The following is a 56,511-nucleotide window of genomic DNA, read 5'->3' as shown; positions in this document are numbered from 1 at the left end:
GCTCATGCGGCCGTCGATCACCACGCTCACGTACTGGGCAATGAGGCTGCGGCTGGACAGGGTCGCGCCCTTGGGGCGGGATTCGGTGCCGGAGGTGTACATGAGCTGGATTGGGTCGTCATCGCCGACGAATACCTCGGGTTCGGAGGCGTCGGCGTGGGTTTCCCACTCGGACACCGGCTCCCAGCCCGCACCGGCAGGCAGCCCGCCCAGCGCGATCCAGCCGAAGACGCGGATCTCACTGTCCCCCAGCCGCTTCACCGCCGCCTCGGCCTCGGCGGCCAGCGCATCCTCGGCGATCACTCCGATGGCCCCCGAATGCTCGAGAATATAGGCCACCTCGTCGGCGGTGAGCATGAAGTTGATCGGCACCGAGATCGCGCCCAACCGCGCCAGCGCGAAGTACAGCAGCACGAACTCGCGGCAATTGTGCGAGTAGATCGCCACCCGATCACCCTGCGCCACACCGCGATCGGCCAGGCTGTGCGCCACCCGGTTCACGGCGGCATCGAGTTCGGCGAAGCTCTCCCGCCGCTCCCGCCACACCAGGGCGGTCTTGTCCGGCAGCCGGGCGGCGCTGCGCCGCAATACATCCCCGAGGGCTTGGCGGCGCGCACCCGCGACGACGGCGCCCGTCTTCCCGGCGTTGTCCGTCTCGCGATTTCCAGCAGCGGTGTCCATGCGATCACGTTCTACCGCAAGAGTGTGGCCCGTGTCATACAGTCCCGCTCACCAGGACCAGATCCTTCCGCCAGGCCGTGCATTTCCCCAGGTAGCGCGTTAACTCCTCGACCGCGAACCGCTGCGGCGACCAATCCTGCGCAACCACCGGCCCCGTCCACATATACGTCCACGCGTACACGTGCCGATCCCCCGCGTGCACCGAGACGGGCCGTAGCTCGTATTCCTCATCCTCGAAGGCATCGAGCACCTGCCACTCCCGCGCGGTGAGTCCGCTCAGCAGGAATCCATTGGCGACACCGTTCGCGGCAACCAATCCGGGGTACACCCGCTCGGGCAGTGCCGCCACCCGCCGCCCGGACAGTTCGGCCGACTCGAATTCCGGTGCACGCCCGATCAATTCGATCAGCACCTCCGGAAACCGCAGCGTCCCGTACACGAACAGCGGATCGGTCTCGCGCGGCAGCCGCCACCGCGCCCACCGCCTCGCCACCCCTGCTCGGAGCGAATCCTTCTCGGGCACACCGGAATCAGTGGCCGTCACCTTCCGGTCACCCGCGCGAACACACTCGCATCGTGCGAATTGATGATCGTGACCTGATGCCCGTGCATCCGCTTGAGCTCCCGTAGCCGCCGCTGATTCTCCTTGTGCACATCCCGCACGATCGCCGAGGTCTCGTACGCCTTCCAGAACAGCGACGTGTGCGGATGTTCGGGATCGATCGCGCTCTCGAGCACGAATGCGTCACCGGCGTGTAGTAGCCAGCCATTGCCGTGATCCACCGCGACCCCGATATGCCCGCGGGTGTGCCCGGGCAGTGGCACCACCAGAATCTCCGGCGGCAGCCCCGGCAGATCACGCACCGCGCGGAACCCGAACCAGTCCTCGCCGTCCTCCACCTCGTTCACCATCCACTTGGGCCCGTGCTCCCACTGCTGCGCTCGGTAGCGCAATCGCTCCGACAGGGTGGGAGTGGCGGTGGCGGCCCGGAATTCGGGGCCGTGCACATGCACGGTCGCCTCCGGGAAGTCGGCCAATCCGCCGGAGTGATCAAGGTCCAGGTGCGTGAGAATAATGTGCCGGACATCGCGGGGGTCGTAGCCCAGCGCCTGAATCTGCCACACCGCGGTCTGCTGCTCCAGCAGTTTCGCGCCCAGCACGAATCGGCTCAGGCCCAGCATCTTCCCCGGGTTGCGCACGCTGCCGAGCCCGAATCCGGTGTCGACGAGGACAAGTCCGTCCCGGGTTTCGATGAGCAGGCAGTGGTCGACCAGGCCGTAGGCCATCGTGCCGCAGTTCAGATGATGAATCCGCATGGCCCGAGCGTCCCAGACGCCCCTCGGGCACGCAACCGCGCAGGTGCGGCACCTGAGTCCCGGATCACTCCGGCCGTTGTGCGCGAATGATTCCGGCGAGATGCTCGTAATCCTCGGTGCGCGCGGTCGATGCCCGGAAGGCCAGCCCCAGTTGACGCCCCGGTGCGGGTTGGGCGAAGCGCGCGATTTCCAGTGTGCCGCGCGAGGTTTCGGCGGCCACGGCCATCTCCGGAATCAGGGTGACGCCGAGATCGCCTGCGACGCACTGCACCACGGTTGCCAGCGAGGCCGCGCGGGTATCCCCCACCGCGCCCGGATGCGCATCGTTGGACCGGCACATCTCCAGGGTCTGATCGCGCAGGCAGTGACCTTCGTCCAGGAGCAGGAGCGGCACGGTGTCGAGATCCTTCGGACGCAGGTCATCCCGCCCGGCGAATTCGTGCCCGCGCGGCACTACCACCACGAATTGCTCTGTATATAGGGGTATCTCGACCAGCCCCGAGGTATCAGTCGGCAATGCGAGCAAAGCGACATCGAGCACGCCCGAGCGCAGCCCATCCAATAGTCGCGCCGTTTGATCCTCGATCACATGCGGTACCAAAGCCGGTAATTGCCGCCGCAATTCGGGTAGCAGGGTCGGCAATACATACGGCGCGACCGTCGGAATGATTCCCAAACGCAAGGTTCCGCCGAGCCCGGACCCGGCAGCGGACGCGACAAATCGGTCAGCCGCCTCCAAAGTCGCCATGGCCTGCGGTAGTAGTCGCTTACCGGCGGCCGTGACCAGCACCCGGCGCGTGCTGCGCTCGATCAGCTGGAGCCCCAGTCCGTTTTCCAGTGATGCCAGGGCCTGCGATAACGTGGGTTGGCTCACGCTCAACCGCGCTGCGGCAGTCCCGAAGTGGCGATATTCGGCGATGGCCACGAACGCACGCAGCTGCGACAGGGTTGGCTGATAAGTTTGATCAGTCACGCCTATCAGTATAGTGCGACCGATCACCTTTACCTTTTACCGAAGCGTGGGCAAGATCGTTCGCAGCAGTCACGACACAATCGTTTCGACTACGAAGAGGAGCAAGCATGGCCCTGCTGACCATCGGCGACCAGTTCCCCGCCTACAACCTGAAGGCTGTTATCGGCGGTGATCTGTCCAAGGTGAACGCTCAGCAGCCCGACGATTACTTCACTCAGATCTCGAGCGACGACTACGCCGGCAAGTGGCGCATCGTGTTCTTCTGGCCGAAGGACTTCACCTTCGTCTGCCCGACCGAGATCGCCGCCTTCGGCAAGCTGAACGAGGAGTTCGCCGATCGCGATGCTCAGGTCCTCGGCGCTTCCGTGGACAATGAGTTCGTGCACTTCCAGTGGCGCGCCCAGCACGAGGAACTCAAAACCCTCCCCTTCCCCATGCTGAGCGACCTCAAGCGTGAACTGGCCGCTGCCACCGGTGTTCTCAATGCCGATGGCGTCGCCGACCGCGCCACCTTCATCGTGGATCCGAACAATGAGATCCAGTTCGTGTCCGTGACCGCCGGTTCCGTGGGCCGCAATGTCGACGAGGTGCTGCGCGTGCTCGATGCCCTCCAGTCCGACGAATTGTGTGCCTGCAACTGGAAGAAGGGCGACCCGACGATCAACGCCGGCGAGCTGCTGACCGCCTCCGTCTGATCCGATAAGGGCCGCGTTAAAGGAGATACAGCGCCTGTGACCATCGAGAACCTGAAGAACTCGCTACCCGAGTACGCCAAGGACCTCAAGCTCAACCTCTCCTCGATCGCACGCACCACCGTGCTGAACGAGCAGCAGTTGTGGGGCACCCTGCTGGCATCCGCTGCTGCCAGCAAGTCCGCCACCACGCTGCGTGAGATCGCCGAGGAAGCCGCCGACTCGCTGTCGGCGGAGGCGTACAACGCCGCGCTCGGGGCCGCCTCGATCATGGGCATGAACAATGTGTTCTACCGGGGCAAGGCGTTCCTGGGTGGTCGCTACGACGACCTGCGGGCCGGTCTGCGCATGCAGATCATCGGCACGCCGGGCGTGGACAAGGCCGATTTCGAGCTGTGGTCGTTCGCGGTCTCCTCGATCAATGGCTGCGCGCACTGCCTGGAGGCGCACGAGCACACCCTGCGTGAGGCCGGTGTCTCGCGCGAGGTGATCTTCGAGTCCTTGCGGGTCGCCGCGATCGTGGCCGGTGTGGGCCAGGCCGTGGAGACCACGGAGACGCTCGCCGCGGCGACGGTTTAGTACTCGGAATCCCCCCTTCGCGGGTGATTCGAAGGGCTGCGCACCGATTCGGTGCGCAGCCCTTTCGCATTGGTCGACGACCTCGACCGGCCAGTTTGCCTATCGATAACTGTCGCCGGGTCACCAATCGGCAACGTTGACCGATTCGTCCGGAATCCGGCCCTAGACTCCCCCGCATGCCCACGCGCACCCGGACCCCCGCCCGGCGCCGCTGGCGCAAAATCTTCTCCACCGCCGTCGTGCTCATCGCGGTGGGCGCGGCCGGGATGGCCATCTATCTGAATCGGCAGGAACCCGCGGACTCGCCGAAGTCCGCGGTGGCCGACCCCACCGGAACCGTGCTGCCCGATCTCGGCCAGGCGCGCACCGACCTGGACCGGCTCACCGTCGCCTGGAATCGCAATTGGGAGTCCTACGAGCGCAATGCCTTCGGTCCCGGCTGGTCCGGGCGCGGCGGGGAACCCGAACTGTCCGACGGATGCACCGCACGCGAGGACGTCATGAAGCGCGACCTCACGGAAATCCGTCTGGCTGACAGCAATTCATGCATGGTGCTGGGCGGGACGCTCATCGATCCATACACCGGGGAACGGCTGCCCTACAACCGATTCAAGGCCTCCGATATCGAAATCGATCATGTGGTGGCGCTCGGTGACGCGTGGCGTTCCGGAGCCTCGGAATGGAATCAGGAACAGCGCGAGAAGTTTGCCAATGACACCGGCAACCTGCTCGCCGTGCAGAAGCAGGCCAATCAGGACAAGGGGTCCAAGACGCCCGACCAGTGGAAGCCGCGCCACGAGTACTGGTGCGATTACGCACGCCGCTGGGTAGCGGTGAAGGTCCGCTGGGGGCTCACCGTACAACCCACGGAGAAGAGCGCCCTGGCCGAAATGCTCGATACTTGCACGGCTCCCGTCAGCCGGTAACCATCGGTAAGCTCGGATCCCATGGGCACACCCGAAAGCGATGGCGCACAGATCGAGGTCGTTCGCGTTTTCACCGATACGGCCGGGCGATACGGCAATCCACTCGGCATCGCACGCGCCGAGGACGTCACCGACGTCGACCATCAGGCGCTGGCCGCCAAGCTCGGCTACAGCGAGACCGTCGTGGTCGACGCGCCCGCCGAGCATCGCACCAAGATGCGGATCTACACCCCCTCCGTGGAGCTGCCGTTCGCGGGCCACCCCACCGTCGGCGCGGCCTGGTGGCTGATGATGCAGGGCCACCCGGTCACCGTCCTCGATGTCCCCGCGGGCCCGGTCGACGTATCCCGCACCGACGGCGTCACCTGGGTCCGCGCCCGCTCGGAATGGACCCCCAAGTTCACCTTCCACGAATTCGCCGACATCGAGGAGATCACCACCCTCGACCCCGCCGACTTCCCCGAGGGCGCGCACTACGTCTGGGGCTGGATCGACGAAACCCGCAGCACCGTCCGCACCCGAATGTTCGCCCCCGCCATGGGAATAGCCGAAGACGAGGCCACCGGCGCCGCCGCCATAGCCCTCACCGCCCGCCTACGCCGCAGCCTCTACATCACCCAGGGCGAGGGTTCCCAACTCTTCACAGAATGGGACTCCGACGGCTGGGTCCGCCTCGGCGGCCGCGTAGTAGCAGACCATCCGGTCGTGATCTGACCCCTCTGGGCTGCGGAAATTCGGTTGCCGATTCTGTCGGTGGCCGATGAGATTGTGGATGCCGTGCCGTCTTGTCCGGCAGTTCCGTCATTCCGATCGAAAGGAAATTCACCGTGGCCGCCACCACCGGACCATTGCCCGCGGGCGTACTCGCCGAGGGCCGGGCCGGGCGGCGGGAGTGGATCGGGCTGAGCGTGCTGACACTGGCCTGCCTGGTGTACGCGATGGATCTGACGGTGCTGCATCTGGCGGTGCCGCAGATCAGCGAGCAGTTGCATCCGACCGGTTCGCAGCTGCTGTGGATCATCGATATCTACGGGTTCATGGTGACCGGGCTGCTGATCACCATGGGCACGCTGGGTGATCGGATCGGGCGGCGGCGTCTGCTGCTGGTGGGGGCCGCCGCATTCGGGGCGGTGTCGGTGATTGCGGCCTTCTCGCCGACCACCGAGACGCTGATTCTGTGCCGGGCGTTGCTGGGCATTGCCGGGGCGACCATCGCGCCCTCCACACTTTCCTTGATCTTCAATATGTTTCGGGACGCGCGTCAGCGGTCCATCGCCGTCGGCACCTGGGTGACCGCGTTCTCCGCCGGTGGTGTCGCCGGGCCGCTGCTGGGCGGGGTGCTGCTGGAGCATTTCTGGTGGGGATCGGTGTTCCTGCTGGCGGTGCCGGTCATGGTGTTGCTGCTGATTCTCGGGCCTCGGGTGCTGCCGGAATTCCGGGTGGCCAACCCCGGGCGGCTGGATCTGCCCAGTGCGGGACTGAGCATGGTCACCATGATCGCGGTGGTGTTCGCCATGAAGAAGATCGCACAGGACGGGTTCGGGACCGTGCCCCTCGCGGCGCTGGCGCTGGGGCTGCTGGCCGGTGCGGCGTTCGTGCGGCGTCAGCTGACCCGGCCGGATCCCATGCTGGATTTGCGGCTGTTCGGGTTGAGCACATTCCGGACCGCGTTGAGCGTCAATATGATCGGGATCTTCGTGGCGTTCGGGTACTTCCTGTTCGTGGCGCAGTATTTCCAGCTGGTGCTTGGGATGACACCCATGCAGGCCGGATTGGCGATGGCCCCGTCGAGCGTGGGATTCATCATCGGTTCGCAGGCGGCTCCACGGATTGTGCGGGTGGTGCGCCCGGCGTATCTGGTCGGAGCCGGGATGGCCATTGCCGCCGTGGGATTGGGCATTCTCACACAGGTCGCGGTGGGCGGTGATCCGCTGGTTGCGGTGGGTGCGTCGCTGCTGGTTTCACTGGGGCTGGCACCGGTGTTCGGGATCACGACCGAGCTCATAGTCGGCTCGGCACCGCCGGAACAGGCCGGAGCCGCTTCGGGTTTGTCCGAGACCGGCGCGGAACTCGGTGGTGCGCTAGGCATTTCGATCCTGGGCAGCATCAGTATCGCGATCTACCGGAGCGATCTAGCGGATTCGCTACCCCATGGGTTCCCCGGTGCGGAGACCGCTCGGGACACTCTGGGCGGCGCCGTCGAGGTGGCGGCCACGCTGCCCGAGCAGCTCGGGTCGGCCGTATTGACCGCCGCGCGAGAAGCTTTCGTGCACGGCGTCCACATCACCGCGGCCATCGCGGCGGTCGCCGCCGCCGCGCTCTCGGTGCTGACCATTGTGAAGCTGCGGCATCTGCCCGCCGGAGAGCTCTCCGGGCACGGCGAGTAGGTCCGGTCGCGGACAGCACGAGCAGGTCCGGTCGCGGACAGCACGAGCAGGTCCCGTCACGGACAGCACGAGCAGGTCCCGTCACGGACAGCACGAGCAGGTCCCGTCACGGACAGCACGAGTAGATCCCGTCACGGACAGCACGAGTAGATCCCGTCACGGACAGCACGAGTAGATCCCGTCACGGACAGCACGAGTAGATCCGGTCGCTGTCGCGGTCAGCATGAGTAGGTCCGGTCGCGGACAGCAATCGGGCCGCGGATCGATTGATCCGCGGCCCGATGTGCTTCAGCTGTAGATCAGCCCAGCGCCTTGGCGAAGCGCGCCGCCATCTCGGCGACCTGTCCCTCGGTGATCACGAAGGTCGGGGAGATCTGGAGTGCGCCCGCACCGGCGGCGCGGGTCGAGACGCCGTGGGCGCGCAGGGTTTTCACCATGCCGACCGCCTCGGCCGGATCGGCCAGCTGGACGGCCGCGACCGCGCCGAGGCCGCTGCGCACCTCGGACACGCGGGCGTGATCCGCGAGCGGGGCGAAGTGCTCGTGCAGCAGCGACTCGAGGTTCTTGCTGGCGTCGAGCAGGTTCTCGCGCTCGATGATGTCGAGGTTGGCCATGGCCGCGGCGGCCGCACCGGCGTGACCGCCGTAGGTGTAGCCGTGCCGCCACCAGACGCCGCCCGCGAAGAAGGGCTCGGCAATGTGCGGGGCGATGAAGACCGCACCCATGGGCACATAGCCGGAGGTCAGACCCTTGGCGGTGGTCATGATGTCGGGCTGGAGGTCGAATCGCGAAGAGGCGAACCAGGATCCGCCGATGCGGCCGAAGCCGGTGACGACCTCGTCGGCGACGAACAGGATGTCATTGTCGCGGCAGATCTTGCGCACCTCGGTGAGGTAGCCCTCCGGCGGCAGGTACACGCCGCCCGCGCCGATGATCGGTTCGGCGAAGAACGCGGCGATCCGGTCCGCGCCGACCTCCTCGATCAGGGCGGTCAGCGACTTTGCCTGATCCCATTCGATGGTGCGGACGTCGGGCATGAACTCGCCGTAGCCCTCGCGGTTCGGGGCGAGGCCCGAGAGCGCCGTGCCCGCGACGTGCATACCGTGGTAGGCCTTCTGACGGCCGACGACAATGGTCTTGTCCGGGCGGCCCATCTCATGCCAGTAGCGACGCGCCAGCTTGGCGGCGGTGTCGATACCGTCGGAGCCGCCGGAGGTGAAGAAGATCTTGCTGCCGGGCACCGGCGCGATCGCGGACAGCCGCTCAGCCAGATCCCGCAGCACCGGCGAGGCCAGATCGCCGAAGTTCGAGTAGTGCGCGACATCGGTCAGCTGCGCGGCGACCGCATCGGCGATCTCGCGGCGGCCGTGACCGACATTGGTGAACCACAGCCCGGCGGTCGCATCCAGATACTGATTGCCGCCGTCATCCCAGATATAGGCGCCTTCACCGCGCGCCACCACGAATGCTCCATCGCGCTCCACCGCACCCATATCGGCGAAGCCATGCCACAGCGAACCCATCCAGCACCTCCATCACACCGATACCGGCCCCGCCCACCCGGACAAAGCCGAAAAACCTCCCCACTATCACACCATCATGGTATTGAGCAGTGCGAACGGCCCCCGGGCTGCTCACCCGGCCGCGGCCGCAACCAGCATGAACGCGGTCCCCAGATCCATCACCAAATGCGGCACCACCGCGATCGAACCCACTCCGACGGGATGCGGGAACACATGCCGCAAGGCACGCCGAGCGCCTGGAACCGCCATCACGACGGCATCGACCACGAACAGACCCGCCAGTACGAGCATGGGCCACACCGCCGGGCCTGCGTGTTCCGAAACTCCGCCCGCACTCATACTTCCGTGCGCCATCGGCCCGGTCATCGAATGCCCACTCATCGCATACACCATGGCCAGCGCCGCCACCACGTGATACCCGAAGGCCATCACGCTCTCCCCCGGCATCAGCGCGCCGACCACGCGGCCGCGAGATCCACTGCGCCACTCCAGAACCCGGGCCAGCAGAAGTCCGGCATACACCACACTCATCGCGGTCAGCACCCCGCTCACCGCGCGCGGATCGGCCGCCGCCGGAAACACCAGCATGGCCAGCATCACCAGGCACATCATCAAATGCGCCGCATCCGATTCCTGATCCACACACCGAAACCACTTGCCCCCCGCCGCCAATCGCCCCACCACGATCCCCCCCGCGATGAGAAACGCGGCCACAGCCCCCCACCGCAGCGCCCCATACTCCTGCACGAATTCCGCCACACCCCACCACCTATCAGCGGCAACCGGGACCTCCCCTCCATGCTCGCACTCCCCACAAGATCAAGGAGCGCTCATGGCGTGGATCCGTCCGATTTCCCACCACCACAGCTCCCTCACCCGAGGGACCACTACCCGGGTTCCCTCAACCACGTGACTTTGTAGGTTTGGCGGATGCGCATTGTTGTTGACGATTTGAGTGGGACTGCGGTGATTGGGCTGTTGGAGGCTCATCTGGCCGAGATGGTAGAGAACTCGCCCGAGGAGAGTGTGCATGCGCTCGACCTGGAGGGATTGCGGAAGCCCGAGGTCACCTTCTGGTCGGTGTGGGAGGGGGATGAGCTGGCGGGGTGCGGGGCGTTGAAGGAGCTCGATCCGACCCATGGGGAGATCAAGTCCATGCGGACCGTCGCCGCGATGCAGGGGCGAGGAGTTGCTGCGCTGCTGGTGGGGCGCATTATCGAGCAGGCTCGGGAGCGCGGGTATGAGCGGCTCAGCCTCGAAACCGGTGCGACCGATTTCTTCGCGCCCGCCGTCCGGCTCTATGCGCGCAATGGATTCACCCGGTGCAGGCCCTTCGCCGATTACATCGAGGATCCGTACAGCATCTTCATGACTCGCGAGCTCTGACCTCGGCTAGCTTGCGGGCGAAGGCTTTTTGACTTCGGCCGAGCAGCCTGGGCACCAGCCCGGTCGCCGCGGCCACGACCACCGCCAGCGCCGCGAAAACCACGGCCATCACGGCCAATCCGAGGAAGAGCTTGGGATAGCCGCCCTGATGGTGTGGATCCATGAACGGGTAGGGATACCAGTGCGCATGCGGCCCGCGCAGCAAGGTGTACACGCCGTAGGCGAGCGGGTACAGCAACCAGCCGCCGATCAGCCGTGCGGTGAGTGTCAGCCCCGATCCGACCAGCAACCAGTCGGCGACCATCACGATGGGGATCAGTCGGTGGTGCACCACATTGATCCACTTGTCGGTGAGCATCACGTCGATATTCGACAGCAACACCGCGTAGATGATGCCGGTGATCAACAGATAGAGCGTGGCCGCGCCGCGCACCACCTGCCAGCGCCGGTCGACCGGATCGCGCAGGCCACCTACCAGCAGCACGACCATGCCGACAATATTGGATTGGATGGTGAAGTAGCTCAGGTAATTCGTCAGCGAGAAGCTCGAGACGCCGATATTGCGCACCGGGATCCAGACCAATGCGACAACGGACAGCACCGCGAACGCGATCCGCAGTCCCCTGATCCACCACGGTGTGCCCGCTCCCGCATCCATGGCCCGATGGTCGCACGCCGAACGGCGGAAACGCGGACGATACGCCGATACAGCACACATCCGGCAACCCGTTTCGGGCGTTCCGGACGACCGCGCCGAACGCCCGGTGCAATGACTTCGCTAGGCTTGACGGTGCAATGACCAGGACCGCCGCCACCTTTCGCGAGCTCCGCACCCGCCTGGCCGACCTCTCGATCCGCGACGAACACCGGTTGCGTCGGCGGCTCGACAAGGCCCGCGGCGGAGACCTCACCGACCTCGAAGCCGAGATCGACGCCGCCGCACGGCGGGTAGACAATCGTCGCGCCGCCATACCCACCATTCGGTATCCGGAGCAGCTACCGGTCTCCGCGCGCCGTGATGACATCGCCGAGGCCATCGCCGCCAATCAGGTCGTGATCGTGGCCGGTGAGACCGGCTCCGGCAAGACCACCCAGCTACCCAAGATCTGTCTCGAGCTGGGGCGCGGGATTCGCGGCACCATCGGCCACACCCAGCCGCGGCGATTGGCCGCCCGCACGGTGGCCGAGCGGATCGCCGAGGAACTCGGGACCGAACTCGGCGATGTGGTCGGCTATACGGTCCGGTTCACCGATCAGGCGTCGGATCGCACGCTGGTCAAGCTCATGACCGACGGCATTCTGCTCGCCGAGATCCAGCGCGATCGGCTCTTGCGGCGCTACGACACGATCATTATCGACGAGGCGCATGAGCGCAGCCTCAATATCGATTTCCTCATGGGGTATCTCAAGCAGCTGCTGCCAAAGCGGCCGGACCTCAAGCTCATCATTACCTCCGCGACCATTGATCCGGAGTTGTTCGCTCGGCACTTCTGTGATGAGAAGGGCGCGCCCGCACCGATTGTGGAGGTGTCGGGGCGGTCGTATCCGGTGGAGTTGCGGTATCGGCCGCTGTCCCTGGAGATTCCGCTCACGTCGGATGATGCCGATGACGAGGACACTCAGATCGTCGATCGGGATCCCACCGATGCCATCGGTGACGCGGTGCGCGAACTGCAGTCCGAGGGTGACGGGGACATTCTGGTGTTCTTGTCCGGTGAGCGCGAGATCCGCGATACCGCAGACGCATTGCGTGATCTGAAGCTGCCTCGCACCGAGATTCTGCCGCTGTATGCGCGGCTGTCGGTGGCCGAGCAGCACAAGGTGTTCTCCCCGCACACCGGTCGCCGCGTGGTGCTTGCCACCAATGTGGCCGAGACCTCGCTGACCGTTCCCGGTATTCGCTATGTGATCGACCCCGGCACGGCTCGCATCTCGCGCTACTCCATGCGCACCAAGGTGCAGCGACTGCCGATCGAACCGATCTCGCAGGCGTCGGCGCGACAGCGGTCCGGCCGCTGTGGTCGTGTCGCGGACGGTATCGCCATCCGCTTGTACTCCGAGGACGATTTCGAATCACGGCCGCAGTTCACCGAACCGGAGATCCTGCGCACCAATCTGGCCGCCGTCATCCTGCAGATGACCGCGCTCGGCCTCGGCGATATCGAGAGCTTCCCGTTCGTGGAGGCCCCCGATAATCGCGCCATCCGCGACGGCATCGCCCTGCTGGAAGAGCTCGGCGCACTGGCCCGCCGCACCGAGGATGCCGACGCCATCCCCGACGCCGGTCTGGTTCTCACCCCCATCGGCCGCGAAATGGCCCAGCTGCCGGTCGATCCGCGCATGGCCCGCATGCTCGTCGAGGCCAACCGCACCGGCTGCCTCCCCGAAGTCCTGATCATCGTCGCCGCCCTCTCCATCCAGGACGTCCGCGAGCGCCCGGTCGAATTCCAGCAGGCCGCCGACACCAAACACGCCCGCTTCACCGTCGAAGGCTCCGACTTCCTGGCCTTCCTCCGCCTCTGGGACTACCTCGGCGACCAGCGAAAGTCGCTGTCCTCGAACCAGTTCCGGCGTATGTGTCGAGACGAATTCCTCCACTACCTCCGCATCCGCGAATGGCAGGACCTGCACGGCCAACTCCGCACCATCACCCGAGGCCTCGGCTGGACCACCGACGGCGACCAGCCCGACCGCCGCTCACGCCGCGAAACCGCCGAAGACACACGCGAATCCGGCGCGACCCAAAGCATCGGCGACGCGCTGGCATCGGGCGGCGCACAATCCGAGCGCGGTGGGCGAAATCGCCGCCAACGCTCCGGCCGAAATGACGATCACGCCGCGCGCGCGACTCACGGCGATGCCGCCCACCGCACACGAGACTCCGACGACTCCGGAAGTGGTGGTGGCGAGCGGAATCGGCGCGGACAGAGCTCCGGGCGCGCTGAGAGCTCCGCACGCACGGGCTCGGCGCGAGCGGCTGGCGATACCGACCAGCCGGCGCTGCTTGCGGCCAAGTTGGCGGCGGCGGATGAGGCGTTGCCTTGGGATGTGATGTCTATTCATCAGGCGTTGCTGGCGGGGATGTTGTCGCATATTGGTGTGCGGGAGGCGGAGTCTCGGGAGTTCTTGGGGGCTCGCAATGCCAAGTTCATGATTTTCCCGGGGTCTTCGCTGGCCAAGAAGCCGCCGCGGTGGGTTATGGCCGCCGAACTGGTTGAGACTTCGCGGCTTTGGGGTCGGATGGCTGCTCGGGTGGAGCCTGAGTGGGCTGAGAAGCTGGCCGGGGATTTGGTCAAGCGGACTTATTCGGAGCCGCATTGGTCTTCCAAGCGGGGGGCGGCGCTCGCTTATGAGCGGGTCACGCTGTATGGGATTCCGCTGGTTACGCAGCGGCGGGTGGACTTCGGGCGGATCGATCCGGAGTTGTCGCGCGAGTTGTTCTTGCGGCATGCGCTGGTGCAGGGGGAATGGCAGACTCGGCACGAGTTCTTTGCCCGCAATCGTGAGTTGCTGGAGGACGTCGCCGATCTCGAGCATCGGGCTCGGCGGCGCGACATTCTGGTTGACGATGAGGTGCTGTTCGAGTTCTACGATCAGCGGATACCGGCGGATGTGGTGTCGGTGCGGCACTTCGATTCCTGGTGGCGCAAGGCGCAGCGGCAGGATCCGAATCTGCTGGACTTCACGGCCTCCACCATCGTGAACGAGGATGCGGCACTGCTGGATCCGACCGCGTACCCGGATAGTTGGCGGCAAGGGGAGTTGACGTTCCCGCTGACCTATCAGTTCGAGCCGGGCAATGCCGATGACGGTGTCACCGTGCATATTCCGGTGGCGCAGCTGGCGCATGTGCGGGCGGTCGGGTTCGACTGGCTGGTGCCCGGTATGCGCGAGGAGCTGGCGACCGCGCTGATCAAGACGCTGCCCAAGCAGTTGCGGCGCATGGTCGTGCCCGCACCCGATTTCGCGAGTGCCGCACTCGCGCAGCTCACTCCGCGCGCCGAACCGCTGCGCACCGGGCTGGCGCGGGAGTTGTCGCGACTGGGTTCGGTGACCATCAATGCCGCCGATCTGGATCCGGCGGCGCTACCCGATCACCTGCGCATGACCTTCGCGGCGACGGACGGCTCCGGCACGCTCATCGATCGCGACAAGAGCCTGGCGAGCCTGAAAACCCGCCTGTCCGCACAGGTTTCGAAGTCGGTCGCGCGGGCGACCGCCGCCGCCGAACGCGCACCCGCCGCGGTATGGACCTCGGAATCGCTGGGCACTCTCGAACCGACCGTGAAGCGACAGGTCGGCGGCCAGACCATTACCGGCTATCCGGCCTTGGTCCCCGAGGCCGAGGGCGTCGCGGTGCGCGTGCTGAGTTCACCCGGCGAGCAGGCCGCGGCCATGCGCTCCGGCACCCGCACTCTGCTGTTGAACACGCTCCCCACCTCCGCGCGCGCCGTCACCGCGGGCCTGCCGCCCCCGGATCGGCTTGCCCTGAGCCAGAATCCGTACGGTTCCCTGGACGGCCTGCTCGACGACTGCCGCGCGTGCGCCGCCGACGAACTCATTGCCGCGTCCGGCGGACCGGTCCGCAGCCCCGACCAATTCAAGACCCTGGTCGACAAGGTGCGCCCGCAGTTCTCCGAAACCGTCTCCCGCATAGTGCGATTGGTGGTTCCGGTGCTGGCCGAGGCGCACCGGGTCCGCGCCGCCCTCGCCGACACCCGCGATCGCGAGGCCGCCGAGGACGTCACCCACCAGCTCGACGAACTCGTCTTCCGCGGCTTCGTCTCCGAATGGGGCAGCGCCCGCCTGCGCGAACTCCCGCGCTATCTCGAAGGCGCTCGCCTGCGCCTGGAAGCCTTGCCCGCCTCCGCCAATCGCGACCACCAGGGCATGGTCGAACTCGACCGAGTCCACCTCGCCTACGACAAACTCCTCGCCGCCCTCCCCGAGGGCCGCAAACACGGCCGCGAGATCACCGAAATCTGGTGGATGATCGAGGAATTCCGCGTAAGCCTCTTCGCCCAGCAACTCGGCACCCCCTACCCGGTGTCGGTCAAGCGCATCGAAAAGGCCATAGACACAGCCCGAAAGCCCCCACAACCCAAGCGCTGACCCACCGGCCGAAGGACCGCACCCCCGCCCGATGAGCCCGAGCGGAGGTGCGGTGCAACGGCACCGGCCGGGAGTAGGCGCGCTTACTCGGCGGCGGTGCCTACGGTGTGTTCGTCGCGGTGTTTGCGTAGTTCGGCGATTTCGCGTTCGAAATCCTCGGCGGAGCTGAAGGATCGGTAGACCGAGGCGAAGCGGAGGTAGGCGACCTCGTCCAGGTCGCGGAGGGGGCCGAGGATGGCAAGGCCTACTTCGTGGCTGGGGACCTCGGGGGAACCCTTGGCGCGCACGGCATCTTCGACCTGCTGGGCTAGGAGGTTGAGGGCGTCGGAGTCGACCTCGCGGCCCTGGCAGGCGCGGGAGACGCCGCGAATGACCTTTTCGCGGCTGAACGGCTCGGTCACGCCACTGCGTTTGACGACCGACAGAATGGCGGTTTCGACCGTGGTGAATCGTCGCCCACACTCGGGACAGGCACGCCGCCTTCTGATGGCGGTGCCTTCCTCGGCTTCACGTGAGTCGACCACTCGCGAATCGGGGTGGCGACAATACGGGCAATGCATCCGGAATCCTTCGTCGATGCCTGGGCTCCACAGCAACCTCGAGGATACCCGGGTGGACGATGTCGGCGGCGTCCGCCCGGGTCGCGGGCCCGGAATCAGGCGGTCAACTGCCATTCGGCGGTGAGATCGGCGAGCAGATCCGGCAGTCGCGCCAATAGCCGGCCGTGCGACAGCTTGTCCGAGAATGGTTCGGCCAGAACAGGTCTCGCGACGGCCGGATTCGCCGACATGGCCAGGTAACTGGGCAGCAAATCACCGGTGATGTAGGTCCACCGGGTATCCCGATCCGCCCAGTTGAAGTTCGGGAGTGGCGTACGCAATGACATGGTGCCCGCGGTAATGGTGGTGGGCGCGAACACGCCCGGCGCCCGCACGCCCGGTACGGCGGCCTTGCCCGCGACCGTGCTGACGTAGGTCATCACACGTCCCATCACGCCACGACCCTGCGAGGTGACATCCCACTGGTCGGCGATGATCTGGTTCTGCTCCCGATCGGTCATGCGCACGGCGGCATCGGCCAGGCCCTCGGACGTGCCACCGGCGATCTCCCGCCAGGCGATGACGGCGTTCTCGTCGAGCACCCCGGCCCGATACATCTCCTCGACCCCGGCCAGCCCGTCGGCGGCGTACGCCTCGTGCATCGGCACCTGATCGATGAAGATGTGCTTCTGCATCACCAGCAGCCGGGACTGATACCAGGCCAGGTCCTCGGCGGTGAGCCGCTCACCCTCCGTACCCAGCAGCCGGATATCGGTGGGCAGCAGGTTCAGCAGTTCGGCCGGGGTGGTGCGGAGCAGGTCGGCCACCGCGCTCCCCAGTTGATGGATGCCCGGCACGGAGATGAGGGACGCGACATCGCCCATATCGAAGAAGCCCGACGCGAACGAGCCACCCGCCAGCCCGGCCAGACCCACCCAGTAGTAGTCCGGATGCGCATTATTGAGCCGGAAGTAGTTCACGTACACCTGGGTGAAGGTGCGGCTGTTGGCGGCCACACCACGACCGGGATCCCACGCCGTCAGATCGATATCGGCATTGCGGGTGGAGACCGTCAGCCAGTACTGGTGCAGCAGCGTGGCATACCGCTGCGGCGCCACGCCCGCGGCGCGAGCCTGATCGAGCGCCGTCCTCAGTTCCGCCGGATCCAGCGGAAGCGCGGGATTCAGGCCGCCGCCACCGGAACCGTCGCCATTGACCGACGGCAGATCCAGGTAAGCGGCATAAGCGGATTCGGCGTGTGCGGCCGGTGCCGACACCAGCCCGAACATCAGGCAGATGAGGAGTCCGGCCATGCGGACCGATCCCTGCGATCGAAATGGTCTGCGAGCGCGCCCTGTGCCGCTGCTGCCGTGCGCCATTGCGCTCCCTCTTGCGATGCGCGCCGGTCCGGTACGGCCCGGCGCGTCTGTTGCCTCTGTCACATCACGGGCACGGTAGCAACACGTTTCAGTTTTCAATCTGCATTTTCGGCCAGGTCGATGGCCGTGGATCCCTATTCGAATACCGGGCTACGCCCGGGCAAACGTCGTGGCCAATGAGCCCGCGGCCCGACTAGCGGACCGGCGCGGGCACCATCTCGACCACGGGCACGGTCTCGGAACCGAATTCGCCGGAACGCAACTGGGCGAGCCCGATGAGCCCGGCCACCGCCAGCGCACTCACCAGAGCGCTGATCGCCAGCGCCGCGAAACCGACCTGGGCGCGCTGCACCCGGGTGAGCGGATGCGCGCCGCGCGCGACACGTCCGGTGGCGGGCCGGGGGACGATATGCCCCTCGCGCAGTTGGGCGCGATCCCGGACGACGGGCCGCACCCGCGCCCGGCAAGGACGGCGATCGGCGGCGAGCCGCCACGACACGCCGGAGCCGTGAGTAGAAGGAATACGCGCGGACAACTCGCTCATCCGCAGCTCCCAAGGGATGCTGTCGAAGCCGAGATCGCTTCCGGCGGCGCTTGATTCGCGACGGTTGATGGCGTCGATTCCGCTGACCACAGTGCGCATCGAACAAACCTCCATGCTGGGCAGATGTGTTGACTCTGGACGATTGACTCGCTCATGTGTTCGAAGAACTGATGTTCGAATTTCTACCACGCCGGACCGACAATGTCAGCTATCCACGCGACATGCGTCGAACAGATGTTTGATCACCGGCCGTGTGCGGTCTACAGTCGAGTCACTGGTTCCGATGGAACGAATTCCCGTGAGGCACAGCAGTGAACGGAGGACGGCGGCGGTGAGCGAACACGGCGGCGTGGACGGTGACAACGGGCCGGTCGGTCTCGCCGGTGACGGCACCGAGGCAGCGGCTACCGGGACGGATCTGACGGTCCGTCAGCGGCGAGTGCTGGAGGTTATCCGCAACTCGGTGAGTGATCGCGGGTATCCGCCCAGCATCCGGGAGATCGGTGATGCGGTCGGACTGACCTCCACCTCCTCGGTGGCGCACCAGCTACGCGCCCTGGAACGTAAGGGCTATCTACGCCGCGATGCGAATCGCCCGCGCGCCGTGGACGTCCGCGGTCTGGACGAAACGGCGCTGCGCGCGACTTCCGGTGTGGCGCGGCTACGTTCGGTCGCCGCGGAGTCCGACTCCGGTGAGCACCCGATCCCGACCTACGTGCCGGTACTGGGCCGGATCGCCGCCGGTGGCCCGATCCTGGCCGAGCAGGCGGTGGAGGATGTCTTCCCGCTGCCGCGCGAACTGGTCGGCGAGGGTTCGCTGTTCCTGCTGAAGGTGGTCGGTCAGTCCATGATCGACGCGGCCATCTGCGACGGCGACTGGGTCGTGGTGCGCCAGCAGAACGTTGCCGAGAATGGCGACATCGTGGCCGCCATGATCGATGGTGAAGCCACCGTGAAGACGTTCAAGCACACCGGTTCCCAGGTGTGGCTGATGCCGCACAACCCCCTGTTCGAGCCGATTCCGGGCAATGACGCCCAGATCCTCGGCAAGGTCGTCACGGTCATCCGCAAGGTCTGACCGTGCCCCGCTGCCGTGACCCGGCGACCGCCCGCAGACCGGTCGCCGGGTCACGACAGTCGCACTCAGGCGGCGATGCCACCCCAGACCGCATGTGCTCCGGAATCCCCGACGCGATACGCCTGCACCATGGCCCCGGCCCCCGCCGCGAGCACCAGAACCGCGACCACGGCGAGCGCCACCCGCCCGAATGCCTGATCGCGCTGTTCGCGCACGTGCACGACGACGAGCAGTATGGCCGCGATCAGCAGTGGCACAACGAAGTACGTCATCAATCGGCCGAGCTGCGCGTGATGATCGATCGCCGGAGTCGAGCCCACTTTCTCCTTGAACCACCACCCCGCCTGCACGGTCAGCGGAGTCAGTGCCGTCACCAGCACCGCCAATCCGGCCGTCAGCCAGATCAATCGACTCCGGGCCGCCCGCCACAGCGCGCACAAGATCAGCAGCGCCGCCGTCAGCGGCACCAGCACGACGACACCGTGCACCAGCAAAACGTGGGCGGGCAATCCATTGATGGTCGACATGGGCATCCTTGATTCGGCGACTGTTCCGGGGATACCAGGAACAACGTAGGCCGCTCTCCCCCGGTTCACCTGCGACGCGCCACGCGCCTAGTCCGGCGGCGTCAACCCCAGTCCACTGATCAAGTGATGGACCTCGGTCCGATACAGCTTGGCCGGATTGGTGGTCTGGGAACCCAGATGGCCGAGGATCTCCAAGGAAACCAGCCCGTGCAATCGCCCCCAGATCCGCAGCGCGATGGCAATGGCGGTCGGCGGAAGATCCGGGAAGTCGCGGCGCACTTCGTCGGCGAGCGCGGGGTCGAAGTCCGACCAGTCGAATTCGGTACCGGCGTAGAGCAGTTCGGCTGACGGCCAGGCGCCCGCGGCAAGTCCGGTGAGCCCCGCGCACACCCGATGTTCGGCATCGGGCGCGGCTCCGCCTTCGGGTGGTTGATAACCCGGAACCGGGTCGCTGTAGATCAGCCGAATGCCTTGCGGGTTGGCCAGCGCCCACTCCCGGAAAGCGCAGGCCCAGGCCATGATCCGACCGGCGGCATCCGAGGCCGGAAGTGCGTCGCGGGCGGCTTCCACAGCGTCGGCGAGGTCGGCGTAGACATCGGCGATCAGTGCGGTGACCAGGTCGTCGCGGGTGGCGAAGTAGCTGTAGACCGCATTGGCGGTCATGCCCATCTCACGGGCGATGGCGCGCAGGGTGATCGCGCCGGGACCCCCGGCGGCCATGAGCCGCAGGGCGACCTCTTTGATCTCGGCCGTCGTCTCGGAACGCCGTCGCTCCCGCCTGGTCGGCACCACCGCGCTACTCACGGACGCAACTCTACAGCAGCGTGAGATTACTCAGCATTGTCAAAATACTTCACACCGTATAGATTTCTCACGTCGTACCAAACAATCGCATCGGGAGCACCCCATGTTCATCGGAATCATCGGCGCCACAGGCAATATCGGGCAGCGCACGCTCGTCGAGGCCGTCGCCCGCGGGCACCACATCAAGGCCTTCACTCGCAGCGCCGAGCGCGCCGAGGCCGAGAACGCGAAGGTGAAGGCCGAGCCTTCCAACGTGACTTGGGCGAGCGTGGACGCCTTCGACCCGGATTCCATCGCGGCCCATCTCCCCGGCCTCGATGTCCTGATCAGCTGCTACCAACCCGGCAATTCCGCGGAGGATTTCGAGGCCACGGTGAAGCAGTCGATCGCCGATCCGACGGTGTACGCGACCGTGGCGCGATCGCTGCTGAAAGCCCTCGACACTCATCCGCGCACCCGGCTGATCGTGATGGGCGGCGCGGGCAGTCTGGAATCCGAACCGGGCCGCACCCCCGCCGACCTCGATACCGCACAACTCGGCGAGCAACTCGAAAAGCTGGGACTGCCGGGCGAATACGCCGTCGCCGTGAAGGGCCATCGCGACGCGCTCGATACCCTGCGCACCTCGAATCGGCTCTGGACCTACCTCAGCCCGGCCATGCAGATCGCCCCGGGCGAACGGACCGGTCGCTACCGGGTAGGCGGCGATCAGCCCCTCTTCGATGCCGAGGGAACCAGCCGCATCTCATACGAGGATGCGGCCGTGGCGCTGGTCGATGAGGCCGAGTTGCCGCGATTCGTCCAGCGCCGCTTCACTATCGGATACTGAACGATCGGGTACCGAACCGTTGGATACCGAACGATCGGCTACTGATCGCTGTTCTCCGGCGGCCGGATCGGCGTTCGGCTACTGAACGATCGGCTACTGTTCGCCGTTTTCCCGCGGCCGCATCGGCGTATCGGCAGCGATCCGCGTGATGAGCACGGTCGCTTCCAGGTCATCGGCCGGAGTCGCAGGCGGCGGGCTCGTGAGTCGCACGGTCTGCTCATCCGAAATCTGAACCGGAGCCGGGCCGGTAATGAGCCGGGTGGTCCGCTCGTCCGGAAGCTGCACCGGCACACCGGTGAGCCGGGCGGTCTGCGCTTCCTCGGGACGCTGGGCCGGAGCCGGTCCGGCGAGCGGGTCGGCGGTCAGCGGCGCGAGCGGGGCCGTCGGAGGCGCGAGCGGTGCGGCCGGAACGGGGGTGAGATCGGTGCCCCGGTAAAACCCCAGCATTTCGTACTGCGCGCCGATCGTCATGGCCGCCGAATTCTTATCGTGCGCAATGAATCCCTGATTCGGGCCGATTACCCGGCGCAGGGATTCGAGCCAACGATGATCCAGAACCCGACAATCCGCCCAGGCAAAGAACTCCAGCCCGGTGCGCAGGAAGAAGCGATCGCCGATCCGGGCCTGCCGCAGGAGTTCGAGCAACCAGGCATCGATGCGGTTCGGCTGAGCATTGCGATAGATGCGGGCATGCGGCGCAATCGAGGCGCTCGCGAATTCCCCGAAAGAATTCAGCAACTCTTCCGGAAACTCATCAACACGGACGAAACCGACGACATCTAAACCCTGAAGCTGCTCCGGAAGTTGGGCGGCAATCCTGCGCTCGTCATGCAGTTTGAACTTACGATTAATGTTCTCGGTGCGCATTTGTCTCCGATTTCCAGCCACTCCTCCCGGAAACCCTAGCATGAAGCCAACCGTTTCAGACCAAAGTTGGTCCAACGCCCAGAACATCCACAGATACCTACCCGCAATGACCCCGCAACCAATAGATTTGGTGCCACTCGCTGCGGTTTCGGTCACTTCGTTACTTGGGGTTATAGGCACCGGCAATGATCTCGCCTTGGGTTGCGAGGCCCGGATTGTCCGAGTTCCAATAGTTTCCGTGCGCTCGGGGATCCCAGGGGACGTCGCGCAGCACCGGTAGATCGAGGCTCGCGCCGGAGGAGGCGAAGACGGTCGCGCCGAAGGCCGGATCGGCCGGATCCGGTCCGTGGACGTAGCGCCCGAGGACCGGCACCGGATCGGCCGGATCGGCGGTGACGAAGACATGCTCGCCATTGCGGTCCGGCGGTAGGCGGTCCATCCGCAGTTCGGTCACATCGTTCAACTCGACGCCCGGACTGCCCGCGAAGATCATGTCGTCGACCGCGAGCGAATTACCGTGTGCGGCCGCGGCGGCGATCACCATGGTGCCGTAGCTGTGGCCGACCACGGTGTTGTGCGCGGGCAGGCCCTCATGCGTGGCACGCAGCCCATCCTCGAAATGGTCGAGGGCGGGCGCGGCTTCGTCGGCGAAGGCGTCCAGCGTCGCCGCCTCCAATCCCGGCGGGGTGTCATAGCCGTACCAGGCGACGACCGACGTGCGGGCATGCCGATCCGCCTTGGCCGCCGAGTTCGACAATGCCTGCGCGCGAGCGACTCCGGAACCTATGGTGTCCAGCGCCGAGCCGGTGCCGGGCACGAAGGTGGCGAGATTACCTGCGGCATCGGGATTGCCGAGGGCGATCGCGCCGTGGCCGCGCTCGTCGACGGCGAGCAGGAAACGGGGCGAAGCGGCCGGTCGGGTCTGCTCCTCGACCGCCGCATACTCGGCCATGCTTCGCCGCGCGGCGCGACGGGCAGCGTCCCAGTCCAAGACTTGAATCCACTCTCGCGGCGTGGTCGGCGGCCGATCCACCCACTCCGACTCGGGATGCAGCGCATCGAGCCGTCCGAGTTCGGCGCGGGCCGCCGCATCCAGTCGCTCCAGCTCGCGCCGGTTGTAGAAGTCCCTGGCCACCACCGGAATCCCGTCCCGATTCCCCATTGCCGGATCGTAGGCGAACAGCGCATCCCTATCCGCCGGGCTCAGCGATTCCCACAACGCGCACAACGCTTTCGGATCGTCCGGCAGAAAGGCCCGCCCGTCGATGACGTCCACAACGACCGCACTCAACCCACCGCCCTGAGGTTCCGCCCGCAACCTCACCAACTCCGCCACGGCGGTGGAAAGCCGAGCGCCCACCCGCTGATCCACCTCCCCGGCACAGTCGAGCAACGCCTCCAGCCGAGCCTGCATGGTCAGCGCTTTCCCGTCGAAGCACGCTTGCAGCACCAAATCCACTGCGGGATTCCCGGTATCGGCCCGAGGTGCGGTCACGATCCCTTCCTCAGTGACAACGCACCCATTGGCCACGGCCTCCCGCTCGATCTCGGTGACCGCCGCACACACCCCCGCCAGCGCCCCGGCGTCCGCCAGCGCATCGGCAATCCCGAGAACAGCGGCCGCGAGGTGGTTAGCGGCCAACTGTGATTCCAGTGCTCGCAATGATGCCGCCGCCCCGGTCTCCCCCCGCCAGCCCATCAATACGTCATCCACCTGCCGCCCCACTTGATGCATGGCGGCCTCGAACCTCAGATTTGCCGCCACCACACCATCACTCGCGACAGCCGCCATCTCCGGGCGCCACTTCCGCACCTGCGACATGCTCGCCCTCGCCACACGCCCTCCTCCCACTACTCCACCCTGCTCGCCATTGCGGCCGAAATGCCTTGCCGGACATCAGCCAGCCACGCGCGCAACTGCGACCGGCGGCCCGACAACCACGGCTTGGCCACGGGTGAGCATCGTGCGCAGTGGGCGAGCAGCTCCGATCCGGCGGATCAATGCCGCCGGGCCGGTCGAGTCAGCGCGGTGACGACGGCAGGTATTCGTCCAGTTGGTCGGCGAATTCGCGGTCGGCTTCCGCGTAGGTGGTGGTGCTGCGGTCGGCCGCGTCGGAAAGGGCGCGTAGGCGCTCACCCATGCCTTGGTAGGCAGAGAGTAGGGGTGCCCCGGCGGTGGCGGCGGCCGTACCTATGGCGGAGTTCGGCATGGCGAGACCGACTCTGGCGATCAGGTCCACCGGATCGATGACGGCTATCGAATCGGCTTCGGCGCGAATGGCTGCTGCCATGGCGCGGAGCGCGTTTATGTCTGCTTGCAGCATGTCCCCCATGCCGACCCCCTTCTTCGATGCGAAGACTAGCGGCTGCGCGGGGTTCGTGACGGGTGGCGAGCGAATCTGTGGACAACCCGAGGGATATCCACAGGTCCGGCGGTTCGGTTAGACGGACTGACGTTCGCGGCGGGCCGCGTCGCGGGCCAGGGAGCGGTCGCGCTGCTCCTCGAAGCGCAGGACGTCCGCGCGCAATTGCTCGAGGTGTGCGCCCAGTTCATCGCGAATGCGGTCACCGCGCGCGGTGAAGTCATTGCGGTCGAAGATGTTCCACTTCTTCAGCACCGGCTCGATCACCTCCTCGAGGTGCTGGCGCAGGTCGTAGATGCCGTGTTTGGCGATGAGGACGCTATTGCGGCGGAAGTTGGGCATGCCCGCGCCGGGCATGCGGAAGTTGCGGATCACCATCGAGATGGCATCGAGGGCCTCATCGGGGACCAGGTCCAAGGCCGCGCCGCAGATATTGCGGTAGAAGACCATGTGCAGGTTCTCGTCCGAGGCAATGCGGGCGAGCAGGCGGTCGGCGATCGGATCCTCGCAGGCGCGGCCGGTATTGCGGTGCGAGACGCGGGTGGCCAGCTCCTGGAAGGTCACATAGGCGACGCCGGGCAGCACGCTGTGGTCGCCGGTGCCGTTCGGATTGTCGACGCCCTGCATCATGCAGGCCATCCGGGCTTCCTCCAGCTCGACCGGGTCGACGCCGCGGGTGACCACGAGATAGTCGCGCAGCGCGATGCCGTGCCGGTTCTCCTCGGCGGTCCAGCGGTCCACCCAGGTGCGCCAGGCTCCGTCACGGGAGAAGGCGGTCGAGATGAGGCGGTGATAGGACGGCAGATTGTCCTCGGTGAGGAGGTTGGTGATCATGGCCGCGCGTGCCACATCGCCCAGCCTGGATTGTTCGGGCTCCCAATCGATTCCGCCCATGGCCGCGAAATTGCGGCCCTCGTCCCAGGGCACGTAATCGTGCGGATGCCAGTCTTTGGCCGTGGATAGATGCCGGTCGAGATTGGATTCGGCGACCGGTTCGAGTTCGCGTAACAATTCGAAGGGAGTCATGGATTTCGGCACAGTTGCGTTCCTGCCTTCATATCGATGGCCCGGATTCCCTTGTCCCTATCAAAGGCACAGTCGTGAGCCTACCCGCCTCCTGCCTCAATCGCCTTGTGCCTGAAGGAAGACGACCGTTAGGCAGCTTTGCGGCGGCGGAACATGCGCTCCCGCAGCCGTGGTCTCCGCGCGAGCCACGGAGCAACTTCTCCGTGAACTATGCGCTGAGTGAATTCGCCGATCTCGCGGATGGCCGCGCGAGCATCGGGAAGAATGTCGGCGGCGGCCTGGAACACATGAATCGCCTTGTCCCACACCTGAACTTGACATTGCACATCCGCCTCGGCACAGCGTGCGACCAGCTTGTCGACATCGGACCGCAGCACCTCGGTGGACCCGATCTGAATGAGCACCGGCGGCATACCGCTGAAGTCGCGATTTACCGGCGACCAGATCGGATCGAGCCTGCCATCCACGGCGAAGCCCCAACTCGCCGGAATCGCCAGCGCTTCACCGGAGAGGAATGGGTCGAGTCGATTGTTCGGATGGGCAAGCTTGTCGGTGGAATCCAGGTCCGCCCACGGCGCGATGGCGACGATGCCACCGGGCATCGGCAGCCCCCGATTGCGCGCCTCCAGCGCGGTGGTGAAGGCCAGGCCGCCACCCGCCGAATCGCCCGCCACGATAATGCGTTCGGCCTCGAATCCCTGGGCCAGCAGATGCCGGTAGGCGGCCACGCAATCCTCGATGGTGTCGGTGATATGCGCCCAGGGCAGCTGCCGGTAGTCCACGTTGAACAGCGGCATTCCACTTTCGCGGGCGATCCGCGCCACCAGCCGCCGGTGCGTATTGAGCCCGCAGGCCACGAACCCGCCGCCGTGGAAGTACAGAATCGCGGCGTCGCGCACCCGCTCCGGGTCCACGGTATTGCGATTCCACACCCATTCGGCCCGGAAATTCTCGAAGCGCACCAGCCGGGTGTGGGTGCCGCGCGGCGGGACCAGCACACGAGCGAGCGGATCGGCCAGCTCGACGGGCGCGAAGATCTGCTTCCGTCCGTGGAACGGCTTCTTTCCCCCTGCCCATACCAACGTATCGATTCCGCGCCGAATTACAGTGCGGGACAATGGATGTGCAATGCGTAGAGCGAGACCGGCCCGGCCACGCAGTTCATATGTCACCGATTCCGGGGCATGACCCCGAGAGATGGCCCGAGCAGTCATCAACGCCCCCTCGATGTCCAGCGGAGCCGACGCCCGGCTCGATCACTCTAGATTACATTGTCTCAGACAGTTGACAATAGGTATGCACGGCAACGCAATACAGCACACCAAATGCGGCCTACTTCCCAGCGGTCGGCTGGGTGGCAGGCAGTCCGGGTAGCCCGGCGTCGGGCTGACCCGGACCGGTCTTGCTCGCAATATCCTTGTACCCGAACACCTTCCACTGTCCGTCTACCTTCATGAGGTCGACGTACTCGGTGACCGACCCGGTGGTGGGATCGCCTTGTCCGGGAGCCTTCCCCGTCAGCTTCACCACGGCGAGCATGCGAATCAGAGTGTCGTTCTGGCTGATCACCGCCGACTCGGATACCGCTCCGGTCATGCTGGCATCGGCCTCCGTGAGCAGGCTGAGCAACGCTTTGGTCTGTCGCACCTGCTCTTTGAGGGTGTCGGTGGTAGCCGCCGTCATGGCGGTGTTCCACTTCGACATCCCTTTGTCGTTCACCGCGTCCACGGTGTACGCGGTGGCCAGAAACCCGGCCCCGGCCCTCAGCGCGGCGTCTCGATCAGCGGCCTGAGTGTCGAACCTGGCAGCGGTCTGCCGGAGATCACCACGGGCATCAGCGAAATGCCATGCCCCAATCCCGAGCGCGAGCGCGGCCACGGCAACAACCACCGCCGCGGCAAGCGCGACGGGCATCCGGACGGAAACGCCGATCCCCCGGCGAATAGCGGCGGCCTTCTTCTCGGCAACGTCGGCCACCTCTTCGTTCGCGTCCGCGGTGGGCTTCTCTGCTGTCTTCATGAGATTCGTCCTTTCGCGGATCAGCGCGGGGTTTGGTCGGGTGCGGGAGCATCGGTGGTCGGTGCCGTGGTCGCGGCTGGGGCGGAGGGGACGCCGCCCGCGGGGCCGTAGCCGGAGACCTTCCAATGGCCATCGATTCTGCGCATGTCGACCAGGGCGGCACTGGTGCTGGTGCCGGGGTCGGCGCTGTCCGGGTTGGTACGGCCGGTGGATTCGATGACCGCGAGGAGGGTCACCGCGTCGCCGGATTGGGAGACAACGCCGATGTCCTTGATGGTGCTGCTCATTTCGAGGTGAGACTTGATGAGCTTTTCCAGGACGGTGCGCCATTGGGCGAGTTGTTGGTGCATGGAGTCGGTGGTGCCCGCGAGTACGGCGCTGTCCCAGCGGTCGAGGCTGCCGTCATTGACGGTGAACATGGTGGTGAGGAATTCCGAACCCGCCTTCGAGGCGGCGTCGCGGTCGGCGGCCTGGGACTGGGCCGAGGATATGTCGGCGGCCGCCTGGCTGCGTGCGAGCGCGAAATAGCCGCAGACTCCTCCGATTCCACCCAGCAGCAGGGTGGCCGCGACGGCTGCCGCGATCAGCCGTTGCCGGGTCACGGCGATCTCCCGATCCTTCCAGGAACGTTGCCGCGCAGGGTGTTTCGATCCCGACGCCACCGGACGACGGGATCGGCTGCCGTCCGCTCCGGCGGTACCGGCCGGTCGAGATCGCTTGCCCGAGGTGCCCTTTCCGGAGACGGCCGAGTCACTCCCCTCCGCCGACTCGACCTCCTCCGATTCGATCTGTTCGGTGGTGGTCGGCTCCGCGTCGTCTGCTGCGCTGCTGACGGTTTCCTGCTTTGTGGTCGGCATTGTCAGCGCCTCCTATCGCGGTTGGTTGGCTTGGGTGGGGCCGGGGGCCTGGGTGGCGGCGAGGTCGCCGCGCAGGGCCTGGTCGCCGCGGCCGGAGTCGACGGTTTTCCAGGTTCCGGAGTCGTGGGAGAGCTCGGCCCAGACGGCGGAGGTGGTTTTGACCGCGTCGGTGGTCTGGAAGTTCTCGGTGCTCTCATTGAGCTGGGCGACCACTCGGATGCTCTTGTCGGTCTGGGCCGCGCAGGCGGCGTCGGCGACGGTGCTGGATTTGTGCAGTTTTCCGGCCTTGATCAGCTGGGTATTGTCTTGTGCCACTGTGGTATCGGCGAAGTAGTCGTGGATTGGTCCGGCGGTCAGCGCGGCCATCTTCTGCGTCCACTCCTCCGGCTTGCGGTAGTCGAAGTTATTGGCGGCCAGGAGGAAATCGGTAGCCGCGGCAATGGCGGCGGTGCAGTCGGCTTCCTTGCGCCGATAGTCGGCGAGGCTGCCGGACAGATCATCATTGCGGCTCGACATATCCCAGTTGCGGTAGCTCAGCATCCCGACCACGGTCGCCACCGCGAGCAGCATGGCGGCCAGCCCGAGCAGCGGAATCGGTATTCCGCGCTCGCTCCATTCTTTCCATCGAGACGTCATTCGTACCCCTCCTAGTGCGGAATATCGACGAGCAGCCGGAATCCCCCGGTCTCCGGGAATGCGGCCAGCAGCCCGTCCATGGCCTTGCCCGGATCGGCGTCCAACTTTTCCAGCGGATCGAGCAGATACGGCCGGATGACTTCCAGCGCCGGACCGGTTTTCCCGATGAGAACCTGGAGGTAATTCATCAACCGCTGCCCCAGCGAGACGAACGGAATCACCTGCCGCCCACCGCTTTCCTCGGTGATGCTGATGAATTGATCCAGTAGCGCGGGCAGTTCGGGAGCCATGGTGCGCGCCAATCGTTCGGCGCTCTCCCGCAAGAGCAGCAGCCGATTACCGGTGGATTCGGCCGAGGCGCTGGCGAAGAAGTTGAGCAGCCGTTGAATGAGTTCCCGGTTCTGCCGCAGCGTCGTCGCGAACATGCTGCCGGAGTTCACCAGCTTCTCGATGCTGGGCCCGACATCCGCGATGGCGATATCGGCCCCGGAGAGAATCCGACTGATGCTGTCCGGATTGATCTGCGCCATCACGCCCTGCACCCCGCCGAGTGCCCGCGCGATGGTCAGCGGTTGCACGACCTGTTCGGCGGGCACCAGCGCGCCATCGCGGAAGTACGGTCCCGCAGCGGTTTTGGGCGCGAAGTTGATGTACTGCTCACCGATGGCGGACAGATTCGCGACGGTCACGGTGGCATCCATTGGAATCTTGTAGGTCGATTCGACCTCCATGCGCGCACTCACACCGCGCTCGGATTTCGCCAGTCCGCGCACCTTGCCGACCTGCAATCCATTGAGGGTGACCGGCGAAGTCTCCATCAGCCCACCGGAATTGGGCAGCAACACGGTGAGTGAATAGGTGCTCGCACCGGGTTTGAAGTCGAATACCCCGTAGGTGAGGTAGAGCGTGGCGCTGACCGCCATGATCAGCATCGCGAGCCCCGAGGCCATGATCTTGCGGGTCATCGCGTCACCCCCACCAGTTTCAGGATCGGGCTCACCCGATCGCGGAAGCCCTGTTCATTGGCCGCCACAATGCGGGCGTCGGCCTCGGGATCGCCGGTGAGCAATGTCGGCGAGGTCTGCGGCACCACATCGGCGATGGTGAAGGAGGGCAGCCCGCGCGCCGACAGGAATGGCACGATTCGGTTATTCAGCAGCGCGTTGACCGCCTCCAGCGTGCGCGGAATTTGATTCGGTGTGGCAATGACGGCCTGCGCCAGGGGCGTCCACACGTCGAGGAATCGATTGACGGTGGTATTGCGCCACTTCACCCGCGGATTATTCGGGTCGATCAGATAGCTACCGGCCCAGCTGGAGATGTCGCGCAGCGAGTCGACGAAGTGCATGACGTCCGGCAGGACCTTCTGCACCACGTCGAGTAGCACCGGCGCATCCTGGAACACGAACTTCCACACGTCCTCGGCCTGCCGGAAGGTATCCAGCGCGGCGGTGGCATTGTTCAGGATTGCGCTCAACTGCCCGGTGCTCTGGCCGATCCGTTCGATGGACACCGACAGCTTCGCCATGAAGTCCTTGAAATCCCCGGAATCCGCCGGAAACGCCTGGTTGACGCTGCTCACGAAGGTCTGCACGAATGGGATATTGCCGCCGGTGACCCAGCTGACGACCGAGGTCATGTACTGCTCGACGGTGCTGGGTTGTTTGGTCTGGGTGATCGGAATGACGCTGCCCTGCGAGAGCATCCGACCCGAAGGCTTCTCCGGGAGAGTCAATTTGACGAAGGTGTCACCGAACAGCGTCTGCTGCGCCATTTCCACTTTGGTCTCGGCGGGCAGGTGCACGTTCTTGTCGATGGCCAGGATGGCGGTCGGCTGATAGTAGGGCTGCTGATCTGCCGCCAGCTCCGGCACATTCGCATCCGGCCGCGACCGGACCTTGACCGAATCGACGACGCCGACCTGCGCGCCATTGAGTTCCACCTTGGTCTTCAGCGGCAGTGACAGCACATTGCCGAATTCGACCTGCACCTCATAGGTGGGTTTGCCGTAGGTGGTGCCCGGCAGCGGCAGGTCGAGCGGCCGCACCGAGCATCCCGCGACCGAGGCCACCGTCACCGCGCCGAGCACCGCCGCGCCCCAGCGTTTCGCACCGAATCCCTTGCCGCGCATGGTCATCACTTCCCCCCTGCCGCCGACAGCATGAGCTGCACCAGGCCCAGATCCACGGTGTCGCCGTCCGCGAAGGTGCGATTGCACGGCGCGTACCAGGGTTTGGCCACCGAGCACACCTCCCGTGCCAGTGCCGGGTCGATGCGGAAGCTGGGCGGCACGAACTGCAATGTGCCCGCGCCGAGGTTCTGGTCGAACAGTTTGGCCGCGCCCTGGAGCGCGGGTGGGATGTTGTTCAGGAAGTCGACGAAGCTCGGTACCTGATCGAGCATCTTGAAGATGACCGGCATGAGGCCGTCCATGCCCGCCATGATCGGCTTGATCCACTTGTAGATGAGCAGATTCATCAGCGGCGGTACCCACACCGCGAGGTCGCCGACTATCCCGACCAGGTCCGGGCCGATCCGATTGACGATATTGAGCGCGTCGGTGGTGGCATCGATCAGGAATTCACCATCACCGGTGCCCTGATCCAGGTTCTCGCTGATCTTGCGGAACTCCTTGAGCACCGCGCCCATCAGGTAGTTCGCGCCCGCCGCCGAATCCCCGAGAATGTCGGACACATTGCGGATGGCCCCATTGAGCGGCACCGCATTGTCGTGCACCTGCTGGGCGATGCGGGTGAGCGAGTCGCCCAGCACAGTCGGTTCCTTCTCCTGCAGCGGAGCGTCGTGCGGTTTGCCGGTGAGATCCTCGGACAAATTCGCCACCGCGCGCATGGCCTCGGTGAAGCCGACCGGAGTCTTGGTGCGGTCCTTGGGAATACAGTTGCGATAATCGAAGGTGCCGCCGCCGGAGTAGGCGGGCCCGAGTTCGACCCGGCGATCGGTGACGATCGAATTGGCAATGGTGATCGCGCCGAGGTTCTGCGCCAGCCGCACGTTGCGGTCCACGGTCATCCGCACGAGCACGCCGTCCTCGCGCGGTTCGATCGACACCACATTCCCGATCTGGATCCCGAGCATGGTGACCTTATTGCCCTCGTAAAGCCCTACCGCATCCCGGAATTCGGCGCAGACGGCGATCGGCTCGGTGGCGCTGTCGTAGTACTCCTTGCCGGTGACGGCCACGATCAGGCCCATCACCACTGCGATCACGACCAGCACGGCCCGGATCCGGCCCTTACGGGTGGGCGGGAATATCCGGCCTCGGAAGGCGCGCAAGGGATTTCGCATGCTCATCCTCAGCACCCGGGCTTTCCGTGCGGGCACAGCGGCGTATCGGTGATGGTGGCTCCCGACTGGTCGACTCGCACATAGGGGTTGTCGGAGTTGCGCGCGAACCACTGCAACAGCTGCGCCAGGTTCTGATTGATGCTGTTCAGCGCATCGGTATTGGAGACCAGCTCGGCGACCGACTTGTCGATGGTGTCGTAGAGCGGCTCCAGCGCCGGGCCAAGCTGGTTCTGGGCGAAGGAGAACAGCGGAGTGACGTAGTCGAATGCCCGCCGGATCTGCGCCACCAGGCCCACCAGGCCGTCCCGGTCGGCCGCGACCACCCGGTAGATGTCGAGCACATGCTGCCCCGCGAGCTGGACGCGGTCCAGCTTGTTCATGAGCGTCTCGAAGTACTCCTTGGCGACATCCAGGGCCCGCGAGAATTCGGTGCGCCGCTGCACGATGATGGTCGACAAGCTGTTGACGCTATTGAGGATTCCGTTCAGGGCGGCAGGCTGTTCCTCGAAGGCCCCGGCCAGCTTGGCGAAGGTCTCGCGCAGCTTGCCCGCGTCGATGGCGGCCAGCGACGGCGTCACGTTCTCCATGACGGCGGCGAGATCGTAGGGCGTCTTGGTGTGCGCGCGCGGAATGATTTTTCCGGCGGCGGTGTCGTTCCCGGCCGGTTCGACGGAGATGTAGCGACCGCCGATCGGCGTGAGCAGCTTGACGACCACCCGCGAATCGACGCCGACCTTCACCTTGCTGTCGAGCCCGAAGGCGATCTCGGCGTGATCGCCGACCAGCGTCACATGCCGTACCTTGCCCAGTGAGATGCCCGCGACCCGGACGTCATCGCCCACCCGCACATCGCCGGAACTGCCGAACTCGGCGCGATACACGGTCTCGCCGAACGGTATGACGAAGGCCCCGACCGCGGCGACCAGCGCGGCCACCGTCGCCAGGATGGCGGCGATGCCGATCCGGAATTCGAACCTGTTCTGCGCGGGTGCACTGCGTATAGTGAAGCGCGGCAATGCTATTCGTGGAAATGGCACGCGGTTCAGTGCCATGGTCGCCCCGGGCAGATTCACTTGCACTCCCCCATGCGTTCGACGCCCATCAGAATCGTGGTCGGGATCGGCAGCCCGCTCAGGCAGCTCCAGCGCTCCCCCGCCTTCGGCTCCAACGTCAGCCCATTGAGGGTCTGCATGGCCAGCGGCACCGCGGCCAGGGTCTGCCGGATGAAATTCACCATGTTCGGGCCGAGCTGCTGGTTGTAGAGCCCCTCCATGCCGGGGAAATTGTCGTAGTAGATCCCGGCGAGCTTGTCCAGCAGCGGCATTGCCGCGTTCAGGCCCGGAATCGCATGGGTGATCAGGTCTTTGAGCGAGTCGAGCTTGCCGTAGATGTAGTCGACCAGCCCGAGGACCTGGTCGATCATGCTGTCGATCTTGGGTGATTGGCCCTGAAAGCGGTTCAGCAGCCCGGACATATTGTCGGCGAGCAGGGTGACCACCGGTTCCTGATTGGAGGCCACCGCGATGATCTGGTTCAGGCTGTCCATGACCGGCCCCAGGCCACGCCCGTCACCGGACACCACCAGCAGCAGGTTCTCCAGGAACTTGTCCACCGAACCGGAGGACAGGGTGTCGAAGATGGGCCGCACCGCATCGAAAAGCTCTGAGATGTCGAAGGATCCGTGCGTGCGCTCGATCGGGATGGAGGCTCCCGGCTTCAGCGCCTTTCCGGGCGCGACCTTCTGCTGTATCGCCAGGTAGCGGTCGCCGACCAGGGAGGAGAACAGCACCGAGACCTCGGTATTGTCGTAAACCTGTTGTCCCTCGGCGACAGTGAACTCCACATAGGCGACCGCGCCATCGAGTTCGATGGCGGTGACCTTGCCGACCTGCACACCCGCCATGCGCACGTCCGAACCCTTCTTCAGGCCGGACACATCGGAGATATGCGTGGAGAAACCGCGGACCTCCCCCTTCACCGGCGTCTGCAGTGCGGTCCAGATCAAGACACCCATGACCATGATGACGACGGCGACCACCCCGAGCCGGATCGCCGCGCTGCGAACGGATTTCATCGATCCCCTCCCTGCGTGCCGAACAGTCCGGCCGGAATCGGCAGTCCCGGAATCGCGGGCAACCCCGGCAGCACCGGCGCGGCGGGAACCGACTGCGGTCCGGCCGCGACCACCTTGGGGTCACCGCCGAGGTACGGCAGTCCCGCGAGCAGCAGTTGCAATTTCAGTGATACCGACCCGTCCGGATTGGCGACGAACGCCTTGTCGATCCGGTCAAGCAGCATCGGAATACGGTTGTAGAAGCTGGTCAGCCCGCCGGTGACCGAACTGATCGGGGTGACGATGCTCAGCAGCGCGTCGAGCAGGGAGGCGAACCCTGGCTGCGGGAAGATGTAGATGGCGTCACCGATCACCTTGGCGACCACGGAGACGATCGCCTCCAGGTCCTCGTGCCGGTCGGTCAGGAATGAGATCCGGGCGGCCTGATCCCGGAAGAGCTGCAACGCATCTCGCGCCGTGCTCGACAGATCGGCGCTGAAGTCCGCCCCCTGTTGCAGCCCGGGCCGCGGATCACCGGCCACCAGCATGTCGCCATTGCCGACCTTCATGCGCCCGATATCGATGGCGGTGGCGATCATCTTGCCGATGCCCTCGGCGCTGCCCTCGAATGACAGCACCTTGCCGATCCGCCCGACCGGTCCGGTATCGATCTTGCCGAGTTGATCGCCGACCATGCGGATCACCGAGGTGACGGTGACCGTCTTGCTGTCCTTGGGCAGCGTGATGGTCGCGCCATCGGCCAGCGCCTTACCGCGCGGACCGAGATAGAACAGCTCCAGCGCGGTCATGCCGAGCGTGTTGGAGGAGACGAACCGCGCCTGCATATTGTCGGCGAGGAACTTCGCGTCCTCCGGCTGCACCGTGAGTTGCAGGAATTGCTGTTGCGCGCCACGGCTTTCGACCTTGGCGATGGTGCCGATGCGCAAACCGTCCATCTTGACGTCCGCGCCCTCGACAATGCCCTCACCGACCTGCTCGGCCTCGACATTCAGGGTGAACTGCGGCGTGAAACCGCCCTTGGCGTAGTTGGTGAAGACGAGCGAACCGATCAGCAATACCACCGCGCCGACGACTCCGGTGAGGAGCAGCTGCCAGGGTTTGGGACCGCGCCCGTTGATGGCCTGATATTTGGCAGTTCCCATGGGCTATCCCGTAATTCGAATATCACTGACGAGGGCACCCCACAGCGCGGTGGTCAGCGTCAGATCCAGGATCACGACCAGCACCAGGCTGGCGCGGATGGCGCGACCGGAGGCGACCCCGACGCCCTCCGGCCCGCCCGAGGCGTAGAAGCCGTAGTAGGAGTGCACCAGGATGATCACGATGACGAACACGACGGCCTTGAACAGCGACAGGAAGATGTCCTTCGGGTTCAGGAAGGCCTGGAAATAGTGGTCGTAAGTGCCGCCCGCCTGGCCGTGCACCACCTTGATGAAGAACGCCGTGGAGAAATAGCTGCACGCCAGCGACGCCAGGTAGACGGGGATGACGATCAGCACGCCCGCGATCACGCGTGTGGTGACGACGAACGGAATCGGTTCCACCGCAGTCGCTTCCAGTGCGTCGATCTCCTCGGAGATGCGCATGGACCCGATCTCGGCAGTAATGCGGCAGCCCGCCTGCGCGGCGAAGGCGATGGCGGCGACCAGCGGCGCGAGTTCACGGGTATTGGCGAAGGAGGAGATGAAACCGGTGAGCGGTCCCATGGCCAGCATGTCCAGCACCCGGAAGGCCTCGATGCCGATCATGGCCCCGGTCATCAGTCCCATGAACACCACGACGCCGACGGTGCCACCGCCCACGATGATCCGGCCGTTCCCCCAGCCGATATCCATGAATACAACGCCGATCTGGCGGCGATACCGCTTGATCGTGCGCGGGATGGCGCGCAGGACGTGATAGGCGAAGGCGAACTGGTGGCCGAGCCCCACCAGCGGCGCGAGGGCATTGTCGGCCCGCTGGACCGAATGTGCACCCCACGCACGAAATTTGGACGGCACAACCATTTACATCCCCAAGTTCTCGGGAAACCAGATGGATAGCAGCTGGGTGATGAGCACATTCGCGGCGAAGGTGGTCATCACGCCGAGTACGACGGTGGCGTTCACGCAGTCGGCCACACCCTTGGGGCCGCCGGACGCCTCGAATCCGCGCTGACTGGCCACCAGCACGACGAGAATCCCGAAGATGACGGTCTTGATGATCGCGATGAGCAGATCGGTCGTACTGGCAAAGGCCGCAAAGGAATTGAAGAACGCGCCCGGCACACCGCCCTGGATCAGCGTCATCGAGTAGATGGTCGACATGCCGACGAACACCACCAGGATGCACATGAGCGGGCCGACGATGAACATGGCGGCCAGCCGCGGGGCGACGAGACGATGATTCGGGTTGATGCCCAAGGTCCGGATCGCGTCGATCTCCTCGCGAATCTTGCGGGCCCCGAGGTCGGCCGCCACGGCCGCGCCCACCGCGCCGCCCATGAGAATGCCCGCGACCATGGGTGCGGCCTGGCGGATCACGCCGAGCCCGCCCGCGGCCCCGGCCTGCGAGGTGGCCCCCACCTGCGCGGCGAGCGAACCCGCCTGGATCTGGATGATCGCGCCGAGCGGCACGGAGATGAGAATGGCGGGCCAGCCGGAGACGCTCATCATGAACCAGGCCTGCGTGAGGGTTTCGCGCCACGGATGGTTGAGTTTCACGATGTCGCGGACCAGTCCGTAGACCGAGTCGCAGGCCAGCAGCACGAGACGGCCGAAGGTGCCGATCGAGCCGATCAGGGTGTTCCACGCCCACAGTGCCAGCGAGACCAGCGGGCGCAGGATCGGCGGCACCGCTTGACGCAGTGCGTCTTGGGAATTCGTTTCTTCCGCTGTCGGCGGCTCTTGCGGGTCGTCGGGCAATTCGGAATCCGGCCTCACCTGGACTGCCATCGCATTCATGCCAGTCCTTCCACGCCGTCGAAATTCCGCATCGTAGACCTCCCCGCCACACTGTCTGAGACAATGTACTCGAAACGGACCACGCTGTCCGCGTTTTCGGATATCGCCCGAATGGCTAGGGCGTCCACCATTCGATTACCGCCTGTACGACCGGATCTTGGCCGTCGTGGGCAATGGTCAATGCACTCTGGGTCAGTGCGATGGAAATGCCTGCGCCCGTTCCGGACCAGCTCCCACCCCCACCCGCGATCCCGGTTCGGATCGGGGTGCCCGTGGCCAATTCGAAGGCCTTGAAATATGACCCGCACACCACGAACAACGTGGCGTCGGTACTGCCGACGACAGTGGCCCGATTCCATTCGTCGCAGCGCGCCGATACCGCGTCGCCACTGAACCAGCCGTAGTGGTCGGCCGACTTGTTCACGAACGGAGGCATGGCGGTCGTCGCGGCCGCGGTATAGGCGGCCGAGTCCGGGAGCTGCGGCGGGATCTGCTCCGGCGGCACAACGGGTTTGGCGGTCGTGGTCTTGGTCGGCCGGGTGGTCGGCACGATCGTGGTGGTCGAGGCCGCCGGTTGCTCGGCCACCACGATGATCGGCGGCGGTACCCCGAGATGGGTCCGGAACCAGAGCGCCAGGCCGCCACCGCCGCCGATCAGCACCGCGGCCAGCACGACGGCCGACAGGTATCCCAGCGTTGCCCCCCGCGGCTTGTGCAACCTACCCACCAGCCCTCCTCGAGAAAATGTTCACACCGACTGAGACAGTTGTTAGCATACTGTGACCCACGACCCATCAAAGCGCAACTTGCGATCACGATCACACTGGAGGGGACATGAAAATGCGTCTAGGAGCAGCGATCTCGATTGCAACAGTGGGAGCAGCACTGTCTCTGACACTCATGGGGTGCGGCTCCGACAATGTCCGCAGCAGCGATGTCACCATCACCGTCGCGCCGACCAGCGCGGCCGCCACCACAGCCGGAAAGGGCGCACTGCCGACGCCGCTCACCGCCGACCAGCTGAATACCAAGTTGCAGGACCTGTTCGGCAAGGGCCATCAGGTCACCGACGATCAGCGGCTGGCGATCGTGCAAGGCGGCGAGAAGTTCCGCAGCGACCTGCCCGAACTGTCGAAGGCCCTGTCCGAGAACCCGAACGCCAAGTTCGGCGTGGTGGCCGACTCGGTGGTGCTCAATGGCGACACCCTCGAGGCGGAGTTCTGGCTCGACAAGGACGGCAATGGCAATCGCCGCTCGGCCCCGCTGAATCTGACCGCGGTGAACGGGGAATGGAAGATTCCGGTCAGCGAGATCTGCGGGATTCTGGCCCAGACCGACTACAAGTCGCCAGCCTGCACGGCCTAGCCGCGGGCATTCGAGGGGAGATCCGATCGTGTTCCACTGGATGGGGCGCTGGACCTATCGCGCCCGCTACGCCGTCATTGTCGGATTCATTGCGCTGATGGGGGTTTCGGGCCTGTACGGGCTCGGCTATCAGGACAAGCTGACCGCGCAGGGCTTCTTCGACGACACCAGCGAATCGGTGGAGGGCACCGAGCTGGCGGACGATACCTTCGGACGCGATTTTGACGGCGACGTGATCGCGCTGTTCACCGCCCCGTCCGGTAGGCACATCACCGACGCCGATATCGAGTCGGGCGGGCGGGATCTGACGCAGAAACTGTTGAACGACTACAAGACTCAGGTCAAGGACGTCAGCGGGTACTGGAACGGGAGCCTCGGCAAGACCCGGTTCCTCGACGACTCCAAGACCCGCGCCTTCATGAGCATCGGGTTGCAGGGCACCGGCGATCAGGACAGCGTCGACTTCTATCACCAGATCCGCGACAAGCTCACCATTTCCGGGCTGGATGTGCAGATCGCCGGGCGGGTGCCGGTGGCCGACGCGGTCGGGCTGACCATGCAGCACGATATCGACCGCATGCACATGATCGCGCTTCCGGTGGTGGCGATCGTGCTGTTCTTCGTGTTCGGGGGCGTGATCGCAGCCTCGCTCCCGATGATCGTGGGCGGGCTCACCATCGCGGGCGCGTGGGGCGTGATGAAAATGCTCACCGGGGTGATGCAGGTGCATCAGTTCGCCGATGCGGTCATCTCGCTCATCGGGCTGGGGCTGGCAATCGACTACGGGCTGTTCATGGTGAGCCGGTTCCGGGAGGAGATCGCGGAGGGGCGATCCACCGAAGACGCTGTGCGGATTACGGTTTCGACGGCGGGGCGGACGGTCATGTTCTCGGCCACCATCATCGTGGTGTGCGTGGCGGGGGTGCTCATCTTCCCGATGACATTTCTGCGGTCGGTGGCCTTGGGTGCGCTGACCGCGGTGATTCTGGCTGCGCTGCTGTCGATTACGGTGCTGCCCGCCATGTTGGGCGTGCTCGGCAAGCGGGTGGACGCGTTTGGGCTGAAGCGGTTCTCGCGCACCAGGACCGCGGCGCAGATCGATGCCTCGTTCTGGTCGCGGCTGGCCACCTGGGCGATGAAACGGCCTGCGCTGCTGGCGTATCCGATCATGCTGGTGCTGCTCGGGCTGATCCTGCCGTTCCTGCATGTGGAGTATGCCGGGCTGACCGAGAAGTACTTGCCGCCGGGCAATGACACGCGCACGGCGCAGCAGAGTTTCGATGCGGTGTTCCCGAAGGAACGGGTGTCGCCGATTAAGCTCGTGATCGAGGGCGCGAATCGGGCCACCCTCGGTGCCATCGTGGCGGCCGCGAACCAGGTGCCCGGGCGGACCGGGGATTTCGAGAAGCCGTTCTCCAATGGCGTGGCCAAGGACGGCGTGAACGTCAAGGTGTATCAGTCGGGTCTGGTCGATCCCAAGACCGCCGATGCGGTGATCGACCGGCTGCGAGGCATTTCACCACCGGCGGGCGTGCGCATGTACGTGACCGGATTGCCGGTGCTGGAACGGGATTCCATCCACGGCGTCATCCACCGGCTGCCCTGGCTGCTGCTGATTCTGGTGCTGGCCTCGTTCATCATGATGTTCCTGGCCTTCGGCTCGTTCGTGCTGCCGCTCAAGGCGGTGGTGGTGAGCGCGCTCAGCCTGACCGCCACGCTGGGGTTCCTGTCGTTCGTGTTCTACGACGGGCACGGGGCGGGGCTCCTGAATTTCACGCCGCAGCCTCTGAGTTTCCCGGTGCTGGTGATCATCATCGCGATCATCTTCGGGCTCTCCACCGACTACGAGATCTTCCTCATGTCGCGGATGGCCGAGGCGCGGAACCGCGGCGCGTCCACGCAGGAATCGATTCGGTACGGGACGGCGCATACCGGCGGCATCATTACCGCGGCGGCGCTGGTGCTGATCGTGGTGACCGGGGCATTCGGGCTGTCGGATCTGGTGCTGATGAAGTACATCGCCTACGGGATGATCGTGGCGCTCATTCTGGACGCCACCGTGATTCGCATGCTGCTGGTGCCGTCGATCATGACGATTCTCGGTGACCGGTGCTGGTGGGCTCCGCGATGGGCGAAGCGGCTGCATGCGCGGATCGGGCTGGCCGAGTATGAGAGCCGCACGGATACCGTGGACGAGCCGGGCAAGCCTGCGGCCGCGGAGGAAGTCGCGGTATGAGGCGCACCGGTTGGATTGTGGTGGCGGGTGGACTGCTCGCTGCCGGAATGACGGCTTCCGGGCTCGCTGTCGCCGAACCCGATAGCTCACTGGCCATGATCGATTGCTCCGACAGTTATCGGACCGGTCAGTTCTTGGAGATCAGCTGCTACAACCCGGATTCCGCGGCCGGGACCGTGGATCTCTTCTATGCCTGTAGTACGCCACTGGATTTCGACCACCAGGTGATCTTCAACGAACCCGGGTTCAGTATCGGACCGGGATCGACGCTGCGGCTACATCGCGACTGCGGTGCGGAACAGGTGGTCATCACCTTCCAGGCGTCGGGGCTCACCGCATCGCAACAGGATGACCAGAACACCCGGCTGGACCAGCTGCGCGAGAAACGCGACCGGGCGGCGGGGCGTTAGCTCGCTTTGCGGCGAATCTTTCTGTCTGAGACAATCATTCGGCAGGGGTGGAGGCCGGGCCTCGAACCGGCCCCCGGCATTGTTTTCTGGCAACGAATGGGGATATCCAATGGCAAAGCACGTGGCGGAGACCGAGAACGCCGTGGACGCGATCTCGGAAAAGCTACTGGACGCCGCCGTGGCATACATTGTCGATCAGGTGAGCGGTGAACTGCTCGTGGAACACTCCGATTCGATTCTGCGGGATGCCTTCCAGGTCGCCGAGACCATGAAGGTTTCGGAGGTGCTGGACCGGAATGCGGTGCAGCAGACCACGCTGTCCATTATCGAGCTGCTCAATAGCAGTGCGTTGAATCGGCAACTGTTCGACGCACTGGCCGACGCCATCTACGATTTGGCGGCGAATGACAAATTCCGGCTCGGCGATGTGGTGGATCGGGACGGGGTCGCTCATCTGGTCGCCACCGTGCTCGGCATGCACACCATGTTCGAGCGCGGGCTGGACCGGTTCGCGCAGAGCCCGCTGGTCGGCACCGTCGCCGCCACCTTCGTGAACCGAATCGTCTCCGGTGCGGCCGATGCCGCCCGCAGCCGGGCGGAGAAGATTCCGGTGGTGAGATCCGCTCTCGCCCTGGGTGATCGGACCGCCAGCAAGGTGTTCAGCGCGAGTGACAAGGCGTTCGGGGAGCGCATCGGCGAGGCCGGAGCCGCCGCCGCGCAGTACGCGGTGAAGCGCACCAATCACGCCATTCTGACCGTCATCAAGGAGACGCCGCTGACCGATGCGGCCATGGAGGTCTACGACCTGTTCGCCAATGAACCGGTCAGCGATCTGCGCGAATTCATCGAACTCGAGGATCTGCGCGCACTACTCGGGGCGGTCCTGGATCTGGCGACCACGGTGAAGAATCAGGATTATCTGGCCGAGCTGGTCGGCGATGCCGCCGACATTCTGCTGAGCTACTACGGCGATTACACCGTGGCCGGGTTGTGGAAGGAGGTCGGGCTCACTCCGGAAATCCTGCGCGACGAATTCGTCCGGTACGCACCGCCGATCATCGAAATCGCCAAACAGGACGGCGTATTCGCCGAACTGGTGCGTAAGCGGGTCGAACCTTTCTTCAAGTCGGATGTCATCCGGGATATCCTCACGACGGTCTGACCGAATTATCCACGCGGCCACCTCAATTCCCGCGAACCGATTGCAATGTGTCTGAGACACAGATAGTCTGAACCTTGCTCGAGGTCACTCGATGTGTACCCCACCGGGTGTCCAAGAGCATCGGGGGCGGCCCGCCCAACCCACAGTTGTCCGGCAGGTGCCCACTGTTGTGCCGGAATGCGGGTCGCCCCTTCCAGATCCGGGTAATGTCGGTCATCGGATTCGCGATTCATAGGTTCAGTCACCTCCCGCGACCGCGACACCCAAGGAGAGCCGATGGCTCTGGCAGTTCCCGCTCTAGCGAGAAAGGCCCTCCCGACCGTACTTTTCACCGCGGTGGTGGTTGCGGCGGCGCTATGGCAACACGAGGCCGTCTCGATCGGGACGCACACCCTGCTCACCGCCGACCCCTGGTGGCTGGCGCTCGCCGCGGTGGCGACCCTCGCGCTCTGGCCCACCTCGGTGTGCATGCTGCGCGGATCCATTCCGGCCGAACCCGCCTCCCGAAAGCTCTTCGCCCTGCAACTGGCCGTGCCCGCGATCGGGCTGATTCCGGCGGCCTCGCTGCTCATTCGCATGCGCTTCCTGCGCAAGGCCGGGCTCAGCCGCAGCGCGGCCGTCGCCTCCATGACATTGCTCGGGGTCGCGGCCCTGGTGGTGCGAATACCCCTGGTGGCCGTCGCCATCCTGGCCACTCCGGCGCTGGTCCGGCGCACCGGCTCGCAGCCGCCCTGGCATGACCTCGGCGCGCGCTCGTCGGGTTGGTGGCAGTCCGCCATGGACCATCCGTGGCGCACCGCGGCCATCGCCACGGCGGCCCTCGTGGTCCTCATCGCCGTCGTGAGTGCCGGGACCATGACGCTCCAGCGCTGGGTACGAGCCCGTGGCGGCTGGCGGGGTCTCGCCTCGCGCCTGCTGCATGCCAGAACCGACGCCGAATTCGCCTGGAAATCGGTGGCCGCCACCGCTGTCCGCCCGAGCCGCGCCGCGCTCCTCTGGATCTGCGCCCTGCTTCAGCCCCTGCTCATGGTCGTGGCGCTGTGGGCCGTACTGCACGCGGTAGGCGCGAACCTCAGTCTCTTCGACACCTTCGTGGTCGAACTCGTGACCGTGGCCCTGGCCCCGCTACTCCCCTCCCCCAATGGCGTAGCCGCCAAGGAGATCACCATCGCGGCGGGCCTCACCGCCGTCGCGGGCCTGAGCGTGGGCGTGGCCGTCGGTGTGGCCCTCGGCTATCGCCTACTCACCTTCTGGTGCCAGATCCCCCTGGGCCTGGCCTCTTTCGCCTACCTCAGCCACCGCCGCGACATCTAACGTGCGGGCGGCCCGGACTTCCGGCGAGTCCGGGCCTCGGCTCGACTCAGCCCTGCTTCTGGCAGTTGATGGTCGAGAACTTGGCGGTGCCCCGCCATTCCGGCTGTGCCTTCTGGGCGGCTTGGCGAGCGAGGGAGGTGTCCCTCGTATTCCGCTTCACATGGATTTCCACCGTCACGGCGGGCAACTCTTCACCCGCCCACGTCTGACCCGTGCAGGTGAAATTCACCGTGTCCGCATGCGCGGTGGCCATTCCGGCCATCCCGAACAGCGGCACCACCGCGAATACCGCCACCGGCAGTCCAACCAGGAACCTCTTACTCACAAGCATCTCCCTCATCCGAAATCGGTACGACCCCCGACCAGCTGCCGATTCTCGCACGCTCCCCGATCCCCCGCCCGCTAATCCCGCGGGCCGACCGGTGCGGGCCCGATCTCGGAGGCGTGAAAACTCGATTGCCCTCGAGGTCGGGCGACCAGCATCACGGGCGGTAGGCCTTTCTCTGGCCCAGCCCTCTCGTCGTGATCGGCACGGGCATCGTGCTGACGCCCGTGATGTGGCACTTCGGATGTGACCTCGTCTACTCATGACCGGGGAGAGTTATGGCCAGGGGTATTCGATGCCGGTGAGGTTTTCGCTGAGGCGCCAGAGGGCTCGGGCCTGGAGGCGGCTGTAGGCCAGGGGGTTTCGGAGGGTGCGGCGGGGATAGCCGAAGGTTTCGAAGGCGGGGCCCAGGTAGGCGTTGCCGGGGATAGCGGGCATGGTGGCGGCGTAGAGCTGCGGGAGTGCACCCATGCGGTCGGATTGGGCCAGGGAGACGATCAGTCGCTGTTGGAGGGCGGCCAGGGTTGCGGTCAGGCCTTTTTCGCCGTTGGAGTCGTAGAGGTTGGTGGCGGAGAGGCCGGGGTGGGCGGCCACCGAGGTGAGGGTGGTTCCGGCGGCGCGGGCGCGGCGGTCCAGTTCGGCGGAGAAGAGGAGGTTGGCCAGTTTGGATTGGCTGTAGGCGAGCCAGCGGATGTAAAGGACGCGCCAATTCGGGTCGGGCCAGTTGATGACGCCGCCCCAGGCCGCGACCGAGGAGACCGTCACCACGCGCGGTGAGGGAGCGCGCAGCAATGCGGGGAGCAACAATCCGGTGAAGGCGTAGTGGCCCAGATGGTTCGTGCCGAATTGCGCATCGAAGCCGTCGGCGGTGCGAATGTGGCCGGGCAGGGCCATGACACCGGCATTGTTGACGAGAATGTCGATCGCGCCGCCGCGGACGTCGAGGTGATCGGCCGCGCGGCGCACCGAGGTCAGGTCGGCCAGATCCAGGGGCAGCACTTCGGGTTTGGGGCCGGTGGCGGCCGCCGATACCGATTCCAGTGCGGCTGCGGCCTTGAGCTCATTGCGGCAGGCCATGAGCACCTGAGCGCCCTTGGCGGCCAACGCTTCCGCGGTGCGCAGACCCAGGCCGCTATTGGCTCCGGTGACCACCGCCGTCTTTCCGGTCAGATCCGGGATGTCATCGGCGCTCCAGCGGCGCGCGACGAGGGGGATGGATGCGGCCATTCCGCTCACGCTCCTACACAGTCCTGATTACCGTCTGAGACAATCTACTCGATCGTGCTACGCTGCGACAGTTCCCGCGGCATGCGGCCGCCGATTCCATGATCGACAGAGGGGGCCGCGCATGGCGAGCTACCACAACAGCTACGGCACAGCGGTCGAGGTACCGCCCGGCACATTCGAGCGGGCGATCCGATATCTGCTCGCGGAATTCTCCGCCTGGCTCGGACCCCGACTACACCGCGCCGGAAAGTTCCTCTTCGCCGAACTGGTGCGCGGCCTGATCGCCGCGGCCATGCTGGGATTCGCGGCGATCGCGGCGATCTACGGCACCATCTACTTCTTCTCATTCCTGGTGGAGCTGCTGAGCCAGTGGATGCCGCATTGGGCGGCCCTGCTCACCACGTCCTCGATCATGTTGGTGCCCGCCGCAATAGCGGCCCTGATCGGCGTGTGGCAGATCTTCAAGATGCGCAGCGTGCGAACCACGGCCGCCGTGGCCGCGCAGGCGGGCGGGGCGATCCGGGCCTTCGCGAACCGGAATCGTGCCGACGGCAAGGACTTCTGACACCCATGCTCACCGTCATCGTCTACGTCGTGGTCGCCCTGGTGGTTATCGGAGCCATCACGGGCGGCATCACCCTCTACCTCCTGCGCACCTGGATCAAGGCCGTGCTGGCAGGAGGCGGCTTCGACACCCGGCCGCTGACCGCCGCCCAGATCGACGAATATCTCGCCGAGCGCGGCACTTTCGCCGTCACCGCCGAACGCGAATTCCCCTTCCCACCGCACAAGGTGTGGGACGCCCTCCAACTCAACGGCACCTTCTCCTGGATTCCGCTCATCAACGGCATCCGCTACCGCGACGACTACCGCAATGAAGGCGCACAGCGCACCTTCGACGGCCTGCTGTTCGCGGCCGAGGAGAAGGTCATCACCCTGACGCCCGGTGAGCGCCTCACCGTCACCGGCACCAAGATCTCCCTCCCGTTCGCGATCAAATCGTTCGCCGAGGATTACCGGCTCACCGAGACCGCGACCGGCACCACCCTCACCTGGACCATCGCCTTCCGGCCGCGCATCGGTTCATTCCTGCCGCTGCGCTGGGCCGCGCCGTTCGTGCGCCCGTTCGCGAAGATCGGCATTCGCGGATTGGCGGCTCGCATCTAAGTTTCGGCCTGCCACGCCGGGGGTTCCGGGCTAGCCTCACTGCGAACGCAATGACATTGCAGTGCTTGATAATTGGCCGCTAAGGAAACATCAGTGAACACGCTCGAGAACTTCTCCACCCGTAATGGCGGCTTCCGAGATGTCGTGGTGACCGCGGTGGAGATGACCACATCGATCGCCGCCGACACCGAAGGCACCTGGCAGGGTCTGCTCGCCGGAGCCAGCGGAATCAAGACCCTCGCCGATCCCGAAATGGCCCGGCTGCAACTGCCCGTCACCATCGGCGGCAAGCTGGTGCACGACCCGAGCGAGGACGTCGACCGGGTCCGCAAGCGGCGCATGTCGTATGTGCAGCGCATGGCGTATGTGATGGGAAAACGGTTGTGGGACAACGCCGGAGCCCCGGAGGTGGACAAGGACCGGCTCGGGGTGTGCATAGGCACCGGGCTCGGCGGCGCGGACGCCATTGTGGATGCCAATGACGCCATGCGCGATCACGGCTATCGCAAGGTGTCGCCGTTCGCGGTGCCGATGAGCATGCCGAACGGGGTGTCCGGGGTGGTGGGTCTGGAGATCGGGGCCCGCGCGTCGATCGTCACACCGGTGTCGGCCTGTGCGTCGGGCTGTGAGGCGCTGGTGCATGCGTGGCGGTCCATTGTGCTCGGCGAGGCCGACATCATGGTGGCGGGCGGCGTCGAGGGATACATCAATCCCGTTGCCATTGCCGGTTTTTCGATGGCGCGGGCGCTCAGCACCCGCCTCGACGAGCCCGAGCGCGCCTCCCGTCCGTTCGACCGGGACCGGGACGGATTCGTCTTCGGCGAGGCCGCCGCACTGCTGCTGATCGAATCCGAGCAGCACGCCTTGGCGCGCGGGGCCCAACCGATCGCCCGACTACTCGGCGCGGGACTCACCGCCGACGGCTACCACATGGTGGCCCCCGACCCGGAGGGCACGGGCTGCGCTCGCGCCATGCGCCGGGCCATCGAAACCGCGGGCGTCAGCCCGGCCGAGGTCGATCACGTCAATGCCCACGCCACCGGCACCAGCATCGGAGATCTCGCCGAGGCCAAGGGAATCACGGCCGCCGTCGGCACACATCCGGCCGTCTACGCGCCCAAGTCCGCGCTCGGCCATTCGGTCGGAGCGGTGGGCGCGCTCGAGGCGATCATCTCCGTGCTCACCCTCCGCGATCAGGTGATCCCCCCGACCCTCAATCTGGAGAACCAGGACCCAGAAATCGATCTCGACGTGGTGCACACCAAGCCGCGCCACACGAATATCGACTTCGCGCTGAACAACTCCTTCGGCTTCGGCGGCCACAATGCGGCCGTATTGTTCGGCCGCTACTGAACCGACGGGTTACCGGCTTTCGAAGCGCTCGAGCTTCTTCGCGAGGTAATCGTCGATCCGGGTCAGCACGCCGGGCCGGGTGACCGTGGCCCGGAGCCCGGTGAGCCGGTGCGGCTTCAGGAATCGCGCCGCGAGCCGCGCACCGCCCGGCGAGACCCGGGTCGCAAGGTACAGCGCGCGGGCTTCGATGGGCGTCGGCACCACCGCCGGATTGCGCGCCGCCACCCGGACGATGGTGCGGGCAATGCTGTCCGGACTGTAGGCGACATAGCGCTGGGCCAGCGCGGACACACTGAGCGTGCGGGCGGCGGCGGCCGTGTCCTCGGCGTCCGCATCGCGATCCTCGTAGAGGCCGGTGTGCACGAGCGCCGGGCAGACCGCGGTGACGCCCACCCCCGTGCCCGCGAACTCCAATCGCAGTCCCTCGGTGAGCATCTGGGCCGCCGCCTTGGTGGTGCAGTACGGCGTGCTGAGGGGAATCGGCGTGAAGGCCGCGACCGAGGTGACATTGATGATCCGGCCCCCGCGCCCGGATTCCGCCATCTGCCGCCCGAAGTAGGTGGATCCGTAGACCAGCCCCCACACATTGACGCCCATGAGCCGATCCCAGTCCTCGACCGTATGCTCCAGAAATGGCCCCGCCGTGGTGTATCCGGCATTGTTGACCAGCACGCGCGGTATGCCGAACTCGGCGGCGACATCCTCGGCGAAGCTCTCCATGGCCGCCGCGTCGGAGACATCCACCGCATAGGGCGTGGCGTCCCCGCCGAATGCCTCTATGGTCTCGACGGTTTCGACGGCCCGCTGCTTGTCGAGGTCGGCCACGATGACAATGGCCCGCTTGCGCGCGAAGCGCTGTGCGACCGCCCGCCCGATGCCGCCACCGGCACCGGTGATGACCACAACCTCATTCTCGAAGCCTGCCATGTGGTTTCCCCTGTTTCCGCGGCTGCGGCGCCTGATCACTTCGGTTCACTTACTGTCCCAGACAGTGTACACTCTGACTCTCCAGCCGGAGGTGCAGACGATCGATGCGGAAACCATTTCGCCCGGAAATAGCCGTTGTGACCGGGGCGGGCAGCGGCATCGGCCGCGGCACCGCCAAGGCGCTCGCGGCCCGCGGGGCCGAGGTCATCGTCGCCGACATCAATTTCGCGACGGCGAAAGACACTGTCGCACATATTCGTTCAGCGGGCGGATCGGCCGTACCGTACGCCCTGGACGTGGCGGACCTGCCGTCCCTGGAGGCCTTCGCCGACTATGTGCGAACCGCGCACGGGGTGCCCGATGTGGTCGTCAATAACGCCGGAATCGTGGTCGGCGGGCCATTTTTCGACATCCGACCGGCCGACCTGCACCGAATCGTCGACGTGAACCTGATGGCAATCGTGCACGGCTCCCGCCTGTTCGGGGCGCAGATGGCCGAACGCGGCACCGGCGGGCAACTGGTGAACGTCTCCTCCATCGCGGCCTTCGCGGCCATGCGGCTCGGCACGCCCTACTGCTTCACCGCGGCCGCGGTGAAGCAGTTCAGCGAGACGCTGCGGGTCGAATTGGCCGCGCAGCGAATCGGTGTCACCGTGGTATGCCCCGGATTGATCGCCACCAATCTGGCCGCCACCGCCAGTCTCGCCACACTCAGCGCCGAACAGGTTGCCATCACCCGGCAGATCGTGGTGAAGGCCATGACCCTGGCGGGCATGCATCCGGACAAGGCGGGCCGCAAGATCGTCGCGGCCGCCGCCGACAATCGCGCGGTCATGCCGCTGCGCCTGGAATCCCTGCTGGCCTACTGGATCACTCGCGCCTTCCCGGGCCTGGTCCGGGCCGGAATGCGGCTGGCCACCGGGCCGGAGGTGGAACGGGTCATCCGCTTCGTGATCGACCATCCGGGCTTCGTCGGCGTGGCCCGCGAGGCGGCCGAACTCATGCCACAACGTCCCGGTTTGCAAACGTATTGGGAACCACCGGAATACGATGATCCGCCACCACCACCTATACCGTTGAGGAGATGAGTTCCATGGCCGTTCGGCCACCCGCTCAGGAAGAGCCACCCACACCCAGAAACCTGCTGATATTGGCGGTAATGGCGATCACGATCATCGGCGCGCTGGTCGTGGCGGCGACGGTCGTCGGCGGCTGAGAACGCAATCACGAAATACGATTGCACGAAACACAATTGCACGAAACACGATCGCACGGACCGACACCTGCCGATCGCGGCCGAGCCCCCGACACTCGGCCGCGATTCGCAGTACGCACCAGCTGATTCGCTTGCGCGTCAGGCGGCTTCGCCCTCCTGGGCATAACCCGGCAGCCAGCGCGTGACGAGAGCGACGAACGGCGCGTTCGCGTCCAACTGGGCGCATACGCCGACAATGCCCGCCAGCACCCGCCCGAGCATCACCATATCCGGCAGCTCGGGCGGCATGCGCACGGCCATGGTGTTGTTCATCGACATGTTCTGCACATCCATGGCGCGAACCATGTGCTCCTGCAACAACTTCCGGCTGATGTGCAGATAGTCGCCGTCCAGCTCGGCCACGATGGGCGCGACCATGTTCTTGATCGGATCCAGGTCGAGAGTGTGGCCCGGGCGCACGAAACCATTGTCCCGCAAGGCCGTCAGCAATCCCTCGTAGTCCTCCTGGACGGCGAGCCGGGCCAGCTCGCCCACCACCGGCGGCAATCCGTCCGGTACTGCGATGGTCGCGCCGAAGTCGATGATCCCAAGGCGGCCATCGGCGAGCAGCTGGAAGTTGCCCGGATGCGGATCGCAGTGCAGATAGCCGACCACCTTCGGCGAGCTCAACCCGAGCTCGGCCAGCAGCTCCCCCGCCCGATTGCGCTGTTCGGGGGTGCCTTCGGCAATGATCCTGGACAGCGGTGTGGCCTCCATCCATTCGGTGATCATGACCTTGGGCGCGCTGGCGATCACCCTGGGCACGAAGAACTTCGGGTCCCCGGCATAGGCCTTGGCGAAGCGGCGCTGATGGTCGGCCTCGATGCGGTAGTCGAGTTCATCGGCGGTGCGCTCGACGAACTCCTCGATCATCGATCGCACGTCCACACCGGGCATGAATACCCCGAATGTGCTCGAAAGCATTTGCAGCAGTTTGAGATCCGACATGAGCGCCACATCCGCGCCCGGATACTGGATCTTTACCGCGACCTCGCGGCCGTCCTTCCATACCGCCCGGTGCACCTGGCCGATGCTGGCGGCCGCGACCGGGGTGTCGGTGAAGGATTCGAAGCGCTCGCGCCACCGGGTGCCCAGCTGCTCGTCCAGCATGCGATGCGCCTGCTGCACCGGCATGGGAGGAGCCTGATTCTGCAAGCGCGACAAGGCATCCCGGTAGCGGTCGGCGAAGCGCGGCGGCACCGCGGCCTCGGCCACGCTCAGCGCCTGCCCGAGTTTCATGGCCCCGCCTTTGAGCTCGCCGAGCACCCGGAAGACCTCGTCGGCCGCCTTGTCCACCAGCGCCTCGTCGATGGTGCCGCGATCGGCCCCGGTCATGATGGCCTTGCCGGTGGCGGTCATCCGGCGGGCCATGATGCCCATCGGGAGTGCGGCGATCTTCGCCGACCGCGCCATTGCGGTGCGCCTCTTGCCTGCCATGCCGTGCCTCGATTCCGTATCGCCGTTGATTACCGGCGCGAGGGTGAAGTGAGTGCGCGCGCCAAAGCTGTAGCCCGACACGCGCTGTGCCCGTTACAGAGTGAACCCTAGATTGTCTGGGACAGATGGTCAATCGGAGTCAGGCGCTGGCCGCTTGCCCCTGCTCGAAGTCCTCGGAATCCACCCCGACCAGATCGTCGAACCGCGCGATCACCTTCTCGTGATACATCGCGAACAGATCCTCGAACAGCGCCAGCTGCGCATCCGACGGCCCGCCCTCGGACTCCCACACCGCCAGCAGCGCCCGCCACACCAGCACATGCAGATCCGCCGACGCCGCGAAGTACGCCTCGACCGCCTCCGGCACCTCCAAGAGCATCTCCCCGACCGAATTCAGCACCGCGCGTTGCATACTGAGCCCGAGCTCACTGAGCAGCGCCCGGACCAAGTCGAGCTCGAGGCTCAGCAGACGGGCGTGGGCGGGATTGGTACCGCGGGCCAGCGCCTCCATCTCATCGATGGCGGAATGCAGCATCTGCGGATCGGCGACGTGCTCACCCTCGGTGTAGGCGAGCAGCGCCTCGAGCACGATGGCGCGTTCGGCGGCCACGATATTGCGGAACATGTCCGCCGCCACCTCGGGCGCGTGCATGGACAGCCGGAACATGCGGCGATAGACGTCCAGTCCCCCGGCGGCGCGCACATCGCGCACGGTGAAGCCGCGACCGCGGTGGGCGTCCACGAATCCGTAGGACTCCAGCCTGCCCAGCACCAATTGCGCCGTGGCGCGGTTCATCTCGAATTCCTCGGCGACCTGGCGGACAGAGGGCATCAGGTCACCGGGCGCGTACTCCCCGGTCGCGACGCGGCGAGCGAGCTCGTCGGCGACATCGGCGACGACCGTCTGGGCACCCATCCTGTCACCTTTCGACAACTATCGGATACGTCCCAGACAGTTTATGCTCTCGTATGCCAAACTGCACGTGCGCACCGCGGTAAGCCGCGGTGAACACTGTGGTGGGTCGCCGCGGCGGCTGGACTCTTCTCGAGAGGCTCGGCGGGGACCGCCGCGGCAAGGCCGTTCGAATGCGGCGGCCGTGCACACAGCGAGGTGAGCGTATGGCTGTACGGCGGGGCAGGGGCAGTTCGGGGAGCGGCGTGCCGCCGGTGCGCGCGGTGGTCCGCACTGCGAAGCTCGCCGGTATTCCGGTCGCCTTCGCCGGGCGGCAGGCCGCCGGGGTCGGCAAACGGGCGCTGGGCAAATCGGCCGCCGAGGTCAATCTGGATATTCAGATGCGGACCGCGCAGCACATTTTCGAGGTGCTCGGCGAACTCAAGGGCTGCGCCACCAAACTGGGACAGCTGCTCTCGCTGTATGAACTCGCACTGCCACCCGATCTCGCCCAGCCCTATCGCGCGGCGCTCACCCAACTCCAGGATTCCGTGCCGACCATGCTGCCGGGCACCGTGCGGGAGGCCATGGCCGCCGCGATGGGTGAGAGTTGGGGCTGGTACTTCAAGGAATTCGATGATCGGCGCGCGGCGGCCGCCTCCATCGGGCAGGTGCATTGCGCGGTGTGGCGCGATGGGCGGCAGGTCGCGGTGAAGGTCATGTATCCGGGCGCGCACGACGCCGTGCTCGGGGACCTCGAGCAGCTGCGGCGACTGTCGGTGCTGGCGACGGTCTTCGTGCCCGGCGCGGATGTGCCCGCGGTGACCGAGGCCATCTGCACCTGTGTGGCAGAGGAACTCGACTATGCCGCCGAGGCCGAGCATCAGCGACGGTTCGCCGAGATATTCGCCGAGGACCCGGATTTCGTGGTGCCGCAGGTGATCACGCAGCGTGGGGATGTGATCGTCTCCGAATGGCTCAATGGCACACCGGTTTCGCGGATCATGGACTCCGGGGCGCCCGAGGAGCGCAGTCGGGTCGGCATGCTGATTCTGCGGTTCCTCCTGTCGTCGTGGGTGCGCACCGGGCTGCTGTATTGCGATCCGCATCCCGGCAATTTCCGGGTGCTGCCCGACGGGCGGCTGGGCGTGGTGGATTTCGGGGCCTGCGTGCCTTGGCCGCCCGCCGGATTCGAGGATCTGATCGGCGATGTCATGGAGGCCGCGTTGAACGGCGACCTCGGCGATATCGATGCCGCCCTGCGCCGCAATGGTTTCGTCGAACCGGGCCGTCCCTACGAGGTGGAGCCGATCGCGCACGGCATCGCCGTCGTCTGCGAGCCCTTGGCACAGCCGGAATTCCACTTCACCACCGAGTGGCTGCGCGGCCGCGTCCGCGCCGTCCTGGATCCGCGCCTCACGAATGCGCACCGCCAGATGACCATTCCCGCCTATGTCACGCCGTTCGCCCGCGGCCTGCTCACCGGCATGGGGGTGGTGTGCCAGCTCGGCACCTACGGACCGGTCCGCGCCGAATTCGCACGCTGGTCACCGGAACTCGCAGCCGTCTTCGAACGCTCCGACGCCCGCCGCGACCAGCCCACCGACCTCGGCAATGCCCGGCAACGCCGCATCACGCCGACCGGACGCCGCATCTCCGTTGTGAGCTGACAGTGTGAGCTGAAAGAACGATTGCCGCCACCGAATCCCGATACGATTCCAGTGGAGGCAACGCAATGACAAAAGTACTCTTGATCACCGGAGATGCCGCCGAAGACCTTGAGGTCATGTACCCCTACCAGCGTCTGCTGGAAGAGGGCTACGAGGTCGATATCGCCGCTCCGGCCCGCAAACAACTCCAGTTCGTCGTCCACGACTTCATCCCCGGCTTCGACACCTACACCGAGAAACCCGGCCACACCTGGCCCGCCGACCTCGCCTTCACCGATGTCGACCCCGCGGACTACGCGGCCCTGGTTCTACCCGGCGGCCGCGCACCCGAATACCTACGCGGCGACAAGGATTGCCGACTTCTGGTCCAGCACTTCGCCGAAACCGGCAAACCCATTGCGGCACTGTGCCACGGCCCGCTCATCCTGGCCGCCGCGGGAGTCCTCGAAAATCGCTCCACCAGCAGTTATCCCGCCCTCGAGCCCGATATGATCGCGGCGGGCGCGCAATGGGTGGACAGCCCGGCCCATGTGGACGCCAACCTGGTCACCGGCCGAGCCTGGCCCGACCATCCCCAGTGGATGCGAGCCTTCCTGGACCTGCTCCGCGAATCGGCTCCGCCCGCATAGCCCGAATCCCGCATAGCCCGAATCCCGCATGGACCGAATGGTGGCCCGCAGACCCGATTCGGTCTGCGGCCCACATGCATTGTGTTGAATGCTGTATTCGATCAGGTGCGGCTACTGGTCAGGGCGCTGATAGCCGCGCTGCCGCTGTTCCTCGAACTCGGCCTGCGCCCGTTCCTTCTGCGCCTGCGCCTCATGCTTGGCGGCATCCCGTTCGGAATCCGCCTTCTCTTGCTGTACGCGCCCCTCCTTACGCAGATCCTCATTGCCGATCACGGTCCCGGCCACTTCCTTGACCCGGCCCTTGACCCCCTCGGCAACGCCTTCGATCCCCTCGCGAAGTCCACTCTTCTCGCGCTCTGACATGGGTTGTACCTCCAGAATGTCGATTACATGGACACTCCGGACCTACCCGGCCACGCGATCCCGAAACAGGGCTGCCATCAATAGGATTCAAATCTCGGGACAACCCGGACCGGGGATTCCTGACAAGTTGGGTGAATTCCCGGGAGTCCGGGTCAGCTCGACAGAACTCGGCGAATCACGTGTTGTCGCACTCTCGAATTGCGCACCGGGAGGCTGTGCGAGTTCTCACAACCGAGCGCTCGGGTGATGGGGGCGGACCCGGGGTTGTCGGGGTGGATGTGTGCGCCTGCCTGCGCGATTCCACGAATGCCGCGCCGGTCACACCGCAACCTCATTGATGCGCTACAGCTATTGATGGGCACACTGCTGCCGGGGCCCGGTTTGATGATCAGGAGCGCGGGTATTCCACTAGGTCGAACGCGGTCACGATACCGATCGTGATTGTCGCCGGGCGTCTCACGGGCGTCCGCAAGTGCGTGAGGATAGTGGTTTATGGGTGCGAGCCTGATGATCGTGGAGGATGACGACCAAGTCCGGGGCGACCTGCGGGGCGCCATGGAGGACGAGGGGTACGAGGTCGCCGAGGCGGGAGACGCCGAGGTGGCGCTCGAGCATCTGCGCAACCATGGGGCGCCGGATGTGATGATCGTGGACCTCATGGTGGGCGAGATGGACGTGTTCACCTGTATCCGCGAGATCCGCCGCGAGCATGAGGTGCCGATCATCGTGACCAGCCCCCGCAGCGATACCCATGACGTGGTGGCCGCGCTCGAGGCGGGTGCGGACGACTTCCTCACCAAGCCGTTCGAGATCAAGGAGATCAGTGCGCGCATGCGTGCGCTGCGGCGTCGTCCACGCCTGGGCGCGCAGCTCGAGGATGCGGTGCCCGAGCCGCCCATGGAGGTGGTCCTGGACGCCGATCAGGACGCGCCGCTGGTGTTGTCCCCCGACGGTGGGGCGGTGCGGCGTGGCGACGATTCCCTGCATCTCACGGTTACCGAGTTCCGGCTGCTGTGCGAACTCGCCGCCAATCCGGGCCGGGTGCTCAGTCGCACGGTATTGCTCACCAAGGCCTGGGATGAGGGCTTCTTCGGCGATGAGCGCATTGTCGACGTCCATGTGCGACGGCTGCGCACGAAGATCGAGACCGATCCCTCCGATCCGCGCATCGTGGTGACGGTCCGCGGGCTCGGATATCGCCTGGACATGCAGCGATAGCGGGTTCTTGATGTCTCATGCAGCCGGCGCGGTCATTTGATCGTCATGAGATCGTCATGAGTTCGCATGGAAGACCTCAAAGATTCGTTGCAAGGCTGAGATGGTCATGCAGACCTCAATCAGCAAACTTGACGCGATAACTCAGCAAATCCTGATCCGGGAACCCGTCGTGGGAGACGGCGGACGAATGTGGCA

General features: G+C 65.7%; 58 protein-coding genes (2 of these 58 running past the window's edge). 23 read left to right on the top strand and 35 right to left on the bottom strand.

The window, feature by feature from the left end:
- The 4 genes from AB0N05_RS07930 to AB0N05_RS07915 form a co-directional block, all read right to left on the bottom strand.
- On the bottom strand, positions 1–681 hold the 5' portion of the coding sequence (locus tag AB0N05_RS07930) for an acyl-CoA synthetase (protein ID WP_364688913.1). 945 nt of this gene lie to the left of the window's left edge; the window shows 681 of its 1,626 coding nt (coding positions 1–681); the start codon lies at positions 679–681; the stop codon falls past the left edge of the window.
- 34 nt (positions 682–715) lie between these two features.
- Entirely contained in the window at positions 716–1,225 is a 510-nt protein-coding gene (locus AB0N05_RS07925; RefSeq protein WP_364688910.1) for a gamma-glutamylcyclotransferase family protein, read from the bottom strand.
- Positions 1,222–1,998, bottom strand: a complete 777-nt coding sequence (locus AB0N05_RS07920; RefSeq protein WP_364688907.1) for an MBL fold metallo-hydrolase — start codon at positions 1,996–1,998, stop codon at positions 1,222–1,224. Before AB0N05_RS07920 ends, AB0N05_RS07925 begins: the two co-directional genes overlap by 4 nt.
- Positions 1,999–2,062: 64 nt before the next feature.
- Positions 2,063–2,971 (bottom strand): hydrogen peroxide-inducible genes activator, encoded by a 909-nt coding sequence (locus tag AB0N05_RS07915; protein WP_364688904.1) that lies wholly within the window; start codon positions 2,969–2,971, stop codon positions 2,063–2,065.
- Positions 2,972–3,078: 107 nt separating this feature from the next.
- Between AB0N05_RS07915 and AB0N05_RS07910 the strand changes: the two genes are divergently transcribed.
- The 5 genes from AB0N05_RS07910 to AB0N05_RS07890 all read left to right on the top strand — a co-directional run bounded on the left by AB0N05_RS07910 (position 3,079) and on the right by AB0N05_RS07890 (position 7,555).
- Entirely contained in the window at positions 3,079–3,666 is a 588-nt protein-coding gene (locus AB0N05_RS07910; RefSeq protein ID WP_364688901.1) for a peroxiredoxin, read from the top strand.
- 36 nt (positions 3,667–3,702) lie between these two features.
- Positions 3,703–4,242, top strand: a complete 540-nt coding sequence (locus tag AB0N05_RS07905) for a carboxymuconolactone decarboxylase family protein (protein ID WP_364688898.1) — start codon at positions 3,703–3,705, stop codon at positions 4,240–4,242.
- A 176-nt stretch (positions 4,243–4,418) separates the two neighbouring features.
- Positions 4,419–5,168, top strand: coding sequence for an HNH endonuclease family protein (locus AB0N05_RS07900; protein ID WP_364688895.1), 750 nt, complete (start codon positions 4,419–4,421; stop codon positions 5,166–5,168).
- Positions 5,169–5,189: 21 nt separating this feature from the next.
- Positions 5,190–5,882: a PhzF family phenazine biosynthesis protein gene (locus AB0N05_RS07895; RefSeq protein WP_364688892.1), complete on the top strand. Its 693-nt coding sequence runs from the start codon at positions 5,190–5,192 to the stop codon at positions 5,880–5,882.
- Positions 5,883–5,995: 113 nt separating this feature from the next.
- A complete protein-coding gene (locus tag AB0N05_RS07890; RefSeq protein WP_364688889.1) occupies positions 5,996–7,555 on the top strand; it encodes an MFS transporter in 1,560 nt (519 codons plus the stop codon).
- 299 nt (positions 7,556–7,854) lie between these two features.
- Here AB0N05_RS07890 and AB0N05_RS07885 read toward each other — a convergent pair whose 3' ends face one another.
- Both AB0N05_RS07885 and AB0N05_RS07880 read right to left on the bottom strand, forming a co-directional pair.
- Positions 7,855–9,078, bottom strand: coding sequence for an aminotransferase class III-fold pyridoxal phosphate-dependent enzyme (locus AB0N05_RS07885; RefSeq protein WP_364688886.1), 1,224 nt, complete (start codon positions 9,076–9,078; stop codon positions 7,855–7,857).
- Between the two features lie 111 nt (positions 9,079–9,189).
- A complete protein-coding gene (locus tag AB0N05_RS07880) occupies positions 9,190–9,837 on the bottom strand; it encodes a DUF5134 domain-containing protein (protein ID WP_364688883.1) in 648 nt (215 codons plus the stop codon).
- A 171-nt stretch (positions 9,838–10,008) separates the two neighbouring features.
- Here AB0N05_RS07880 and AB0N05_RS07875 point away from each other — a divergent pair, with 171 nt between their 5' ends.
- A complete protein-coding gene (locus AB0N05_RS07875) occupies positions 10,009–10,464 on the top strand; it encodes a GNAT family N-acetyltransferase (RefSeq protein WP_364688880.1) in 456 nt (151 codons plus the stop codon).
- Here the strand turns inward: AB0N05_RS07875 and AB0N05_RS07870 are convergent.
- Positions 10,445–11,122 carry a Pr6Pr family membrane protein gene (locus tag AB0N05_RS07870; protein WP_364688878.1) on the bottom strand — a complete coding sequence of 226 codons (678 nt, stop codon included), beginning with the start codon at positions 11,120–11,122 and terminating at the stop codon, positions 10,445–10,447. The genes AB0N05_RS07875 and AB0N05_RS07870 overlap by 20 nt on opposite strands.
- Positions 11,123–11,259: 137 nt before the next feature.
- On the opposite strand from AB0N05_RS07870, the gene hrpA reads away from it, so the two are divergent.
- Positions 11,260–15,576: an ATP-dependent RNA helicase HrpA gene (gene hrpA / locus AB0N05_RS07865; protein ID WP_364688875.1), complete on the top strand. Its 4,317-nt coding sequence runs from the start codon at positions 11,260–11,262 to the stop codon at positions 15,574–15,576.
- 83 nt (positions 15,577–15,659) lie between these two features.
- Here hrpA and nrdR read toward each other — a convergent pair whose 3' ends face one another.
- From nrdR to AB0N05_RS07850, 3 genes are all read right to left on the bottom strand, one after another.
- Positions 15,660–16,136, bottom strand: a complete 477-nt coding sequence (gene nrdR / locus AB0N05_RS07860) for a transcriptional regulator NrdR (RefSeq protein WP_364688872.1) — start codon at positions 16,134–16,136, stop codon at positions 15,660–15,662.
- 95 nt (positions 16,137–16,231) lie between these two features.
- The gene (locus AB0N05_RS07855) at positions 16,232–17,428 is read right to left on the bottom strand and encodes a hypothetical protein (protein WP_364688869.1); all 1,197 of its coding nucleotides are present in this window, start codon (positions 17,426–17,428) and stop codon (positions 16,232–16,234) included.
- A gap of 259 nt (positions 17,429–17,687) precedes the next feature.
- Positions 17,688–18,137 carry a hypothetical protein gene (locus AB0N05_RS07850; RefSeq protein ID WP_364688866.1) on the bottom strand — a complete coding sequence of 150 codons (450 nt, stop codon included), beginning with the start codon at positions 18,135–18,137 and terminating at the stop codon, positions 17,688–17,690.
- Between the two features lie 232 nt (positions 18,138–18,369).
- Between AB0N05_RS07850 and lexA the strand changes: the two genes are divergently transcribed.
- A complete protein-coding gene (lexA, locus tag AB0N05_RS07845; protein WP_364688863.1) occupies positions 18,370–19,116 on the top strand; it encodes a transcriptional repressor LexA in 747 nt (248 codons plus the stop codon).
- 65 nt (positions 19,117–19,181) lie between these two features.
- Here lexA and AB0N05_RS07840 read toward each other — a convergent pair whose 3' ends face one another.
- Both AB0N05_RS07840 and AB0N05_RS07835 read right to left on the bottom strand, forming a co-directional pair.
- Positions 19,182–19,643: a DUF2231 domain-containing protein gene (locus AB0N05_RS07840; protein WP_364688860.1), complete on the bottom strand. Its 462-nt coding sequence runs from the start codon at positions 19,641–19,643 to the stop codon at positions 19,182–19,184.
- A gap of 87 nt (positions 19,644–19,730) precedes the next feature.
- A complete protein-coding gene (locus tag AB0N05_RS07835; protein ID WP_364688857.1) occupies positions 19,731–20,447 on the bottom strand; it encodes a TetR/AcrR family transcriptional regulator in 717 nt (238 codons plus the stop codon).
- Positions 20,448–20,550: 103 nt separating this feature from the next.
- Between AB0N05_RS07835 and AB0N05_RS07830 the strand changes: the two genes are divergently transcribed.
- Positions 20,551–21,276: an NAD(P)H-binding protein gene (locus tag AB0N05_RS07830; protein ID WP_364688854.1), complete on the top strand. Its 726-nt coding sequence runs from the start codon at positions 20,551–20,553 to the stop codon at positions 21,274–21,276.
- A gap of 93 nt (positions 21,277–21,369) precedes the next feature.
- Here the strand turns inward: AB0N05_RS07830 and AB0N05_RS07825 are convergent, their stop codons facing one another.
- The 17 genes from AB0N05_RS07825 to AB0N05_RS07745 all read right to left on the bottom strand — a co-directional run bounded on the left by AB0N05_RS07825 (position 21,370) and on the right by AB0N05_RS07745 (position 38,093).
- Entirely contained in the window at positions 21,370–22,299 is a 930-nt protein-coding gene (locus AB0N05_RS07825) for a hypothetical protein (protein ID WP_364688851.1), read from the bottom strand.
- 4 nt (positions 22,300–22,303) lie between these two features.
- Positions 22,304–23,956 carry an alpha/beta hydrolase gene (locus AB0N05_RS07820; RefSeq protein ID WP_364688848.1) on the bottom strand — a complete coding sequence of 551 codons (1,653 nt, stop codon included), beginning with the start codon at positions 23,954–23,956 and terminating at the stop codon, positions 22,304–22,306.
- A 208-nt stretch (positions 23,957–24,164) separates the two neighbouring features.
- Entirely contained in the window at positions 24,165–24,476 is a 312-nt protein-coding gene (locus AB0N05_RS07815; protein ID WP_364688845.1) for a UDP-glucose 4-epimerase, read from the bottom strand.
- A gap of 108 nt (positions 24,477–24,584) precedes the next feature.
- Entirely contained in the window at positions 24,585–25,544 is a 960-nt protein-coding gene (locus tag AB0N05_RS07810) for an acyl-ACP desaturase (RefSeq protein WP_364688842.1), read from the bottom strand.
- A gap of 116 nt (positions 25,545–25,660) precedes the next feature.
- Entirely contained in the window at positions 25,661–26,614 is a 954-nt protein-coding gene (locus AB0N05_RS07805) for an alpha/beta hydrolase (protein WP_364688839.1), read from the bottom strand.
- 250 nt (positions 26,615–26,864) lie between these two features.
- Positions 26,865–27,551, bottom strand: a complete 687-nt coding sequence (locus AB0N05_RS07800; protein WP_364688836.1) for a hypothetical protein — start codon at positions 27,549–27,551, stop codon at positions 26,865–26,867.
- A 20-nt stretch (positions 27,552–27,571) separates the two neighbouring features.
- A complete protein-coding gene (locus AB0N05_RS07795; protein WP_364688834.1) occupies positions 27,572–28,408 on the bottom strand; it encodes a hypothetical protein in 837 nt (278 codons plus the stop codon).
- A 12-nt stretch (positions 28,409–28,420) separates the two neighbouring features.
- A complete protein-coding gene (locus AB0N05_RS07790; RefSeq protein ID WP_364688831.1) occupies positions 28,421–29,044 on the bottom strand; it encodes a hypothetical protein in 624 nt (207 codons plus the stop codon).
- 11 nt (positions 29,045–29,055) lie between these two features.
- Positions 29,056–30,009 (bottom strand): MlaD family protein, encoded by a 954-nt coding sequence (locus AB0N05_RS07785; RefSeq protein ID WP_364688829.1) that lies wholly within the window; start codon positions 30,007–30,009, stop codon positions 29,056–29,058.
- On the bottom strand, positions 30,006–31,181 hold the full coding sequence (locus AB0N05_RS07780) for an MlaD family protein (protein ID WP_364688825.1): 1,176 nt from the start codon (positions 31,179–31,181) through the stop codon (positions 30,006–30,008). The genes AB0N05_RS07785 and AB0N05_RS07780 overlap by 4 nt, the downstream gene beginning before the upstream one ends.
- On the bottom strand, positions 31,181–32,356 hold the full coding sequence (locus AB0N05_RS07775; protein ID WP_364688822.1) for an MlaD family protein: 1,176 nt from the start codon (positions 32,354–32,356) through the stop codon (positions 31,181–31,183). Before AB0N05_RS07775 ends, AB0N05_RS07780 begins: the two co-directional genes overlap by 1 nt.
- A gap of 2 nt (positions 32,357–32,358) precedes the next feature.
- Positions 32,359–33,423, bottom strand: coding sequence for an MlaD family protein (locus AB0N05_RS07770; RefSeq protein ID WP_364688819.1), 1,065 nt, complete (start codon positions 33,421–33,423; stop codon positions 32,359–32,361).
- Entirely contained in the window at positions 33,420–34,424 is a 1,005-nt protein-coding gene (locus AB0N05_RS07765) for an MlaD family protein (RefSeq protein ID WP_364688816.1), read from the bottom strand. The genes AB0N05_RS07770 and AB0N05_RS07765 overlap by 4 nt, the downstream gene beginning before the upstream one ends.
- Positions 34,421–35,566, bottom strand: coding sequence for an MlaD family protein (locus AB0N05_RS07760; protein WP_364688813.1), 1,146 nt, complete (start codon positions 35,564–35,566; stop codon positions 34,421–34,423). The genes AB0N05_RS07765 and AB0N05_RS07760 overlap by 4 nt, the downstream gene beginning before the upstream one ends.
- A 3-nt stretch (positions 35,567–35,569) precedes the next feature.
- Positions 35,570–36,430 (bottom strand): ABC transporter permease, encoded by an 861-nt coding sequence (locus AB0N05_RS07755; protein WP_364688810.1) that lies wholly within the window; start codon positions 36,428–36,430, stop codon positions 35,570–35,572.
- A complete protein-coding gene (locus tag AB0N05_RS07750) occupies positions 36,431–37,366 on the bottom strand; it encodes an ABC transporter permease (RefSeq protein ID WP_364688807.1) in 936 nt (311 codons plus the stop codon).
- A gap of 115 nt (positions 37,367–37,481) precedes the next feature.
- Positions 37,482–38,093 (bottom strand): hypothetical protein, encoded by a 612-nt coding sequence (locus AB0N05_RS07745; RefSeq protein ID WP_364688804.1) that lies wholly within the window; start codon positions 38,091–38,093, stop codon positions 37,482–37,484.
- Positions 38,094–38,239: 146 nt separating this feature from the next.
- On the opposite strand from AB0N05_RS07745, the gene AB0N05_RS07740 reads away from it, so the two are divergent.
- The 5 genes from AB0N05_RS07740 (at position 38,240) to AB0N05_RS07720 (ending at position 43,853) form a co-directional block, all read left to right on the top strand.
- The gene (locus tag AB0N05_RS07740) at positions 38,240–38,731 is read left to right on the top strand and encodes a hypothetical protein (protein WP_364688801.1); all 492 of its coding nucleotides are present in this window, start codon (positions 38,240–38,242) and stop codon (positions 38,729–38,731) included.
- A gap of 28 nt (positions 38,732–38,759) precedes the next feature.
- A complete protein-coding gene (locus AB0N05_RS07735; protein ID WP_364688798.1) occupies positions 38,760–40,967 on the top strand; it encodes an MMPL family transporter in 2,208 nt (735 codons plus the stop codon).
- Positions 40,964–41,377, top strand: a complete 414-nt coding sequence (locus tag AB0N05_RS07730; protein ID WP_364688796.1) for a hypothetical protein — start codon at positions 40,964–40,966, stop codon at positions 41,375–41,377. Before AB0N05_RS07735 ends, AB0N05_RS07730 begins: the two co-directional genes overlap by 4 nt.
- Positions 41,378–41,486: 109 nt before the next feature.
- Positions 41,487–42,539 carry a hypothetical protein gene (locus AB0N05_RS07725; protein ID WP_364688793.1) on the top strand — a complete coding sequence of 351 codons (1,053 nt, stop codon included), beginning with the start codon at positions 41,487–41,489 and terminating at the stop codon, positions 42,537–42,539.
- Positions 42,540–42,815: 276 nt separating this feature from the next.
- Positions 42,816–43,853, top strand: a complete 1,038-nt coding sequence (locus AB0N05_RS07720) for a lysylphosphatidylglycerol synthase domain-containing protein (protein WP_364688790.1) — start codon at positions 42,816–42,818, stop codon at positions 43,851–43,853.
- A 46-nt stretch (positions 43,854–43,899) separates the two neighbouring features.
- On the opposite strand, the gene AB0N05_RS07715 is transcribed toward AB0N05_RS07720, so the two are convergent.
- Both AB0N05_RS07715 and AB0N05_RS07710 read right to left on the bottom strand, forming a co-directional pair.
- Positions 43,900–44,178 carry a hypothetical protein gene (locus AB0N05_RS07715; RefSeq protein ID WP_364688787.1) on the bottom strand — a complete coding sequence of 93 codons (279 nt, stop codon included), beginning with the start codon at positions 44,176–44,178 and terminating at the stop codon, positions 43,900–43,902.
- A 276-nt stretch (positions 44,179–44,454) separates the two neighbouring features.
- Complete coding sequence (locus AB0N05_RS07710) at positions 44,455–45,405, bottom strand: oxidoreductase (protein WP_364688785.1); 951 nt, start codon at positions 45,403–45,405, stop codon at positions 44,455–44,457.
- Between the two features lie 121 nt (positions 45,406–45,526).
- Between AB0N05_RS07710 and AB0N05_RS07705 the strand changes: the two genes are divergently transcribed.
- The 3 genes from AB0N05_RS07705 to AB0N05_RS07695 all read left to right on the top strand — a co-directional run bounded on the left by AB0N05_RS07705 (position 45,527) and on the right by AB0N05_RS07695 (position 47,925).
- Positions 45,527–45,970: a phage holin family protein gene (locus AB0N05_RS07705; protein ID WP_364688782.1), complete on the top strand. Its 444-nt coding sequence runs from the start codon at positions 45,527–45,529 to the stop codon at positions 45,968–45,970.
- Between the two features lie 5 nt (positions 45,971–45,975).
- Positions 45,976–46,572 carry an SRPBCC family protein gene (locus AB0N05_RS07700; RefSeq protein WP_364688779.1) on the top strand — a complete coding sequence of 199 codons (597 nt, stop codon included), beginning with the start codon at positions 45,976–45,978 and terminating at the stop codon, positions 46,570–46,572.
- Between the two features lie 93 nt (positions 46,573–46,665).
- Positions 46,666–47,925, top strand: a complete 1,260-nt coding sequence (locus AB0N05_RS07695) for a KasA/KasB family beta-ketoacyl-ACP synthase (protein ID WP_364688776.1) — start codon at positions 46,666–46,668, stop codon at positions 47,923–47,925.
- Between the two features lie 9 nt (positions 47,926–47,934).
- Here AB0N05_RS07695 and AB0N05_RS07690 read toward each other — a convergent pair whose 3' ends face one another.
- The gene (locus AB0N05_RS07690; RefSeq protein ID WP_364688773.1) at positions 47,935–48,852 is read right to left on the bottom strand and encodes an SDR family NAD(P)-dependent oxidoreductase; all 918 of its coding nucleotides are present in this window, start codon (positions 48,850–48,852) and stop codon (positions 47,935–47,937) included.
- A 104-nt stretch (positions 48,853–48,956) separates the two neighbouring features.
- On the opposite strand from AB0N05_RS07690, the gene AB0N05_RS07685 reads away from it, so the two are divergent.
- On the top strand, positions 48,957–49,940 hold the full coding sequence (locus tag AB0N05_RS07685; RefSeq protein ID WP_364688770.1) for an SDR family NAD(P)-dependent oxidoreductase: 984 nt from the start codon (positions 48,957–48,959) through the stop codon (positions 49,938–49,940).
- Positions 49,937–50,068 carry a hypothetical protein gene (locus AB0N05_RS07680; RefSeq protein WP_364688767.1) on the top strand — a complete coding sequence of 44 codons (132 nt, stop codon included), beginning with the start codon at positions 49,937–49,939 and terminating at the stop codon, positions 50,066–50,068. The genes AB0N05_RS07685 and AB0N05_RS07680 overlap by 4 nt, the downstream gene beginning before the upstream one ends.
- 138 nt (positions 50,069–50,206) lie before the next feature.
- On the opposite strand, the gene AB0N05_RS07675 is transcribed toward AB0N05_RS07680, so the two are convergent.
- Together AB0N05_RS07675 and AB0N05_RS07670 are read right to left on the bottom strand one after the other, a co-directional pair.
- Positions 50,207–51,544: an AarF/ABC1/UbiB kinase family protein gene (locus tag AB0N05_RS07675; RefSeq protein ID WP_364688765.1), complete on the bottom strand. Its 1,338-nt coding sequence runs from the start codon at positions 51,542–51,544 to the stop codon at positions 50,207–50,209.
- Between the two features lie 139 nt (positions 51,545–51,683).
- Positions 51,684–52,460, bottom strand: a complete 777-nt coding sequence (locus AB0N05_RS07670) for a GntR family transcriptional regulator (RefSeq protein WP_364688762.1) — start codon at positions 52,458–52,460, stop codon at positions 51,684–51,686.
- 203 nt (positions 52,461–52,663) lie between these two features.
- Here AB0N05_RS07670 and AB0N05_RS07665 point away from each other — a divergent pair, with 203 nt between their 5' ends.
- On the top strand, positions 52,664–54,106 hold the full coding sequence (locus AB0N05_RS07665; protein WP_364688759.1) for an AarF/ABC1/UbiB kinase family protein: 1,443 nt from the start codon (positions 52,664–52,666) through the stop codon (positions 54,104–54,106).
- 65 nt (positions 54,107–54,171) lie between these two features.
- Positions 54,172–54,735, top strand: coding sequence for a DJ-1/PfpI family protein (locus AB0N05_RS07660; RefSeq protein ID WP_364688756.1), 564 nt, complete (start codon positions 54,172–54,174; stop codon positions 54,733–54,735).
- A 111-nt stretch (positions 54,736–54,846) separates the two neighbouring features.
- On the opposite strand, the gene AB0N05_RS07655 is transcribed toward AB0N05_RS07660, so the two are convergent.
- Positions 54,847–55,098, bottom strand: a complete 252-nt coding sequence (locus AB0N05_RS07655; protein WP_364688753.1) for a CsbD family protein — start codon at positions 55,096–55,098, stop codon at positions 54,847–54,849.
- 492 nt (positions 55,099–55,590) lie between these two features.
- On the opposite strand from AB0N05_RS07655, the gene AB0N05_RS07650 reads away from it, so the two are divergent.
- Positions 55,591–56,316, top strand: coding sequence for a response regulator transcription factor (locus AB0N05_RS07650; RefSeq protein WP_364688750.1), 726 nt, complete (start codon positions 55,591–55,593; stop codon positions 56,314–56,316).
- A 106-nt stretch (positions 56,317–56,422) separates the two neighbouring features.
- On the top strand, positions 56,423–56,511 hold the 5' end (the start) of the coding sequence (gene ectA, locus AB0N05_RS07645; RefSeq protein WP_364688747.1) for a diaminobutyrate acetyltransferase. Its footprint extends 445 nt past the window's final position; 89 of the gene's 534 nt are visible here — the first part of the coding sequence; it begins with the start codon at positions 56,423–56,425; its stop codon lies beyond the right edge, outside the window.

Origin of the sequence: Nocardia sp. NPDC051030 (assembly GCF_040683015.1) — a bacterium.
Classification (GTDB): Bacteria; Actinomycetota; Actinomycetes; order Mycobacteriales; family Mycobacteriaceae; genus Nocardia.
Note: the sequence above shows the minus strand (reverse complement) of the source record. Positions and strands in the feature narration are given on the sequence as shown.

Excerpts from the sequence above, each read along its gene's own strand:
- AB0N05_RS07920 (WP_364688907.1), bottom strand. The coding sequence starts at position 1,998 with ATGCGGATTCATCATCTGAACTGCGGCACGATGGCCTACGGCCTGGTC.
- AB0N05_RS07910 (WP_364688901.1), top strand. The coding sequence starts at position 3,079 with ATGGCCCTGCTGACCATCGGCGACCAGTTCCCCGCCTACAACCTGAAG.
- AB0N05_RS07900 (WP_364688895.1), top strand. The coding sequence starts at position 4,419 with ATGCCCACGCGCACCCGGACCCCCGCCCGGCGCCGCTGGCGCAAAATC.
- AB0N05_RS07895 (WP_364688892.1), top strand. The coding sequence starts at position 5,190 with ATGGGCACACCCGAAAGCGATGGCGCACAGATCGAGGTCGTTCGCGTT.
- AB0N05_RS07885 (WP_364688886.1), bottom strand. The coding sequence starts at position 9,078 with ATGGGTTCGCTGTGGCATGGCTTCGCCGATATGGGTGCGGTGGAGCGC.
- AB0N05_RS07875 (WP_364688880.1), top strand. The coding sequence starts at position 10,009 with ATGCGCATTGTTGTTGACGATTTGAGTGGGACTGCGGTGATTGGGCTG.
- AB0N05_RS07870 (WP_364688878.1), bottom strand. The coding sequence starts at position 11,122 with ATGGATGCGGGAGCGGGCACACCGTGGTGGATCAGGGGACTGCGGATC.
- hrpA (WP_364688875.1), top strand. The coding sequence starts at position 11,260 with ATGACCAGGACCGCCGCCACCTTTCGCGAGCTCCGCACCCGCCTGGCC.
- nrdR (WP_364688872.1), bottom strand. The coding sequence starts at position 16,136 with ATGCATTGCCCGTATTGTCGCCACCCCGATTCGCGAGTGGTCGACTCA.
- AB0N05_RS07855 (WP_364688869.1), bottom strand. The coding sequence starts at position 17,428 with ATGGCCGGACTCCTCATCTGCCTGATGTTCGGGCTGGTGTCGGCACCG.
- AB0N05_RS07850 (WP_364688866.1), bottom strand. The coding sequence starts at position 18,137 with ATGCGCACTGTGGTCAGCGGAATCGACGCCATCAACCGTCGCGAATCA.
- AB0N05_RS07840 (WP_364688860.1), bottom strand. The coding sequence starts at position 19,643 with ATGTCGACCATCAATGGATTGCCCGCCCACGTTTTGCTGGTGCACGGT.
- AB0N05_RS07830 (WP_364688854.1), top strand. The coding sequence starts at position 20,551 with ATGTTCATCGGAATCATCGGCGCCACAGGCAATATCGGGCAGCGCACG.
- AB0N05_RS07815 (WP_364688845.1), bottom strand. The coding sequence starts at position 24,476 with ATGGGGGACATGCTGCAAGCAGACATAAACGCGCTCCGCGCCATGGCA.
- AB0N05_RS07800 (WP_364688836.1), bottom strand. The coding sequence starts at position 27,551 with ATGAAGACAGCAGAGAAGCCCACCGCGGACGCGAACGAAGAGGTGGCC.
- AB0N05_RS07795 (WP_364688834.1), bottom strand. The coding sequence starts at position 28,408 with ATGCCGACCACAAAGCAGGAAACCGTCAGCAGCGCAGCAGACGACGCG.
- AB0N05_RS07790 (WP_364688831.1), bottom strand. The coding sequence starts at position 29,044 with ATGACGTCTCGATGGAAAGAATGGAGCGAGCGCGGAATACCGATTCCG.
- AB0N05_RS07785 (WP_364688829.1), bottom strand. The coding sequence starts at position 30,009 with ATGACCCGCAAGATCATGGCCTCGGGGCTCGCGATGCTGATCATGGCG.
- AB0N05_RS07780 (WP_364688825.1), bottom strand. The coding sequence starts at position 31,181 with ATGACCATGCGCGGCAAGGGATTCGGTGCGAAACGCTGGGGCGCGGCG.
- AB0N05_RS07775 (WP_364688822.1), bottom strand. The coding sequence starts at position 32,356 with ATGAGCATGCGAAATCCCTTGCGCGCCTTCCGAGGCCGGATATTCCCG.
- AB0N05_RS07765 (WP_364688816.1), bottom strand. The coding sequence starts at position 34,424 with ATGAAATCCGTTCGCAGCGCGGCGATCCGGCTCGGGGTGGTCGCCGTC.
- AB0N05_RS07760 (WP_364688813.1), bottom strand. The coding sequence starts at position 35,566 with ATGGGAACTGCCAAATATCAGGCCATCAACGGGCGCGGTCCCAAACCC.
- AB0N05_RS07755 (WP_364688810.1), bottom strand. The coding sequence starts at position 36,430 with ATGGTTGTGCCGTCCAAATTTCGTGCGTGGGGTGCACATTCGGTCCAG.
- AB0N05_RS07750 (WP_364688807.1), bottom strand. The coding sequence starts at position 37,366 with ATGAATGCGATGGCAGTCCAGGTGAGGCCGGATTCCGAATTGCCCGAC.
- AB0N05_RS07730 (WP_364688796.1), top strand. The coding sequence starts at position 40,964 with ATGAGGCGCACCGGTTGGATTGTGGTGGCGGGTGGACTGCTCGCTGCC.
- AB0N05_RS07725 (WP_364688793.1), top strand. The coding sequence starts at position 41,487 with ATGGCAAAGCACGTGGCGGAGACCGAGAACGCCGTGGACGCGATCTCG.
- AB0N05_RS07720 (WP_364688790.1), top strand. The coding sequence starts at position 42,816 with ATGGCTCTGGCAGTTCCCGCTCTAGCGAGAAAGGCCCTCCCGACCGTA.
- AB0N05_RS07710 (WP_364688785.1), bottom strand. The coding sequence starts at position 45,405 with ATGGCCGCATCCATCCCCCTCGTCGCGCGCCGCTGGAGCGCCGATGAC.
- AB0N05_RS07705 (WP_364688782.1), top strand. The coding sequence starts at position 45,527 with ATGGCGAGCTACCACAACAGCTACGGCACAGCGGTCGAGGTACCGCCC.
- AB0N05_RS07700 (WP_364688779.1), top strand. The coding sequence starts at position 45,976 with ATGCTCACCGTCATCGTCTACGTCGTGGTCGCCCTGGTGGTTATCGGA.
- AB0N05_RS07690 (WP_364688773.1), bottom strand. The coding sequence starts at position 48,852 with ATGGCAGGCTTCGAGAATGAGGTTGTGGTCATCACCGGTGCCGGTGGC.
- AB0N05_RS07685 (WP_364688770.1), top strand. The coding sequence starts at position 48,957 with ATGCGGAAACCATTTCGCCCGGAAATAGCCGTTGTGACCGGGGCGGGC.
- AB0N05_RS07680 (WP_364688767.1), top strand. The coding sequence starts at position 49,937 with ATGAGTTCCATGGCCGTTCGGCCACCCGCTCAGGAAGAGCCACCCACA.
- AB0N05_RS07675 (WP_364688765.1), bottom strand. The coding sequence starts at position 51,544 with ATGGCAGGCAAGAGGCGCACCGCAATGGCGCGGTCGGCGAAGATCGCC.
- AB0N05_RS07670 (WP_364688762.1), bottom strand. The coding sequence starts at position 52,460 with ATGGGTGCCCAGACGGTCGTCGCCGATGTCGCCGACGAGCTCGCTCGC.
- AB0N05_RS07665 (WP_364688759.1), top strand. The coding sequence starts at position 52,664 with ATGGCTGTACGGCGGGGCAGGGGCAGTTCGGGGAGCGGCGTGCCGCCG.
- AB0N05_RS07660 (WP_364688756.1), top strand. The coding sequence starts at position 54,172 with ATGACAAAAGTACTCTTGATCACCGGAGATGCCGCCGAAGACCTTGAG.
- AB0N05_RS07655 (WP_364688753.1), bottom strand. The coding sequence starts at position 55,098 with ATGTCAGAGCGCGAGAAGAGTGGACTTCGCGAGGGGATCGAAGGCGTT.
- AB0N05_RS07650 (WP_364688750.1), top strand. The coding sequence starts at position 55,591 with ATGGGTGCGAGCCTGATGATCGTGGAGGATGACGACCAAGTCCGGGGC.